Annotated in this window: 45 protein-coding genes and 1 pseudogene (2 of these 46 running past the window's edge); 18 read left to right on the top strand and 28 right to left on the bottom strand. The window is 59.5% G+C overall.

Translation table 11 applies throughout. The features are described 5' to 3' along the window. Window positions 1-1,395 carry the 3' portion of a glycoside hydrolase family 130 protein gene (locus CLV84_RS15070; protein WP_104420603.1) on the top strand. The gene continues 69 nt to the left of window position 1, outside the view, so the window shows 1,395 of its 1,464 coding nt (coding positions 70-1,464); its start codon lies beyond the left edge, outside the window; its stop codon occupies window positions 1,393-1,395. Between the two features lie 3 nt (window positions 1,396-1,398). Here CLV84_RS15070 and CLV84_RS15065 read toward each other — a convergent pair whose 3' ends face one another. Both CLV84_RS15065 and CLV84_RS15060 read right to left on the bottom strand, forming a co-directional pair. Further along, a complete protein-coding gene (locus CLV84_RS15065; protein WP_104420602.1) occupies window positions 1,399-2,409 on the bottom strand; it encodes a glycosyltransferase family 4 protein in 1,011 nt (336 codons plus the stop codon). After that, a complete protein-coding gene (locus tag CLV84_RS15060) occupies window positions 2,406-4,754 on the bottom strand; it encodes a glycosyltransferase family 4 protein (protein WP_104420601.1) in 2,349 nt (782 codons plus the stop codon). Before CLV84_RS15060 ends, CLV84_RS15065 begins: the two co-directional genes overlap by 4 nt. Before the next feature lie 257 nt (window positions 4,755-5,011). Here CLV84_RS15060 and CLV84_RS15055 point away from each other — a divergent pair, with 257 nt between their 5' ends. Together CLV84_RS15055 and CLV84_RS15050 are read left to right on the top strand one after the other, a co-directional pair. Continuing rightward, entirely contained in the window at window positions 5,012-5,923 is a 912-nt protein-coding gene (locus CLV84_RS15055; protein ID WP_104420600.1) for a ParB/RepB/Spo0J family partition protein, read from the top strand. Between the two features lie 55 nt (window positions 5,924-5,978). Beyond that, window positions 5,979-6,644: a DUF5683 domain-containing protein gene (locus tag CLV84_RS15050; RefSeq protein ID WP_146088824.1), complete on the top strand. Its 666-nt coding sequence runs from the start codon at window positions 5,979-5,981 to the stop codon at window positions 6,642-6,644. On the opposite strand, the gene hemC is transcribed toward CLV84_RS15050, so the two are convergent. The 3 genes from hemC to CLV84_RS15035 all read right to left on the bottom strand — a co-directional run bounded on the left by hemC (window position 6,622) and on the right by CLV84_RS15035 (window position 9,779). Further along, the gene (hemC, locus tag CLV84_RS15045; RefSeq protein ID WP_245911522.1) at window positions 6,622-7,524 is read right to left on the bottom strand and encodes a hydroxymethylbilane synthase; all 903 of its coding nucleotides are present in this window, start codon (window positions 7,522-7,524) and stop codon (window positions 6,622-6,624) included. The two genes, CLV84_RS15050 and hemC, sit on opposite strands and share 23 nt — an antisense overlap. Before the next feature lie 98 nt (window positions 7,525-7,622). Next, the gene (gene asnS, locus CLV84_RS15040; protein ID WP_211295262.1) at window positions 7,623-9,056 is read right to left on the bottom strand and encodes an asparagine--tRNA ligase; all 1,434 of its coding nucleotides are present in this window, start codon (window positions 9,054-9,056) and stop codon (window positions 7,623-7,625) included. 42 nt (window positions 9,057-9,098) lie between these two features. Next, window positions 9,099-9,779, bottom strand: coding sequence for an endonuclease III domain-containing protein (locus CLV84_RS15035; protein ID WP_104420597.1), 681 nt, complete (start codon window positions 9,777-9,779; stop codon window positions 9,099-9,101). Between the two features lie 78 nt (window positions 9,780-9,857). On the opposite strand from CLV84_RS15035, the gene CLV84_RS15030 reads away from it, so the two are divergent. Genes CLV84_RS15030 through CLV84_RS15020 form a run of 3 tightly spaced genes read left to right on the top strand, consistent with a single transcriptional unit; the run spans window position 9,858 to window position 11,276 of the window. Continuing rightward, window positions 9,858-10,616, top strand: coding sequence for a sulfite exporter TauE/SafE family protein (locus tag CLV84_RS15030; protein ID WP_211295261.1), 759 nt, complete (start codon window positions 9,858-9,860; stop codon window positions 10,614-10,616). After that, window positions 10,613-10,849, top strand: coding sequence for a MoaD/ThiS family protein (locus CLV84_RS15025; RefSeq protein ID WP_104420596.1), 237 nt, complete (start codon window positions 10,613-10,615; stop codon window positions 10,847-10,849). The genes CLV84_RS15030 and CLV84_RS15025 overlap by 4 nt, the downstream gene beginning before the upstream one ends. Then, a complete protein-coding gene (locus tag CLV84_RS15020) occupies window positions 10,842-11,276 on the top strand; it encodes a molybdenum cofactor biosynthesis protein MoaE (protein ID WP_211295260.1) in 435 nt (144 codons plus the stop codon). Before CLV84_RS15025 ends, CLV84_RS15020 begins: the two co-directional genes overlap by 8 nt. Window positions 11,277-11,682: 406 nt before the next feature. Here CLV84_RS15020 and CLV84_RS15015 read toward each other — a convergent pair whose 3' ends face one another. The 3 genes from CLV84_RS15015 to CLV84_RS15005 all read right to left on the bottom strand — a co-directional run bounded on the left by CLV84_RS15015 (window position 11,683) and on the right by CLV84_RS15005 (window position 14,793). After that, entirely contained in the window at window positions 11,683-12,309 is a 627-nt protein-coding gene (locus CLV84_RS15015; RefSeq protein WP_104420595.1) for a carbonic anhydrase, read from the bottom strand. A gap of 684 nt (window positions 12,310-12,993) precedes the next feature. Beyond that, entirely contained in the window at window positions 12,994-14,505 is a 1,512-nt protein-coding gene (locus tag CLV84_RS15010; RefSeq protein ID WP_104420594.1) for a M20/M25/M40 family metallo-hydrolase, read from the bottom strand. A gap of 81 nt (window positions 14,506-14,586) precedes the next feature. Continuing rightward, on the bottom strand, window positions 14,587-14,793 hold the full coding sequence (locus CLV84_RS15005; protein WP_104420593.1) for a hypothetical protein: 207 nt from the start codon (window positions 14,791-14,793) through the stop codon (window positions 14,587-14,589). Window positions 14,794-15,569: 776 nt separating this feature from the next. Between CLV84_RS15005 and CLV84_RS14995 the strand changes: the two genes are divergently transcribed. Further along, a complete protein-coding gene (locus CLV84_RS14995) occupies window positions 15,570-16,865 on the top strand; it encodes an alpha/beta hydrolase (protein ID WP_104420591.1) in 1,296 nt (431 codons plus the stop codon). 54 nt (window positions 16,866-16,919) lie between these two features. Here CLV84_RS14995 and CLV84_RS14990 read toward each other — a convergent pair whose 3' ends face one another. From CLV84_RS14990 to CLV84_RS14975, 4 genes are all read right to left on the bottom strand, one after another. Then, entirely contained in the window at window positions 16,920-18,317 is a 1,398-nt protein-coding gene (locus CLV84_RS14990) for a TlpA family protein disulfide reductase (RefSeq protein ID WP_170067721.1), read from the bottom strand. A 278-nt stretch (window positions 18,318-18,595) separates the two neighbouring features. Further along, on the bottom strand, window positions 18,596-19,279 hold the full coding sequence (locus CLV84_RS14985) for a DsbA family protein (RefSeq protein ID WP_146088823.1): 684 nt from the start codon (window positions 19,277-19,279) through the stop codon (window positions 18,596-18,598). Between the two features lie 104 nt (window positions 19,280-19,383). Beyond that, the gene (locus tag CLV84_RS14980; RefSeq protein WP_104420588.1) at window positions 19,384-20,034 is read right to left on the bottom strand and encodes an NAD(P)-dependent oxidoreductase; all 651 of its coding nucleotides are present in this window, start codon (window positions 20,032-20,034) and stop codon (window positions 19,384-19,386) included. A 64-nt stretch (window positions 20,035-20,098) separates the two neighbouring features. Next, window positions 20,099-20,506 carry an Rrf2 family transcriptional regulator gene (locus CLV84_RS14975; RefSeq protein ID WP_104420587.1) on the bottom strand — a complete coding sequence of 136 codons (408 nt, stop codon included), beginning with the start codon at window positions 20,504-20,506 and terminating at the stop codon, window positions 20,099-20,101. A 200-nt stretch (window positions 20,507-20,706) separates the two neighbouring features. Between CLV84_RS14975 and CLV84_RS14970 the strand changes: the two genes are divergently transcribed. After that, a complete protein-coding gene (locus CLV84_RS14970; RefSeq protein WP_104420586.1) occupies window positions 20,707-21,129 on the top strand; it encodes a DUF983 domain-containing protein in 423 nt (140 codons plus the stop codon). A gap of 357 nt (window positions 21,130-21,486) precedes the next feature. Here the strand turns inward: CLV84_RS14970 and CLV84_RS22335 are convergent. From CLV84_RS22335 to CLV84_RS14930, 8 genes and pseudogenes are all read right to left on the bottom strand, one after another. Then, window positions 21,487-21,778, bottom strand: a pseudogene (locus tag CLV84_RS22335) (nuclear transport factor 2 family protein); the annotation flags it as partial. Between the two features lie 1,065 nt (window positions 21,779-22,843). Next, on the bottom strand, window positions 22,844-24,607 hold the full coding sequence (locus CLV84_RS14960) for an erythromycin esterase family protein (protein WP_104420584.1): 1,764 nt from the start codon (window positions 24,605-24,607) through the stop codon (window positions 22,844-22,846). A 660-nt stretch (window positions 24,608-25,267) separates the two neighbouring features. Beyond that, a complete protein-coding gene (locus CLV84_RS14955; RefSeq protein WP_262497222.1) occupies window positions 25,268-26,311 on the bottom strand; it encodes a HesA/MoeB/ThiF family protein in 1,044 nt (347 codons plus the stop codon). Next, complete coding sequence (gene moaC, locus CLV84_RS14950; RefSeq protein WP_104420582.1) at window positions 26,304-26,777, bottom strand: cyclic pyranopterin monophosphate synthase MoaC; 474 nt, start codon at window positions 26,775-26,777, stop codon at window positions 26,304-26,306. Before moaC ends, CLV84_RS14955 begins: the two co-directional genes overlap by 8 nt. Before the next feature lie 11 nt (window positions 26,778-26,788). Further along, window positions 26,789-27,763, bottom strand: a complete 975-nt coding sequence (gene moaA / locus CLV84_RS14945; protein WP_104420581.1) for a GTP 3',8-cyclase MoaA — start codon at window positions 27,761-27,763, stop codon at window positions 26,789-26,791. A gap of 106 nt (window positions 27,764-27,869) precedes the next feature. After that, a complete protein-coding gene (locus CLV84_RS14940) occupies window positions 27,870-30,560 on the bottom strand; it encodes a valine--tRNA ligase (RefSeq protein ID WP_104420580.1) in 2,691 nt (896 codons plus the stop codon). Window positions 30,561-30,628: 68 nt separating this feature from the next. Then, on the bottom strand, window positions 30,629-31,363 hold the full coding sequence (locus tag CLV84_RS14935; RefSeq protein WP_146088822.1) for a hypothetical protein: 735 nt from the start codon (window positions 31,361-31,363) through the stop codon (window positions 30,629-30,631). Window positions 31,364-31,440: 77 nt separating this feature from the next. After that, window positions 31,441-32,622, bottom strand: a complete 1,182-nt coding sequence (locus CLV84_RS14930; protein ID WP_104420578.1) for a trans-sulfuration enzyme family protein — start codon at window positions 32,620-32,622, stop codon at window positions 31,441-31,443. A gap of 138 nt (window positions 32,623-32,760) precedes the next feature. Between CLV84_RS14930 and CLV84_RS14925 the strand changes: the two genes are divergently transcribed. Continuing rightward, entirely contained in the window at window positions 32,761-33,813 is a 1,053-nt protein-coding gene (locus CLV84_RS14925; protein ID WP_104420577.1) for an RluA family pseudouridine synthase, read from the top strand. Next, entirely contained in the window at window positions 33,810-34,325 is a 516-nt protein-coding gene (locus tag CLV84_RS14920; protein ID WP_170067720.1) for a DUF1415 family protein, read from the top strand. The genes CLV84_RS14925 and CLV84_RS14920 overlap by 4 nt, the downstream gene beginning before the upstream one ends. Here CLV84_RS14920 and CLV84_RS14915 read toward each other — a convergent pair whose 3' ends face one another. After that, window positions 34,326-35,726, bottom strand: coding sequence for a T9SS type A sorting domain-containing protein (locus tag CLV84_RS14915; RefSeq protein WP_104420575.1), 1,401 nt, complete (start codon window positions 35,724-35,726; stop codon window positions 34,326-34,328). Window positions 35,727-36,203: 477 nt separating this feature from the next. Here CLV84_RS14915 and CLV84_RS14910 point away from each other — a divergent pair, with 477 nt between their 5' ends. Beyond that, window positions 36,204-37,235, top strand: coding sequence for an acyl-CoA reductase (locus tag CLV84_RS14910; protein WP_104420574.1), 1,032 nt, complete (start codon window positions 36,204-36,206; stop codon window positions 37,233-37,235). Here CLV84_RS14910 and CLV84_RS14905 read toward each other — a convergent pair. Beyond that, entirely contained in the window at window positions 37,222-40,350 is a 3,129-nt protein-coding gene (locus CLV84_RS14905) for a Kelch repeat-containing protein (RefSeq protein ID WP_104420573.1), read from the bottom strand. The genes CLV84_RS14910 and CLV84_RS14905 overlap by 14 nt on opposite strands. A gap of 141 nt (window positions 40,351-40,491) precedes the next feature. Between CLV84_RS14905 and acs the strand changes: the two genes are divergently transcribed. Further along, a complete protein-coding gene (acs, locus tag CLV84_RS14900) occupies window positions 40,492-42,405 on the top strand; it encodes an acetate--CoA ligase (RefSeq protein ID WP_245911521.1) in 1,914 nt (637 codons plus the stop codon). 462 nt (window positions 42,406-42,867) lie between these two features. On the opposite strand, the gene pruA is transcribed toward acs, so the two are convergent. Both pruA and CLV84_RS14890 read right to left on the bottom strand, forming a co-directional pair. Beyond that, entirely contained in the window at window positions 42,868-44,508 is a 1,641-nt protein-coding gene (pruA, locus tag CLV84_RS14895) for an L-glutamate gamma-semialdehyde dehydrogenase (RefSeq protein WP_104420572.1), read from the bottom strand. A 61-nt stretch (window positions 44,509-44,569) separates the two neighbouring features. Beyond that, window positions 44,570-45,805, bottom strand: a complete 1,236-nt coding sequence (locus tag CLV84_RS14890; protein ID WP_170067719.1) for a M14 family zinc carboxypeptidase — start codon at window positions 45,803-45,805, stop codon at window positions 44,570-44,572. A 142-nt stretch (window positions 45,806-45,947) separates the two neighbouring features. On the opposite strand from CLV84_RS14890, the gene CLV84_RS14885 reads away from it, so the two are divergent. Continuing rightward, window positions 45,948-47,723, top strand: a complete 1,776-nt coding sequence (locus CLV84_RS14885) for a sodium:solute symporter family protein (RefSeq protein ID WP_104420570.1) — start codon at window positions 45,948-45,950, stop codon at window positions 47,721-47,723. 189 nt (window positions 47,724-47,912) lie between these two features. Then, complete coding sequence (locus CLV84_RS14880) at window positions 47,913-48,689, top strand: DUF3050 domain-containing protein (protein WP_104420569.1); 777 nt, start codon at window positions 47,913-47,915, stop codon at window positions 48,687-48,689. Here the strand turns inward: CLV84_RS14880 and CLV84_RS14875 are convergent. Then, window positions 48,680-50,143 (bottom strand): ATP-binding cassette domain-containing protein, encoded by a 1,464-nt coding sequence (locus CLV84_RS14875; RefSeq protein WP_104420568.1) that lies wholly within the window; start codon window positions 50,141-50,143, stop codon window positions 48,680-48,682. The two genes, CLV84_RS14880 and CLV84_RS14875, sit on opposite strands and share 10 nt — an antisense overlap. A 33-nt stretch (window positions 50,144-50,176) precedes the next feature. Further along, window positions 50,177-51,787, bottom strand: coding sequence for an alpha,alpha-trehalase TreF (treF, locus tag CLV84_RS14870; protein WP_104420567.1), 1,611 nt, complete (start codon window positions 51,785-51,787; stop codon window positions 50,177-50,179). A 264-nt stretch (window positions 51,788-52,051) separates the two neighbouring features. Between treF and CLV84_RS14865 the strand changes: the two genes are divergently transcribed. From CLV84_RS14865 to CLV84_RS14855, 3 genes are all read left to right on the top strand, one after another. Beyond that, window positions 52,052-53,272: an amidohydrolase family protein gene (locus tag CLV84_RS14865; RefSeq protein WP_170067718.1), complete on the top strand. Its 1,221-nt coding sequence runs from the start codon at window positions 52,052-52,054 to the stop codon at window positions 53,270-53,272. Between the two features lie 136 nt (window positions 53,273-53,408). Further along, on the top strand, window positions 53,409-54,017 hold the full coding sequence (locus tag CLV84_RS14860) for a hypothetical protein (protein WP_104420566.1): 609 nt from the start codon (window positions 53,409-53,411) through the stop codon (window positions 54,015-54,017). Window positions 54,018-54,067: 50 nt separating this feature from the next. Next, entirely contained in the window at window positions 54,068-54,868 is an 801-nt protein-coding gene (locus CLV84_RS14855) for an SDR family oxidoreductase (RefSeq protein WP_104420565.1), read from the top strand. On the opposite strand, the gene CLV84_RS14850 is transcribed toward CLV84_RS14855, so the two are convergent. Then, window positions 54,841-56,073: an O-antigen ligase family protein gene (locus CLV84_RS14850; RefSeq protein ID WP_104420564.1), complete on the bottom strand. Its 1,233-nt coding sequence runs from the start codon at window positions 56,071-56,073 to the stop codon at window positions 54,841-54,843. The two genes, CLV84_RS14855 and CLV84_RS14850, sit on opposite strands and share 28 nt — an antisense overlap. A 62-nt stretch (window positions 56,074-56,135) precedes the next feature. Between CLV84_RS14850 and pheS the strand changes: the two genes are divergently transcribed. Beyond that, window positions 56,136-57,188, top strand: a complete 1,053-nt coding sequence (pheS, locus tag CLV84_RS14845; protein ID WP_104420563.1) for a phenylalanine--tRNA ligase subunit alpha — start codon at window positions 56,136-56,138, stop codon at window positions 57,186-57,188. 217 nt (window positions 57,189-57,405) lie between these two features. On the opposite strand, the gene CLV84_RS14840 is transcribed toward pheS, so the two are convergent. Then, window positions 57,406-57,671, bottom strand: partial view of a UbiA-like polyprenyltransferase gene (locus CLV84_RS14840; RefSeq protein ID WP_104420562.1) — the 3' end only. 613 nt of this gene lie beyond the right edge of the window; the window shows 266 of its 879 coding nt (coding positions 614-879); its start codon lies off the right edge, out of view; it ends in the stop codon at window positions 57,406-57,408.

Here is a 57,671-nt window from a genome sequence, read left to right as displayed (position 1 = left end):
TTTTGGGCGGGGAAGGACCGCGCCTACCAACTGATCGATCGCATCATCGATATGGACGAGCAGGAAACTCACGACACGCTCATGCGTACGCTCCGGGATTTTGCCCGCCGCCACCGGAATACCATCGGTATCTTCCGCCGCCACCTTACCGCGGCGCTCGACCGGGTGCCGGAACAGCGGGAAAAGGTCTTACGGCTCAGCGAGGAAAAGCAGGCCCTGATCGGCGCCTACTTTACCCATGAATATAGCATAGAGTCCGCCGCCTTCTTCAATCCATCGGTCGTTGCGGCGCTCGATCAGACCGGACTGGAGGAAGGGCAAATGCGCATCGTCATGAGCATGCGGGCGGTAGGGGAAGGGCATACCTCCTCCATCGTCTTTCGCAATATCGTCCTGGACAAAGACAACAACCCCCGCGCGGAACCTACCAACCCCTTCGTCGGGCTGGCCGAGCGCATCTACTACTCCCAGTACACGAAGAAAGAATTCTACACGCGCTGCCACGCCAACGAGGCGGTGGACGAGGCGATGTACGAAAAACTGATCGGCGAGCTGCCCGATAATTTCAACCACCGGGAGCTGTACGAAAGATACTGGCACCTGTGGAACCAGTTGGACAGTGACAGCGACGAACGCGACCAGTTGAATCACCTGATGACGGTTGCCGACCGCTACTACGAGTCGCACTTCAGCCTCGACACCGACATCAGCGAACGGGTACTCTACCCCATGATCGACTTCGAAATGAATGGAATGGAGGACGCCCGCTTCCTACAATTCGTGAACGAGGACGGCAGTACCGTCTATTACGGCACCTACACCGCCTACAATGGCAAGCAGATCCGGCCGATGATCATCGAAACGACGGATTTTTACAGCTTCACCATACGTCCGGTATACGGGGATGCCGCGGTCAATAAGAACCACGCCATCTTTCCCCGGAAGATCAACGGCAAGTATTACGTGCTCTGCCGCGTCGACGGCATCAATAATTTCATCGTCAGCAGCGACCGCCTCCAGGTGTGGGACGACGCGGTTAAGCTCTCCGAACCGAAATTCTCCTGGCAGCTCTTCCAAGTCGGCAACTGCGGGGCACCCCTTGAGACGGAAAAAGGATGGCTGGTAATCACCCATGGCGTAGGGCCGATGCGGCGGTACTGCCTGGGAGCTATGCTACTGGACCTGGACGACCCGACCAAGATCATTGGGGAACTCGAAGAGCCGCTGATCAGTCCCATGGACGATGAGCGGGAAGGGTACGTACCCAACGTGGTGTATAGCTGCGGCAGCATCATCCACAACGGCGAAGTATTCATCCCCTACGGAATCAGCGACGAGGCGGCACGCTTCGCTACGGTGAAACTGGATAAGCTGCTCGATGCCCTGACGGCTTAAAGACTAGCGGCTCAGGATCTTGTCGTAGACATCGATGTAATTGTCTACCATCCGTTCCACGCTGAACCGGTCGCGGGCCGAATCCGCAATTTCCCGCCGATGAAGATCTCCACAGGCTGATACCAGGTCAACGGCTCCTTCCACCGAATCGGTGAGGTAACCGGTTTTACCGTGGTCGATGAGCTCGGGCATGCTGCCGCGATCGAAGGCAATTACCGGTGTGCCGGTCATCATGCTTTCGGCTACGCTGAGTCCGAAGGGCTCCTCGAAGGAAATAGGATGCAGGAGGGCGTACGCACCACCGAGTATCCGATCACGCTCGTCGGGGCCCACGTTGCCCAGATAGCGCACGTTCTCGTCGTCGATGTGCGGGGCCACCTTATCCCGAAAGTAGTCGTGATCCTGAATCAGGCCGGCAATCCACAGGGGTCGCTTAGCGCGTTTCGCGATGGCGATCGCTTCCGCCGCCCCCTTATCGGGATGGATCCGGCCGAAATAGAGCAGGTAATCACCACCCTCCCGGTTGACGGTGAATTGGTCGGGGTCCACGCCATTGTAGACCGTGGCGATGTAGTCGATCCGATCGTCACGGTCCGAATCGCTGATGGAAACGTAATCCGTCGAATCGTTGTATCGCTCGTATACCGGGACGATTTGCTCACTGCTGAACCCATGGATGGTGGTGACCATCGGCGTGTTTACCAGCGGGGCGTACCCCAAAGGCATAAAATCGAACTGGTTGTGAATAATATCGAATGCGTTCGCGACTCCCATAACCTGACTGATGTGGAGGTATTCCAGGACTTTTGGGTCCTGGCCCTCCCGTTCTGCGTAGCCCGCCGCCGTCGTGGCTACCAATTTTCCGGCGGTACGACTGGTCGCGGTGGCGAACAGCGTCACATCAATTCCTCGCTTCACCAGCCCTTCGGTCAAGTGGCTGGTTACCTGCTCCCACGGACCGTAGGCGGCCGGCGGAGTAGACCAGGCGATGGGGGCCAACATGGCTACCTTCACCCGGCCGTAATTTTCTTCACTTCCTCGGCCAGCGATGCCAACTGTTCGGGCAGGGCGAAACCGTTCAGTAGTTTTTTCAGTGCGCTGTCGGTGTCCTCGTCCCCTTCGTAGCACGGCTCGGCGGGATCCTTCCGGCAGTAGTTGTCCATTTCTACCCGACTGATCAGGTAAGCGAGCAGGCTTTCTGCCCCCTGATTGTAATTAACACCCGCCTCCATCAGCCCATCGTAGCAACCGCCCGACTGCGGATTGTACATCGACGCCATCATTTCATTCTGCCCGGTAAACCAGGCGAAGGCCGTCTTCAGATTCTTGCCATGGTGCCGGGTTTCCGGATGCATGCAGGCCTCACTCAGCAACAATACCATGGCCATCGCGTCCACCGGCTGTTGATCGAAGCGGGGGCGGTCGCAATCCTGGATGTAGGGTTCGTGGCAGCCAACCGGGTAGAGGACGCCATCCGTAATGGATTCGGCAACCAGAAAATCGGTAGCCTCGGCGGCAACCACGCGCAGGCGATCCTTATTGAGATGGCGCAACGCGCGGAAAAGGGCCATCGGAAGGATACCGTTGCTGTAGGTCAGGTAATTCTCGAACCAGTGCCACTGGTCGGTCCGGGAATCCTGGTAGTGATCTACGAGACGGTTGCAGCTGCGGTCCAGCAAATCCAGCATGGCTTCGTCGCCGGGCTTGTGATCCAGGAAATACGTGAGCGAGATGATTCCGTAGGCTAGCGTCCGCGGGCTGCGCATCGATTCCAGATGGCCGATGGCGCGGATGAAGATTTCCTCCAGCAACTGCCGTTGATCGGGGCGCGGGGGATTGGCATAGCAGTAGCTAACCCCCCACAGGGCACGACCGTAGCTGTCTTCGGAGCCGAGCTTGTCGAGGAAGCGCCGGTCGAAACTCATGAAATTCCGGAAGGTACCGTCCTGATTCTGGGCGTGGTAAACGTAGGCGATATAGGTATCGGCCAGTTTCAGCAAGGCTTCGCGGTCGCCGAGCCCCTTCCGGAGCAGCATCCCGGTAAGCAGCAGCGCGCGCCCGTTGTCGTCAAGGCAGTAGCCTTCATGACGATTCGGCGTGGCATACTTAGCGTGCTGCAGGATGCCGCAATCGTCGGTCAAGCGAAGCAGGTGATCCAGTTTCAGCTGAGGGAGGGATACGGTGACCGCTGTTTCCTGGCGGAAGCGGGCGTAGGCGACCTTGGCCTTCCCGAACACCCGCAGGTATTGCTTCCCGATGCGGGGCCACAGCAGATGCTCGCCGTAGGTGGCCGCTCGTTCCCGCATGGCGGACCGTTCCGTCTCGTTATCCAGCAGTTCGAGTATTTGGTCCGCCAACGCCGCGCTGTCGTTGAAGGGGAAAAGCTTTCCCCTGCCCCCCTGTAGTAGTTCGGTGGCGTGCCAAAAGGGCGTGCTGACGATCGCCGCGCCGGCACCTACCGCGTAAGCGAGGGTGCCACTGGTGATCTGGGCCTCATTCGGATAGGGCACGACGTAGACGTCGGCTGCCCGTAGACAGTCGAATAGCTCCTGTTCGTCGGCGAATTTGCTGATCATGCGAAGGTTATCGGCAACGCCTAATTCGCTGGCCAGCTCCTGAAGATAATTTCGGTATTCTTCGCCATTGCTGCGTAGCACGTGGGGGTGGGTTTTGCCCAGTACTACGTACAAGGTATTGGGGTGCCGTGCTACGATGGCTGGCAGCGCCCGAATGGACGTTTCAATACCCTTGCCCCGGCCCAACAAACCGAACGTAAACAATACCCGACGATCCTGCCAGCCGTGACGTTGGCGGATGAGGTCTATCGGGTCGGATTCGATAACCGGAACACCGTGCTCGATCACGTCGATTTTCTCCTCCTCGATCCGGAAAACGTCGCGTAGCAGTTCGCGGGCCAACTGGGACATTACCACGATGGACTGGGCGCGGCGACCGATGCGGCGCAGGACGCTCCGTTGACCGTAGCTCGGTTCTTTAAGTACGGTGTGGAAGGTTACGATCACCGGGATACGAACGCGGTCCAGCAAGTGAAGAATGTAGGCCCCGTCATCCCCACCGAAGATGCCGTACTCGTGCTGGAGGAGGAGGAGATCGAAATCGTTTTCGTTGAGGTAATCTGCGGTATCCCGGTAATCCTGGATAAGCTGCGGAGGAATACACCGGCTTACTTCCTCGGGGTACTGATGGTCGTCTGCCGGGTCCTCCATGGCGATGATTTCGGCAAACTCACTTACTTCACCAGCCTTCAGGTTGCTCAGGATGGCCAGAGCGAGACTGTGAGTAAAGGTGCCGATTCCGCAGGCTTTTGGAGGGTAATTTCCCAGTAAGGCGATCTTCATTGGCGTAGGACGGTGTTGTTCTGTTTGGTAAGGCAATACAATATGTCCAACCCCCTTTTTCAAGGGTTGGTTCGAGCTCGGACTAGGGTACCGCCTTCGAAAATGTGCATTTTATACTCAGAGCGTGGCTGGCACTCACTTCTGAGATATGCGAAATTTTGTTCCCGTTGGTTTTAGCTATTCGTCCGTCGACAACCGCGCATTTTTCTGGCCCAGCCCTGGTTTGCTATCTTTGCCCCCGAAACGCACAGCTTACCATGGCCAAAAAATTACAACGGGGTAAACCCAGCAGCAGCGACCTGAAGAATGGCCTCAGCGCCCTTTTCCCGGGCCAGCGGCTCGATAAGGCCAGCGAGGAGGAAACGATCAAGGCCCTGAGCCGCAACTTCGCCATGCTCCCCATCGATAACGTCAGCCCCAACCCCGACCAACCCCGCCAGGAGTTTGAGAAGGAGTCGCTGAAGGAATTGGCCGACAGCATCCGCGTCCACGGCATCATCCAGCCGATGACCGTCCGCCACATGGGTGACGGCTCCTACCAGATCATCAGCGGTGAGCGGCGATTCCGCGCCAGCCAACTCGCCGGGCTCCGCGAGGTTCCCGCCTTTATTCGCACCGCCAACGACCAGACGCTGCTCGAGATGGCGCTGATCGAGAACATTCAGCGAGAAGACCTGAACCCGATGGAGGTGGCCTACTCCTACCTCCGCCTCCAGGAGGAATTCGACCTGACGCAGGAAGAGCTGGCCCGTCGGGTAGGGAAAAAGCGGTCGACGATTACCAACTACCTGACCATACTAAGCACCTCCAACCGGGTGCGGCAGGCCATCAAGGACCGCAAGATCAGCATCGGCGCGGCGAAGACGTTCTCCGGCATCAAGGACATCGGCCAGCAGGAAACTTTCCTCGACGACATCCTCTCCCACCCCAACTGGTCGGTGCGCGACATCGAACGGGAAAGCCGGGTGTACAAGAATAAGAACAAGGCCAACCGTGCCGCACCCCCCAGCAACGACGACGCCCGCCGGGTCGAGCAGTCCTTCGCGGAGTTCTTCGGCACCAAGAAGGTCAAGGTCAAACTCGATAACGCCGAGGGTCGCTCCGGAACGGTCACCCTCCGCTTCGAGAGCAGGGAACAACTCGATCAATTTTTTAAGGCGGTCGAATGAGCGGGGGGCCAGCCGATGGGCAACCAAAACCCGGAAAGGGGTATCAATGAACTATATGGGAAGCTGGATACGAGGTCCTTGGGTATTGGTCGGCATGCTGTTGCTGGCAGGCGCCGCTCCTGCGTCCGCGCAATACGATCTGGAACGGGATACCCTCCAGATCTCCGACGAACCCCTGACCCTTAAGGAAATAAACGCCAGCCCGAAACGGGCCCTGCTCTGGTCCATCATCCCCGGCGGCGGCCAGGTTTACAACCGCGCCTGGTGGAAGGTGCCCATCGTCTACGGCGGTCTGCTGGGCATCGTGGCCGTAGCCGACTACAATCAGAATCTCTTCGGTCGGTACAACCGGGCCATCGAGCAGCGCTGCCTCGGCGATGGCTTCGTTATCGTGGTCCCCTACGAAAATTGCATCACCACGCCTAACGAGCCCGGCCTCGTGGAAGTCTCCACCCAGGCGCTGATCGCAGAGAAGAATAACGTGAATCGGAACCGCCAGACCGCCTACGTTTTCATTATCGCCGGCTACGTACTCCAGGCGGTGGAGGCCTTCACGGACGCCCACCTGAAAGATTTCGACATTGATGACGACCTCAGCTTGCGCATCGGTCCCGTCATCAGCCCGGAAACCGGCGCCGGCGCGGGGCTGACGCTGCCATTGGGTGCCGACCGGAATAGAATCCGTCAGGAAAATCGGGTTAGCGAGCTGACGGGGCGCTAAGCAGACGCTCGACCACGGCTTCCGCCAGTCCCGCGCGGGTCGACTGACTCAACTGCACCCGCCGCAGGGGCTCATTGGCCGTCTGGGCGAAAGCAGCCCAAACGTGGTAATTGCCGAGCTGATCCTGCTCACAGTAGACGCCTAACGGCATGGAGCAGCCTCCCTCCATGAGATTGAGCACGGTCCGTTCAACGTTGGTGCACTCCCCTACCACGGGATGATGGAACAGGGAGAGTCTTTTCCGGATCTCGATATCTTCCTCCCGGCACTGTACCGCCATTACGCCCTGTCCCGGAGCGGGTACGAATTCCCGCGGTGAAGGCTCGATAACGTGGAGGCCGGAGAGATCCAGGTCCAGCCGTTCCAGCCCGGCGGCGGCCAGCACCACGGCGTCCAGTTCGCCGCTCAGGGCCTTCTTCATGCGCGTCGGCACGTTGCCCCGGATATCGACGGGTAAGAGGCCGGGATGGAGATCCTTCAGGATGGCTTTGCGACGGTTACTGCTGGTACCGATGGTGGCATTATCAGCTAGGCCGAAGGGTTTGCCCTTGACTACCCGATCCGGGTGGACGAGGATGCGGTCACCCACCGAGGCGCGGTAACTCAGCGCGGCAAGCACCAGCCCCTCGGGGTGGTTCGTCGGCAGATCCTTGAGGCTGTGGACCGCACAGTCGATCCTGCCCTCCAGCAGGGCATCCTCGATCTCCTTGGTGAAAAAGCCTTTACCCTCCAGTTTATCGAACCCGAGGTGCTGCACCCGGTCGCCCTGGGTCTTGATGATCTCCAGCTCGCTCTCGATACCGTGCTTCCTGAGCTCGGCCTGTACGAAGTGGGCTTGCCAGAGGGCGAGCCGGGAGCCGCGGGTTCCTATTCGGATCATATCTTTCAATTGGTGAATTAGTGAAGGACTGAATTGGTGAATTACGCGCAGTAGCTGCGGTCCCATTCACTTACTCAGTCATTCACCCATTCTGTCGTTTAAAACTGGGCTAGCCGGGGCGCCCGGGGAAAAGGAATAACGTCACGAATGTTGCCCATGCCCGTGATGAACTGTACGATCCGCTCGAAGCCGAGTCCGAAGCCGGCGTGCGGACAGCCCCCGAAGGTGCGCAGCTGCAGGTACCATTCCAGTTCGTCGGCGTGGACGTTCATTTCCGCCATCCGCTGCCGGAGCCGGTCTTCCCGCTCTTCCCGCTGGCTGCCGCCGATCACCTCTCCGATGTAGGGGAAGAGCACGTCCATGGCGGCTACGGTCTTGCCGTCGTCGTTCTGCCGCATGTAGAACGCTTTGATGTCTTTGGGGTAGTCGCGTACGATCACCGGGCGCTGGAAGTGCTTCTCCACCAGGTACCGCTCGTGCTCGGCCTGGAGGTCGGTTCCCCAGGAAAGGTCGAACTCGAATTTTCCCTTCTTGTAGGTCTTCGACTGCAGCAGGATATCCAGCGCCTCCGTGTAGGTGATGCGCGCGAAGTCGTTTTCCACAACGAAGCGGAGGGTATCGATCAATCCCATCGGCCGCCGATCGGTGGCCTTCATGTTCTTTTCCAGCTCCTGGATGCGCTCGTCTAGAAACTGCAGGTCCGCCGCGTAGTGCTCCAGGCAGTAGTTGATGAGGTACTTGACGAAGTCCTCGGCCAGGTCCATGTCGTTCTCGATGTCGGCGAAGGCGATCTCGGGCTCGATCATCCAGAACTCGGCCAGATGGCGGCTGGTGTTGCTGTTCTCCGCCCGGAAAGTGGGGCCGAAGGTGTACACCTTGCCGAGCGCCATGGCACCGATCTCGGCCTGTAGCTGACCGGAGACCGTCAGGTTGGTCGCCTTGCCGAAGAAATCCTGATTGTAGTCGATCTTGCCGTCTGCCGTGCGGGGCGGGTTGGTCGGGTCGAGCACGGAAACGCGGAACATCTCCCCCGCCCCCTCGGCGTCGTTGCCCGTAATGATGGGCGTATGGAGGTAGTAATAGCCGCGGTCGTGGAAGTACTTATTCACCGCGTAAGCCACCCCGTGGCGTACGCGGAAGACCGAACTGAAGGTGTTGGTCCGCATCCGGAACTGGGCGTTGTCGCGCAGGAATTCCATGCTCTGCTTCTTCGGCTGCAGGGGGTAGCGGCTCAGGTCATTTTCGCCGAAGATGGTAATCTCCTCCGCAATGACCTCCACCGCCTGGCCCGCGCCCTGGCTTTCGGCCAACGTACCGGTCACGCCTACGCAGGCATGAAACCCGATGGCCCGGATGGTTTCCTCGTCGAAGCGCTCTCCGTCCACCACCACCTGGAGGGTTTCCGGGCCGCTGCCGTCGTTGATCACCATGAACCGATTGCCGCGCCACGCACGTACCCATCCCATGATGGTGACCCGGGTGTTGACCGGGGGGTCCTGCAACAAAGTCTTGATTTCCTGACGTTCGATCATGGAGGCTGATTTTGGCCCGCAAAGGTAGCAAACGGGCGGCGGCTATTCCTTCCGCGCAAAGTCACAAAGCCGGTTTACCACACAGTGCGCACAGTCGGGGCCCTTCCAGTGGCATACCCGCTGGCCATGGCGCATGAACCCCTGGTGAGAATCGTACACCCGTTGCCCGTCCCAATCGGCCGGGAGGTAAGCCTGAAGCATTCCGGCGGCCTTGTCCAGGGTTGCTTTCGGGGGCACCAGGCCGATGCGCTGGGCCACCCGGAGGTGGTGGGTATCCACTACCAGCGCCGGCATGCGCAGGCGGCTGAAGCTCAGCACGGCCGCGCTGGTCTTTGCCCCTACCCCGGGAATGGCTTCCAGCCAGTCGCGGGCCTCCTGCACCGAAAGGTCAGCCAGAAAATCCAGTGAGAGGCCCCGCCCGCTGCGCGCTTTCACCTGCCGCAATGCTTCCTGGATCCGCGGGGCTTTGACCTCGGGATAGGTCACCGCGGCGATGGCTTCCTGCAGCCGGTCCGTGGGCGCGTCGATCACTTGTTCCCAGTCGGGAAAAACCTCTAGCAGCCGGCCGTACGCCATCCGGGTCACGGCGTTCTTCGTCCGGTGCGACAGCAGGGCGTTGACCAGTTCGCTCAGCGGGTCACGGGTACTGAATGGTACGAAGGGGGCACCGTAGGTCGTGCACAGTATGTCATCGATTTCCAAAGCACGCAGCCGCTCATCCATACTAGCCGATGTCGCAAGCGGGGCCCCAGGTTCCGGATTGCCCGGCTTTGATTAGGTTTGGAACGAAATTCCTTCTTCGTGGACTACTGGCTGCTGCCCGCTTTCTTCTGTATCGCGTTGCTCTACGCATCGGCCGGCTTCGGTGGCGGGAGCAGCTACCTGGCCGTCCTCGCCTTATCCGGGCTGCCGACCGGTGCCATTCGTCCCATCGCGCTCATCTGCAACCTGGTCGTCACCGGCAGTGGCAGCTGGTCCTTCGCCCGTGCGGGGGTGACCCCGTGGCGCCGGGCCTTGCCCCTCATCCTGGCCAGCATGCCCGCGGCTTTTTTGGGGGGGCGGGTGGTGTTACCCCGTCAACAGTACTTATTGATGCTCGGCCTGCTGCTCTTGCTGGCGGGGCTGCTCATGCTATTCGGTACGGCCAAAACGGCCAAAGCGGCAGAAAAAGGGGGGCGCCGGGGCGCGGGTGCCGTAGCCGTTGCCATCGGCGTGCTGGTTGGTTTCGCTTCGGGAGTGGTCGGCATCGGGGGCGGAATTTTCCTCTCCCCGATGCTGTTTCTTAGCCGCTGGGCGGAAGCGCGGGCCATCGCGGCGACGACAAGCCTGTTCATTGCACTTAACTCCCTGGCGGGCCTGGCCGGTCAGTTCAGCGTTGGATTGGAGTGGCGCCCCGGACTTACCGCGGTCCTGGTCCTGGCGGTGGGGGCCGGTGGCTACCTCGGCACCCGACTGACCCTCGATCGTTTCACCCCCCGGACCATCCGAAATGTAGCCGCCCTGCTCATCCTTTTGGTGGGCACCCGGTTAGTATGGTCGAACTGGCTCATCAACCTATGAAGATTCACTGCTTTGGCGCGGCCCGCGACATCGCCGGCGGCTCCAGCCTGCACCTGGAAGACCTCGAGGGGATTACCATCGGTGACCTCCGGCAAAGGCTCGTGACGGCTTACCCCGGATTTGGCGAATTGGTTTCTTTCGCCATCGCCCGCAATGAGGAATACGCCCGCGACGAGGAACGGATTACCCCCGGCGACGAATTGGTCATCATACCTCCCGTAGCCGGTGGATAAGCCCGACGTACACCACGATATTTTGCTCAGCGACCAGCCGCTTTCCCTGGATCAGTGTCGCGACTTCGTAGCACACCCATCCTGCGGCGGCCTGTGTTTCTTCGTCGGCACCATCCGCGACCTCAACCTGGGTGAAACGGTCACCCACCTCGAATTCGAAGCCTACGCCCCCATGGCCATCAAGGAGATGCGCAAGATTGCCGTTGCCGCCCGGGAAAAATTTGGCCTACACGCCGTAGCCCTATACCACCGTACCGGCGATCTGGCGATCGGTGACGTGGCCGTGATCGTAGCCGTCAGCAGCGTCCATCGCAAACCCGCCTTCGAAGGATGCGAATTCGTGATCGACGAGCTGAAAAAGCACGTTCCGATCTGGAAAAAAGAATTCCGGCCGGACGGCAGTCACTGGCTGAATGCGCGACCGTAAGGTTGGGGTACCTCCTACGGCTTGGAGCGGGGTGCTCGACATAGTAGACGGCAACCTAGCTGGAGGTTCGGCCGGCTAGCAAGTCGCTTTTCTCGTGGGCCGATCGAACGGGCAACGCAGCGGATCAGGGAAAAAATAATTAATGAAGTTCGTTACGAATTTTCCGAAGCTTTTGAGAAGGAAGTCATGCGGCCGAGGCATGTATTTACCATTTCAGCTTTGTGAGCTATGAAAAGCTACAACCTTACTGCATTTTTAATGCCCGTATGTATATATAATGGTTGAAAGCCGAAGTAAATACGGGCTTTGGGTTCCCAACGTAACGTTGGCCTTCCCAACTGTAAGCCTCAGGTAGCTATTGGTATGCGCGGTTTTTATTCGCTCGCCCAGCTTAGCTTCTCGACCATTAGGCAAGGCGATAAATCTCCATGATATCTTGTAAAATCTTCCCGAAGTCGATTTTAAGATCGATAAGTTTGCCGGAATGAATGTCAAACACCCATCCGTGGACAAGTATGCCCCGTTCGTTATTCGCCTTTTGGACCGACGCCGTTTTAATTACGTTCACGCATTGCTCCTGTACATTCAGCTCCACTAAACGCTTGTATTTTGCTTCTTCGTCCGTAATACCGTTTAATTCCGCTCTATGCGTCCGGTATACATCACGGATATTTCTTAACCAGGGGTTCAAAATGCCGAGGTCAGCAGATTCCATGGCTGCCTTTACTCCCCCACAGTAATAATGGCCACATACTACAACGTGTTTGACTTTAAGATGGGAGACTGCATAATCAATCACCGACATCGAACTTAAATCGGTGTTGGGAACCATATTGGCGATGTTTCGATGTACAAATACATCACCGGGGCCGAGTCCCATTAGTTCCTCTGCCGAAACTCTGCTGTCGGAGCAACCGACATAAAGAATTTCAGGACTTTGTCCTTTTGACATGTTGGTGAAGTAGTCTGGATCGACATTTAATTTTTCACTTACCCATGCACTATTCTTCTCAAAGATCTTATCAAGCTTCATGTCTTAAATTTTATGCTTTTTTTATTTGACGCTGATGCGCCGGTAGTAAGGTAACACAATTTCTGAAGTGGCCCCATCGCCCAAACGAGGTGCCTGGGGCGGGCAAAACTATGTACAGTTCACATTACGCATATGTTTGGGACCTCTCAAGAGCGATTCCTTTCTTACCACCCCGCTCGAATCGGCTGGAGAATGATCACCGCAGGAGGAGTGCCGGCGGGAGGTAACTGGTTGTCAGTGAGGTGGTCATCTACCCCGTTGTTGAGCCACCCGCCGGTCTCGTGTCTATTGACAAAACAGTTGCTCGTGATTGATGCGGAAGTTGTCAGCCACCCCCATTTTTCCCATGCGCATGGCTTCTCAGGTCGTTAGCAAGGTGTAGCGGATGGCTCCTTTTCCCGTAGCGGTAAGGCCGAAGAACAAGCAGTGTTTCCACCCTAGCGCTAGTGGCCGTACCAAAGGTTTGATGGCGTTGCTGTCTTATTCGATGTCCCGGTTTCCAAGTGCTCCTCGAATCAGAATAGACGTGTCCTACTCCGCCACTACTAAACAGGGCGATTTATATTTACCTAGTATAATTATAGTGGGCAGGCTTGGTTGAAACTTACGTACTTGAGTCGAGCTTAGAAGTACCCGGGTGTTAAGCAGGGGTGGAAGGGGCTTCCCCACCAATCGAATTATCCCCTACTTTTCCCTGGCGACGTGAATCACTGACAGCCCTCCGTGACCCTTCCCGTCCCGCTCGAGCTCGTCCGCTGGAACCGTCGGCTCGCTCGTCCAGTTTTCATCTACAATGAATTTGTAGTAATGTTTGCCGGCGTCTAGATCAAGGTACGTTTCCCACCCGCCATTCACTCGGTACATTGGCGTCGAAAACATGGCCCAATTATTAAAGCTACCGGTAAGGTACACGCGCTCACTGCCTGCATAACCCGGGAGAAAAAACCGGGAGTTACCCGTACGACTGGCTACGGGATGGTTGTACCGCTTACGCGGCATCGCTTCTTGCTCATTTGCCAGTTGTATCAATAGGTAGGCGACTAATTGAGCATTGTACACCTGATCCTTTTCGGGAACGTACTCGTAGAGATCCAAATCGGTGTGATGCACCAGGGGAATGTAGTCTAGCGGGTCCTGAATGAACTGGAAGGCCGGGACGTTGTGATAGTCAAAGAGTTCGTGATCCGTCTGGTTCGCGTACTGTATGGTCAGCGTATTACTCTCCGGAAAGGGCGCCAGATAGGCCTTCAAGTAGGGCTCGATCTCCCGGTTGCCCATGAGGTAGAGTCCCCTGACCTTGCCAGCGCCATTGTCCAGGTTTAAGTACACGGAATGGTCGTGATTGCCCGGCTGAGCAAGGCCGGTAGTGAAGCTGCCGATGTTATCCTCAACGTAGCGCCGGGAGCCCGCAAAGACCTGTTCCTCGCCGCCCCACAGCATCAGCCTGATGGTTCGCTTAGGTTGGACGTTGAGGACTTGAAGTACTCTGAAGGCCTCCACTAGTACTGCACAGTTAGAAGCGTTATCTACCGCACCGGTGCCTGCGTGCCAACTATCTAGATGTGCTCCTACGGTGATGACTTCGGTACCTAATGAATGGTCCCTCCCCCGGATTTCCGCGATGAGATTGACATTAAATTTCGGCTCTTCAAAGTATGTGACTTTGGATTGCAGAGACAGCCGTACCGGTAGCCCCATATCGACCAGACGGGTAATCCGCCCGAAGCTTTCATTGCTGATCACGAAGGATGGCAGCGGCTTGAAGTCTCCCACTTTATCAAATGATGGAAGCAGCGTGTTGCCATCAGCATGGAGCACACCATAGGGCGCTGAACTGGCTTCCACCAACGCGATCACCCCCTGGTTGGCCGCGAACTGTAGGATCTCCTGCCGCTCTTTTTTCCTCTTTTCCCGGTAGTCGAAGACATCGGTAGTGGAACGTCGACCGTGGTAGCCCACCTGAACATCATTCGGGTCGGGGTTGGCCGTAATTGCCAGGCGGTCAGTCACCGAGAGTCTGCGCGTCACCTCCCCTTCCAGGCTGCGGTTTGGTCGGTAGCTACCGTTGACCAGTACTACCTTTCCATCCAGCGTTCCCGGAAAATTATGCAGGTCTTGAAGTTGGTCGACGATCAGAACTTCCCCCTCCTGCTGCCCGTTCGTGCCGGAACTGTAAGCAAGAGGATAGCCGCGCACCGAGAATCGAGCGGGAGCTGTGACGGCGAGGTGGTGATCGAGTACATTCCACCCCCGGTGACCATCATCAAAGGTTTCAGTTTATACGGTATCGACACCGTAGGTTTTCAGTTCCCCGCGCAGCCACTCCACGGCATTGTAATAGTTGGGCGTACCAAGTAGTCGGGGACCATGTACATCAGCCAGGTAGCTGATGGTGCGCATCAATCTGTCACCGTCGACCTTTTGCTGAATCGATTCTAAGGAAGTGGAAGACACGCTCGGTCCTGCCTCGGCTACTACTTCCATGTCACAGTGGGGACACCGACCAGGGTTGCGAAAATACAGCGTATCACAAGTTAAGTCACAGGGGACGCAACGGTACTGGGCGTATCCACTTACCACCAAGCCAAGAACTACCAGAGTGCAGATCAAATGGGTGAGGCTCATGCTTCCAAAGATAGCTGGATGAGCGATATGCGACAAGGGCGTAGAACCCGTACGTTCATCATGTAAACTAGGGGATTTTCAGGCTTCCCCCGCCGGACCATTTCATTGCACTCCCGACCCAGGGTTCGCGACTGGCGATCTCCACTTTTTGGCGCCCCGACCGCCCCCGTGTCAGTGGCAGTGTCCGTGTCTAAAGGCATTCCCACGCTGGCCATCCATTTTCGGCGAGCCTTTTGCCAGGTCGAGGCGCTCCGCAGTGATGGATGGCTGCTGGTTTCGGCCACAGACTGCTATGCACCATGATTTTCAAGGTGGCGCAGCGGGGGTTTTCGGAGGATCTAGGGTATTATTATACCCTAATCGGGTCCACCATGTTACAATATCGTCGCCACCGGTTCGCCATGCTTCGAGTTTTGGCATTCTTTGCATTGGTTAACTTCACCCCCCTTAGCGGCCAGGCAGACTATGTCAATAGCCCGCTGACTTACGGTGATTATGCCGTTGGTTTTGACCATCAAGTTCGGATCGACAGTAGCCGCGTGTAACGCCGGGAACAGGACTATACCGAACGCCTGCAGTTTCGGGAGATCCCGGTGAGTCGGTGGTATCCTGCCAGCGGAACGGGGCAGGAACGCATGCACGTCGGCGACTACCTATCGGTGCTGAAGGACGAGGAGGAATGGGAGGAATTGCCTACTGAATACACGCTCGATTGGTTCTATTACCCGCGCAATGGCGTTACCGAACGGAACGCTACCTACCCCACCCGCGCGTTTAGCCGGGCCACCCCGGCGTTGGGGCGATTCCCGGTCGTGCTATATGCGCCCAGCTACCAAGCTTCCTCCACCGAAAACTTTATGCTCGGCGAGTACCTGGCCAGTCACGGCTACCTGGTGCTTGCGGCCCCCTCCCGCGGTGCGCGAAACCTCCGGCTGACCGGGGGAACCTCGGAGGATGCTGGCGCCCAGCAACGCGACTTAGCGTATCTGTTCGGTATGGCTGCGGGCCTGCCCCAGGCCGACCCGGAGCACGTCTACACGATCGGGTTTAGCTTCGGTGGGCTGAGCAACGTACCCTTCACCATGGTAAACCGCTTCGTGGACGGCGTCATCAGCCTGGACGGTACGATCAAGTATAATCCGTCGGTCGCGGCGGCGGTACCCGGTTTCGACCTAGCCCGTTTCCGGGTGCCCTTCGTTCACTTTCGGCAAAAGCCCATACCGGACACGATACTGGTGGCGGACGGAATCGACCCCGGCCTCGCACAGCGATTCACCTTTTTGGATTCCCTGCGCGACGTACCCGCTTACGAATTCGAAGCACCGGACCTTACCCACGGACAATTTGCCAGCTACGGACTGCTGTTTGCGCCCCGCGACGAACGGCAGGACCGGCCTGTCGAACGCATCCACCTGGGTTACGCGGGGCTCTGCGAAGCCGTGCTTACTACCTTGCAGTACATGGCAACCTACGCTCGCCAGCAACGGTGGGACGACACCGTCTACGTAGCGAAAATCCTCGAGACTGGCCACCGGCTAATGAACCGGTCCACGGTAACCTCCCCGGCGGCCAAACAGGGAATGGCAGATTTTTTCGATCACGTGCGGCAACGGGGCTACGACCAGATTGATAGCGTGTACTCCGATTTTCGACGGGCCCATCGAGCTTTTGCCGTACCGGAGGGCGTGCTCAATACCGTTGGTCTACAGCTTGGCCTGAGTGATGACGAAGCCAAGCAGCAGGCGGGTACGGCGGTACTCGACTTTGCCGTCGAGCGGTATCCGGAGTCGGCTAATCTCCACGACAGCCTGGCTACGGTTTACCTCCATCGCGGGCTTCGGGACCGGGCCATCTACCACTTCGAGCGGTCGCTGATGTTGTTTCCGGGGAACGAGAATGCTCAGCGGCAGTTGCGTAAATTAGAACAGTAGGCCAACCTAACCGGTCATCCTTGCGATTCGAGAATACGCGGTGGCGAACTTGACTCAGCGAGAATACCCCAAGAGGTCTGCGAAATGCAGCGGATTCAGGCTCTCCACTTGGGATACCTGGATGCGTCCCCGTGCATCGACCAGAACCTTACGGGGGATGCCGGTAATATGATAAGCATTGCGTACCGCCGCTACGTCGGTGGCGCGGTACTCTTGCGGCACCAGGGCGTTGGGATTCCTGTCGAGGTAGGCCTTCCACGGAGTACCGCGTTCGTCGACCGAGATACTGACGACCGTCAGGAGCTCTTCAGTCAGAGCGTACGTGGCGAGTGCCTGAACTTGCGGCTTCTCCGCGATGCACGGTGCGCACCAGGTGGCCCAGAAATCCAGGAGCAACGGTCCATCGGCTATCCCGAGCAGCGAAAGCGTATCTCCGGCGGCATTAACCAATCGGATATCCGCGGCTGCTTCGCCTTCCGCGGCGGAGAGGGTACTTGTGTAGGCGGAGCGGTACAGATCGCGGTAGGGATTCGCGGTATCGCCCTCCATAAACTCGGTCACCGCCCGGATGGCCGCGGCCGGACCACTGCGAGTGAGCAAGTACGCCCCGCCGGACAGCAGCTCGTTCAAATAGACACTCTGGTAGAGCCAGCGTAGGTCTTCATTCGGCACCCGCTCCGCCACAAAGTCGAAGAAGCGATCGACTCCGAGGCTGTCGTGCCGGCGCAAATAATCCATCTCTAACCGTTTTACGGCATTATGCGGCAGCAGGTAGTTCAGCGTGTCCGTTACGTCGATGGCGTCCGAAAAATCCAGCGCGGGATGATCGGCGGCTAAGCTGCTTGCCGTAATGGCATAGAAATACTGAAAGGACTGAATATTCTGTCTGGATTTCTCTACCAAAAGCGCACGATCGTCGGCATCGAGATCGGGGTAGTTCTGTTCCACCAGTGCGGAAACGGCTGCGATCATACTGTCGCCGTAGCTCACGGCCCGTACCGGGTCGTCGGCGCTAAACACCGCCCCGGAGTAGTTTTGGATGATGGCCAACCGCTCGTATTGCAGTCGATTGAAGGCGGCATCGAAAGGCAGGGTGCTGGTCCAGCTGCTGTCCTCGGCAATGCGGATCTCGCGCGATCGCCCCCCTAGGTTGGTAACCACGAACGAAGAATCGGAAGTACCGAGGGTGACGGTGTACATTTTAGGAAGGGCGGGAGTGGTATCCCGGATCTCAAATTCAGTCGTGTCTTCCGCCACCGCTGATTCGGTAATTAACCGCCGGATGGAAACGGGTAGCTCGGAAACGATGTGAATCTCGCACGTAGGTGCCTCCCGATCGGGCGAACAGCCGAGGGTAAAAAGGAAGAGGAGGAGAAGGGCGCAGGGGTAGCCGGCGGAGTGGGGTAAAAATCCAGTGGTTTCCGCGGATTTCCTGCTTAGGCGATTGGGCATAATTCCCAAGATAAAGGTAAGCATCCCAATACGTTAGGCGTTTCTTATCCAGCGTGCACCTGTGGGCAAAGGCTGTAATTCCCAATCACGCTTACATAGGCTACCGTTTTTCCCTTACATGCGGCGTTGCCCATCGTGCACAGCCCTGGTCGAGCTCCCAACGTTCAGCCCCCTTCAGAACAGCTATCTACAACCAACACCCGCATGTTGAACGGAAGGATCGAAGTGCCCGCGCAACACGACTTGCCCCCAATACCCTCATTGTCAATACAGTCACGCTAGCCTTGGCCTAAGGAAGGCGTACCGACGCTGCCACCAGGCCAGCTGCGGTACGGAATTTCATTAGCCATTACCCGAAGCGCACTGCAACACGGCATCGACCGCCCGGGTGATCTCCTCCGGGGGTGCGTAACCGCTTTCAAAACCTGGGTTACGTCTCCGGTTTGAAGGAGCAGCGTGGGAAAGCCGCTCGCGTACCCCCGGGCCATACGGAAGGTCTCCTGGGTGCGGGACCGGGCCGCAGCACCGCGGAAGGCAGCGAGGAAGTCGTCAGGAGGAATACCAAGTTGCTCACAGAGGGGCAGGTAGGCGGCTTCCCGGTTCACGTCCAGCCCCTCCCGAAACCGGAGGGCCACCACGCCCAGCGCGAACCGGACGTTGTGTTCGGGCCAGTGGTGCTGCACGGTGACAATAGCACGCGAAGGCACTTCGCTGTCGAGTACGATCTCGTGTTGGCGGATCAGGTCCAGGTACGGTGAGCCGAAGACCATACCGCTGCGGTCGTGGATCGCTTGGTCGTGCCGGAGGAAGTAGGAGGTCATACCCGGCGACTGGACGCGGGTATGGTCTCCCGTCCACAGACCGCCGGGGAGCACCTGAAAGTCCACCTGGCCCCGGTACGTATCGTACACTGTCTGCATGGTCCGGTTGTTGCCGTAGCACCACCCGCAGAGTGGGTCCATGACGTAAATAATTTTTGGTTTTTCCGAAGGGGTCGTCATACGTGGGTAAATGAGCGGGACGAGAAAAGTACCCCGCCGGCGGTGGGCCGGCGGGGCGAAACGGTTTAGTAGGCTACGGTGAAGCGTTGGCGCGAATGCTTGGGGTTTTCCAGCTCGTCGACGATGGCCACCGCCAGGTCTTCGACCGAAATGACGCTACGCCCGGCTTCGTCGTAGACCGGTGTATCCAGCCCCTCGCGGTAGGCACCGAGGCGCTCGCCGGAGGTACCCTGGTGCATTTCCAGGGCCGGGCTCAGGAAGGTCCAGTCTAGCTCCTGCTCCCGTTGGAGTTCGGTGAGGTAATCGCGGGCGGCGAGGGCACCGGCCTTCCACTCGTCGGGAAAGCCCTCGGTATCTACCGCCTGCAGGTCGTCGGCCACGTAAAGGCTGCCGGCACCGCCCACGACAAGCAGTCGTCGGACACCGGCCTGCTTTACGCCCTGCTGAATGGATGCGGAGCCGTGGAGGAATTCTTCGTACAGGTTAGGGTTGGTCCAGCCGGGGTTAAAGGCACTGACGACGGCATCATGCCCTGCCACCACGGAGGCCAGCGCACCGGTGTTCAATACATCTAGCGGTTCGGCGACCACTCCCGTTTGCGATTCTAGGTCCCCGGAATGGCGGGAAATGGCCGTTACCCGGTGGCCCCGGCGCGTTAGTTCGTTTAGCGTGGCGCGGCCGACCAAGCCGGTGGCACCGATCAGTACAATATTCATGGGAGAAATTGAGTGAAGGATAGATTTAACTGTAAGTATTTTTGTTTCAGTTTTAGGCAAAAGTTCAATCGAGCTTCCGGCCGAAATCCTCGAGGGTAAGCTGCCCGAGCTGGTTCAGCAGGGCTTCGTCCGCCCGGCAATAGAGTTCCTGCAGGTGTCCATTGATCTGCCTGCCCACGGGACATTCCGGATTGGGCTCGTTGGAGCGGCCCAGCACGTGGGTATCGTTTACGAGTTGGTATACCTCGGACAAATGAATCTGCGTGGCGGGCTTACCCAGGGAGTAGCCGCCGCCCCTACCCTCTTTGCTGGTCACCAGGCCGTGATCGCGCAGGTTGCTAAGCTCCTTACGCACCACCGCCGGGTTGACGTTCACGCTTCCGGCCATATAATCGGACGACAGCAGCTCACCGCGGTTTAGCCGGAGCAGGGTCAGCAGGTGAAGGGCCGTGGCAAAGCGTCCGTTATTCATTTGGGGTCGAAGTTCAAGGGGGTTTGCGGAGCGAGCCAATCCGGACCGCGCCGCGCAAAAAATTGAGTAGAATTAATACTGTAACAAAACTAATTACAGAATGGTTTGTCTTCAAATTACCGTTCTTTCGGATCGTTGCATCGACGTAAACGGATCGATCAATATCCGGCGGAACCGATTTCTCCGAAAATCATAGCACTATGGCTTCCATTCTTGCCAACATCTTCGCCCTGCAGTGCCCTACCTGCCACCAGGGAGATCTCTTCCCGACGGGTTCGTTCTCCTTCAATCGTCCGTTCGACCAGTACAAGCACTGCCCGGCCTGTGGCCAGAATTACTTTCCCGAGCCGGGATTCTATTACGGATCGATGTTCATCTCGTACATCGGATCGGGATTTGCCTGTCTAGCGATCGTGATGTTCCTACGGTGGGTACTCGGTTGGTCGATGATTGCTTCGTTTGCCACGCTTATCGCCATTGTGGCCGTCGTCTTTGTCTGGTGGTTCCGCTTCGCCCGGTCCGTATGGATTCATATGGTCTGCAAATACAAGCCCGAAGTGGCGGCCGCCGTCGCCTCGGGGGCCCTGGAAGTACCGCCTCCGGAGACCTCTGATCGAAGCTAGAGTTCCCGCTGCACGGTTCGCGATTGTCATGGCTCGTCGCCTGTTACAACGGTTTAATATCGGGTTGAAATAACTGAGTACCCGGCCAAAGGGCCCGAACGAGCGGAAACGGTGCACGTCGCCGGCGCGGCGTCCGCATCAACCAAGAGTGGAAGCCCCATCCCGCTGGAATGCGCCAAAGGTCGAAAGCGAACACCTTCCCTGAGCTACCCGGATTCCGGCAATCGCTACGCGAATTACCGGTTGTGCGGTCCGCTCTCCGAAGGGCAGTGGTCGACCCGCTGGCCAATTGCGCTGCCGCGCCAGTTCCTGCACCATGACTCGGCAGACTCCGGCACCCTAGTGCTGCCGTTCGTGCTAGTCCCGGACGCTACTGGAGGTCATCCCGAGCATGCTCCAGTGGCCAGTCCGCTGCTGGTAAATTTCCGTGACCGTAAACTCCGTGGTGACCGTGTTTCCCCGCACCTTCGCCGTCAGCGTGATCCGGTTCCAGAGCACCGCCGTGTTATCCCATGCTTCCACCACGAAGTCGCGCACTACAGCTTTGGCGTAGTGGATATTTCCGGTCGTTAATAATGTCGAGTTCCCGTGCCTTGCCCCAGGTGCCGCTCATGTGCACGAAGCGCGCACCGTCGGCAAACAGCACGGCCGAGTAGGGAGTCGAGCACACGGCCCTGCCGCGCGCGTATTTGGGCCCGCCCTGGTCGAAGGGGGGCGACTTCCGCTCCCGCGGCGTCCGCAATGCCGCTGGCCTGCCGCTCCTCCAGGGTGATCATCAGCGTTTGGATGCTACGGGGGTAGCCGCATAGGCGTACAAATGGAGCATCACCTCGCGGCACTCATTGACGGTGATTCCCGCGTCCAACGCATTTGCGAAGGTGGTATACAGGCCGGTCGAGTTCAAAGATAGCCGCCAGCGAAGCGAGCGTAGTCAGGTGGCGGTTACGCTCGCTTACCGCCCGATGACGTCGGTGGCGGTCCGCTGTACGGGAATCCCCCCGCGGCGTTCCGCCTCGGTCACCGGCGTACCCCAGCTGACCGCCCGTCCGGGCGGTCCGTGGTGAGGGCCAACTGCACGAACCGGTAGTCGTAAGCCGCACCGTGCCCGCGCTCGACGCCCGGCGGACACTGTACCGGTTCCCCCTTACGAAGGAGGCGGACGGGTTCTGCGCTGCTGGTAGTCGTCCCGCCCCGTCGAGGACCAGGAGGGACTGACCGCCGGGGTGCTGGCGCGTTTCGAGGCCCTGCTGCACGACTAATTCGGTGACGCCGCCGCAGCCGAGCGCGACGGCCGACCTTCGGTTACCTACTTCACCGAGCGGCTGCATCGCTCGCCCAACTACTTTTGCGACCTGGTGAAGATGGAAACCGGCAAGTCGCCCCGGGAACCACATTCAGTTCCGGGTCATCAAACTGGCCAAGGAGCGGCGCTCCGGCGCGCGGCGTAGCCGAAAGCGCCTGTGAACTCGACTTTCCGTGCCTCCAGCACTTCAGCCGTATGTTCAAGAAACCGACGGGCATGATCCCGGTAGAGGTCCGGAATAATTGAGGCACCCATCGATTAGTGTGATGCATAATCCAGCATTGCTGCCTCCGGTGCCCCGACACATGGTTTAGGTTTAGCTGCCAAAAAGGAAGAACGGGAGATGCCCTTGTCCTACATTTTGCTAGGTTACACTGCTAACCTGGGTGTATACAGAGGATACAGTACCTCCTACTCATACCCGTAAAGCACCTGGATGGGCAGCACCCGCGAAGGCGAAGAGGTACCCACGAAGAAGATCATATCGTACGCCTCAGTCAGGTTTTCTTTGCCGAACTCCGACCAGGGCTTGACCGTGCCAACCTTTCGGAATTGCAGCTCATGCCGGAACCAGTCAGCGTAGGGGGTAGTATCCTGCGCCATTTCCCTTAAGTCCAGGTAAAACATCGGCTCATCCAGGCGGTCAAACCAGTATTCGTAGGTGGCCGGGTAAGGATTTTCTGCCTCCACGGTCTCCTTAACGCCGTGGCGCGAGTGAGTGTACTGCCCGCCGGCGAAGGCGAAGCCCACCGCCACGTAATCGGAACCGAGCGACTTCGCCAGGTGCTCCCCCATCCGCCCGTCAACTTTCAGCACATGCTGGTTATGTGCCCACACAACTGCTTTACCGTAATCCTCTACACTGCGAATCCACTCGACGTTTTCGGCCAGGTAGCCGTCGCGTAGAATACCCTTTTGGTCCACGAACTGCTCGATCAGTCGGACCATGTGACTTAGCCAGCGCGTATCGCGCGCCGAGAGGTTTGCTTCAGCAATCGCTGCGTTGAGTTTGGGAATCACGCGGTTTACCACCTCCAGGTAACGGTCCGGTATAAGGTAGCCGGAGCCCTCGTGACGGTTGAAGCGGACGAGGTCAAGTTTACTCCGTAGTTCCACCAGGTCCGCCAGCAACTCGGCGTCGTCGCCGAACCGGCCCTCCAGGATTCGCCAGGCTTGCGTATAGTTCTGCATGTCCATACCCGTAAAGCGGGGACGTACCTCTCCGGGGGCGTGACGCATTCCCTCGATTAACTCCACCACTTCCTCGGTCTGCCAGGGCCAGTAACCAATGTCCTTCAGCAACTCCGGGACGGATTCCTCCCCGGTTTCGAGGTAATCGTTGACGGCATAGGACGGAATCAGGGGCCCCTCCAGCACGAATGTCCGGAAGTCATGGTGCTGGTGCAGGTAACGCCACAGCCGATCCTTAAGCGTGAATATCTCGTGCGAGCCGTGAGTGGACTCCCCCAGTCCGACCACGGCGCGCTCCCCCACCGCCGCCCCGAATGCCGCCAGGTCCGTAGTAGTGGGATAGTCCGCCGCCGTCGACCGGAGGGGGTGCACGTACTGCCGCAGCCACTCCAACCGGGGATCGTCGGGCCGGGTCGGTGAAACCGCAAGGTTCTTCTTGATGTCGTAGGGCTCCCCATCGATGAAGAGTTGCAGGGCGTCGAAGCTCAGCTCGCCCCGCCCCCCAAATACGCCACCAAACATAACGAACGCTGCCTCTTCGGGTACCGTCAGCTCCAGCGACACGGTAGTCCAGTCACCGGGCTGTCCCAGCGGCTGATCGTAAGTGTGGGAAAAGGCGATGGTGCCTCTACTTTCGTGGTCTACCCGGGCGAGGTACCCAGCGGTATCGTATTCAGAATTCATCGCCGCACGAATCATACCCTCCAATCGGATAACCTGGCCCGCCACCAAACTAGCCGGCAGCCGGGTTGAGATGGCAGCATAGGTAGAATCTTTATCCCGGACGGACCTGATGGTAAGGCACCGTGCCCCGGAAGCCGGATCCTTGGTAGAGAGTTCAGTGGAGTAGTTCGGGCCGCCGAAGAACCAACCGCCGGGGAGGTTACCCTCGGGGCCCTGGCGTTCGAAGTCCAGGTTCAGATCGCCCTGTGCCCATCCGGTAGAACCAATCAAAAAAGTTAGGAGGATAATTAGAAAGGGCATGGGTGGCTTGGCTTAGGTAACGGTGTGTGGGACACGCACGGGGCGGGTTTCGGAAGCTGAGGCTACCCATAAGATAGGAACTATTGGATGCCTACATTATCTACGATGTAACTGAGCCGCGGCTTGGTGGTTGCTGCAATAACTCGGATTTTCCAACCCCGATACTACGTTACCTAGTTGAAGGGGGGTAGTCAGTTAAGTACGGCTCGACAAGTTTCTTTACTCGTAAATCACACGCTGCAACACTATCCCCATAGCATTTCAAGATTCGCCACTCCCTCACCCGGATAGCTAGTAAACCCGGTCCAACCTATTCCCGAATCCGCAAGATTTGAAACACTATTGATGTAGTATTCGCCTGGTGCATGCAAGCCTGCGGTCGAAGCCTATTGACCATAGTTAGGGCTCCACTTCCGCTTCTATACTACAACCCCCCTTCTATCCTACCCAAAAAGGCCCTTTTCAGTCCGGAATCGGCTTTTTAGGCAGCGGTTCGTTTCCTACTCCGCATCCGGATTAACAAGCGCACATAATTTGCCCAGTGCAGGAACCCGGCCATTGGTGAGCCGGAGACGAAGTAGTTGAAGACCACAGGATCGGTAACAGCCCAGCAACTTCCGGAAGTGAACGGCCGATAACCTAGGATACTTACCTCTCCGCCTACTCCGTCCCCATTCCCGCCACCCCACCCCGCAAACTGACTACCTCCAGCTCCGGCCGTTCCTTGACCAGCTGCGCCGCCAGCACCAGACTCAGTTTCCCGGAATTGCAGTAGAGTAAATACTTCCCGCCGTCTTCCATCTGTTCCAGGCACTGCCCGAAGGGGTTGCGCTGATCGAGGCGGCGAACGCCGGCGGGCAAGTCGGGCTCCCGCGCTTCGGAGAGCATGCTGAACACCGCGTCGTAACCGGGGGGAGTGAGGGTGTCGTGCTCTACCTCTAGCCGATCCCGACTACGGGAAGGTTTCACTCCGGCCCAGGGATCCACGTTCGGCGCGGTATAGGTCTTCTGGAGTTTCACCCGGTGCTGGCTGTTGTCAAGGGCGTTGTAGGTCACCAACCGATCTACGGGGGGATCGCCGATATCGAGCAGGTAGCAGAGCGCCGCGTTGGCTTGCAACATGGCCACGATTCCCACGGCGGTGGGCAGCACGCCGGCCGTGGCGCAGTCGGGCATCGCGGGGTCGGGGTCGGGGTAGACGTCCCGCAGGTGAATGCCACCCGGTCGATTCTCAAACAAAGCCACGTAGCCGCTGTACCCCTGGGCCGCGGCGTAAACCAGTGGAATACCCAGACTTACACAGGCATCATTCAGCAGGTGTTTTGTCACCGCGTCGTCGGTACCGTCCAGTACGAGGTGGGCTCCCTGCAGTAGGATACGGGCATTCCCCGCCGCCAGGTGACGGGCCACGGCGTTTACCTTCACTTCGGGGTTGAGCCGCTCCAGGTGGGCCTTCAGCTGGTCCACCTTGTACGCAGCCGCATCCGCCGTGTAAAAGACCTGACGGTGCAGATTCGTACGCTCGGGCCGGTCGCCGTCGATGAGGCGGATGGATCCGATACCCGCTCCGGCCAGATAAGCCGCCGCCGGACTACCCAGTCCGCCACATCCCACGATCACCACCCGAGCGGCGGCAAGCTTTTTCTGCCCCTCCGCGCCTATTTCGGACAGCATAGTCTGACGTGCATACCGGTTCTCAGCCACGATCGTAGTCACTTTTTCCACCCCGCTTTTCTTCCAGGCGTAAGTCCTTGATCTCAATGTCGTGCGACATTGCCTTGCACATATCGTAAACCGTGAGCGCCGCCACCGACGCCCCGTGCAGGGCCTCCATTTCTACCCCGGTTTTTCCTTCCGTTCGAACGGTGCAGCTGACCAACAGGCTCTCCGCTCCGTCGTCGTCGACCGTGACCCGGCAACCGTGGATGGGGAGGGGGTGGCAGAGGGGAATGATCTGGGACGTTTGTTTCACGGCCATGGTCGCCGCGATGACGGCCGTCTGAATGACGGACCCTTTACCCGTAGAGAAGTCGCCCCGCCGCAATTCGTGCATGATCGCGGTGCCTAGAAGGACCCTGCAGGTAGCCGTAGCACTTCGTTTGGTAACCGCTTTATCGCCTACGTCGACCATGGCGGGCCGACCGGTTTCGTCAAGGTGGGAAAGAGGCATATTGGTTGATTTTATCCGCCGATGCTCGTCATACTGGCGAAGATGTTTCCCTGCTGCTCGCGGCGCTCCGTTTCGTGGCCGCTAGCGTATTTCCCGTACACGAATTCCCGGATCAGGGTTGCGAGATCGTCCCGGTCGATGCCGCTGCGCAACAGGGGAAGGAGTTCGAGACCGCGGGTGGAATACAAGCAGTTGAGTAAGGTTCCGCGTGGGGTAATCCGCAGGCGATCGCAGGTGCCGCACAACGACCGGCTATAAGCCGGAATGATGGCCACGTTGCCTCGGTAGCCGGGCACGCTGAAGGTGACCGCGCTGCCCCCCTGCCGTTCATTTTGGGAGAGATCCGGATAACGCTCCAGCAAGCGGAGTCGCATGCTGTCGTACGACAGAAAGACGTCATGGTTACCGTCGTCGTCGTTGAAGGGCATGGCTTCGATGAAGCGGACGTCCAGGTCATTGTCACGGGTCAGCTCGACGAAATCGTAAAGCTCGTCGTCGTTGATACCGCGCATGACGACCACGTTGATCTTGGTCCGGCAGCCGCGCTCGAGCAGCATTTCGAGGGCGTTATACGTACCGGCGAAGTTGTCGCGGCGGGTAATGCGCTCGAAACGCTCGGGGCGGAGGGTGTCTAAACTCAGGTTGTACGTCCGGAGCCCGTGTTCCATCAGCTCGTCCAGATAGCGGGGAAGCAGCAGGCCGTTGGTCGTCATGGCGAGCTTAGGGAACTGTTTATTGAGACCGGCTACGAGAGTGGTCAACTCCCGACGCACCAGGGGCTCCCCGCCGGTGAGGCGTACTTTCTCTACTCCCATTTCGGCGAGAACGCCACAGAACAGGAGGATCTCGTCGTAGGTGAGTAAAGCCTCCCGATCGGCGAAGGCGATCCCCTCTTCGGGCATGCAGTAGCGGCAGCGTAGGTTACACCGATCCGTTACCGCCAGCCGGAGGTATTTGATTTGCCGGCCGTGTTGGTCGAGGAGCATGTACTAAGGTACACTTCAGGGGCGGTTGTGTTGCGTGCCCGGGTGACTTCGGTACCGGAGGCAGCACTGTACTGGCGCCCCGATAGGTATCGGGGGAGGCAGCATTTTACAGCATTTTCTCGAGGCTGGCGATTTTGGCCTGTGCGTCGGCCTGCTTCTTGCGCTCCAACTCCACTACGGCATCGGGGGCATTGGCGACGAAGCGCTCGTTGCCCAGCTTTTTCTCAATCCCCCGGAGGAAGCCCCGCAGTCGGGTCAGCTCTTCTTCCGTCTTCGCCCGTTCGGCGGCCAGGTCCACCTCCTCGTTGAGGAGGAGGTAAGCCGTATCGTTGCCGAAGAGGAAGGGCAGGCCGTTGGCGGGTGCTTGGTTGACCAGGTCAATCGTTGTCAATACGCCCGCCCGTTTTAGGAAGGCCGTTGCTCCTGCGTCCGCGCCCAAAATGGACCGGCTGCTTTCGCTTTCCTTGACCGCCAGCTTCAGGGGCTCGCCGTGGGAGATCCCCCGCTGGTTGCGCACGTCCCGGACGTGGCTCACCGCGTCCTGGAGCACGGTGAAGCGCTTGAGCAGTTCCCGGTTATCTTCCGCCGCCCGGGGCCAGGTGGCCACGATGCAATCTTCCCCCTCGTCGCGGCGGCGAAGCTGGTGCCAGACCTCCTCCGTGATAAAGGGCATAAAGGGGTGCAGCAGGATCATCAATCGCTCGAACACCGAGATGGCGGCGTCGTAGGTAGTGCGGGAGATCTGGCCGTCCTCGGGCTTGATCGCCTCCAGGTACCAGCTGCAGAAATCCGACCAGATCAGGCGGTAGAGGGTCACCATGGCTTCGCTGAGGCGGTATTCTGCGATGAGCCGGTCTACCTCGGCAATGGTGGCGTTGAGCTTTGCCTCGATCCACTCCGTAGCGAGACGGGCCGCGGGGTCGGTATCCCGGTCGACGACCTCCCAGCCCTGGATCAGCCGGTTGGCATTAAAGATCTTGTTGCAGAATTTCCGCCCCTGCTCGCAGAGTTGGCTTTCGTTGAGGGCGTTTCCGTCCTGCAGGGGCGCATCGAAGATGATGTCGTTTCCCGCCGCCGCGCTGGAGAGCATGCCGTAGCGGACGCCGTCGGCACCGTAGATCCGGAGCAGCTCGAGGGCATCCGGGCTGTTGCCCAGCGACTTGGACATTTTGCGGCGCTTTTCGTCCCGCACCATACCGGTGAAGTACACGTCCCGGAAGGGCTGGCGACCGTGCTTCTCCACGAACTCCTTCCCGAGCAGGTCCTCGCTGAATTCGTAACCGGCCATGATCATGCGCGCGACCCAGAAGAACATGATGTCCCAGCCGGTCACGAGGTCGTTCGTAGGGTAGTAATACGCCAGTTCGGTTTTATCCTCCCCGAAGCCGTCGAACACCGACATCGGCCACAACCAACTGGAGAACCAGGTATCGAGCACGTCCTCGTCCTGGTGCAGGTCGGACATCTTCAGCCCAGGGTGGTGATGGCGGGCGTCCTCGAGGGCTTCCTCCGCCGTTTCGGCCACGTACACTTCGTCGCCATGGTACCAGGCCGGAATGCGTTGCCCCCACCACAGTTGGCGGCTGACACACCAGTCGCGGACGTTCTCCGGGTTCAGCCAGGACCGGTACATGTTGACCATGCTATCCGGATGAAACCTGACGTCGCCGGACGTCACGGCCGCCAGGGCGGTGGCGGCCGTTTCGTCCATCTTCATGAACCACTGCAGGGTGAGTCGCGGCTCGACCACGGCGTTGGTCCGTTCGCTACGGCCTACGCTGGTACGGTACTGCTTGATATCCACGAGGTCGCCGCTTTCCTTGAGCAGCTTGATCACCTCGATGCGGGCCTCGAACCGGTCCAGTCCGACGGCGTATTCCGCCAGCTCGTTCATGGTGCCGTCGGCATCGATCGTGTCGATGACCTCCAAGCCATATTTCTCGCCGAGCTCGTAGTCATTGGGGTCGTGGGCGGGGGTGATTTTGAGGGCGCCGGTACCGAATTCGGGATCGACGTAATCGTCGGCAATGATCGGCACCACCCGGTTGACGAGGGGCACGATTACCTTCCGGCCCTGAAATTTGGCGTAGCGTTCATCGTCGGGGTGGACGGCTAGCCCGCTATCCGCCATAATGGTTTCCGGCCTACTGGTGGCCACGGTGATGTAGGTATCGTCGGTGCCTTCAATGCGGTAGCGCACGTGGTAGAGGTTCCCGTTTTCCTCGGTGTGGATTACTTCCTCGTTGCTGAGCACGGTTTGGGCCTCCGGATCCCAGTTGGTCATACGTTGGGCCCGGTACAGCTTGCCATCCCGGTAGAGCTTGACGAAGACTTTGATCACGGCCTCGTACAGTTTGGGCTCCATGGTGAAGCGGGTGCGCGACCAGTCGCAGCTGGCGCCGAGGAGCTTGAGCTGCTGGAGGATGATGCCGCCGAATTCTTCCTTCCAGGCGAAAGCGTGCTTCATAAACTCGTCCCGGCCGATGTCCGACTTTTTAATCCCCTGCTCCCGCAGCCGGCGCACCACCTTGGCTTCGGTCGCGATGCTGGCGTGGTCGGTACCCGGCACCCAGCAGGCGTTTTTTCCGTCCAGACGAGCTTTGCGAATGAGAATGTCCTGCACGGTGTTGTTGAGCATGTGGCCCATGTGCAGCACCCCCGTTACGTTCGGCGGCGGAATGACGATGGTGTAGGGCTCCCGCTCGTCGGGCTCGCTACGGAAGTAGTCGTGCGCCATCCAGTGGGCGTACCATTTCTTTTCTACTTGGCTGCTATCGTAAGTGGCTTTAACGGACATCTCGTTCGGCTTTGGGCCGGCAAAGATAGCGGTTGTGCGCGGGGCTTTCTCCCCGTAGCCGCTGCGGCCTACTGGCTCGTCAGCCGGTAGCGCAGGGAAAGCGTCGCCGTTCCCGTCACGGCGGGGATCAGGCGGCGAAACTGGAAGATCCGCAGGCATTCCTGCACCACCGAACATTCGAATGCATTCGTGTGGACCAGTACCGTTTCCCCCAGGTTCCGGCGGTAGGTCACACCCAGGGCCAGTCGAGGCGACAGACGGGTATTCACCGCGGCGGTGCCCCACCAGTTGGCATTGTCGAGGTAATAGTAATCGCCGTCGAAGCGCGGGGGCGGCATCGTTCGGAAATTTACGTCCCGGGTCAGCGGTGGATTGACGGGAACTCCGTTAGCGTGGTAGCTGGCCGTGGTGAGGCGGGCATCGGACCACAGCATCGGCACGTAGGCCGTGCCCAGCTCCAGCGACCACTCGCCGACTTGGAATCCGAGCACGAGGGTCGCCAAACCATTGAGCTGAACCAGGTCGAAGTGCCGACGGAATACCTGGGGTCCGGGGGCCGGGCCGATGTTTTCGTTGTCGGTTACTACGAAATGGCGGTAGTGCATCCCCAATCCGAGCCGGGTATACAGCACCTTGCCGATCCGGTAGCCGTGGTTGATGGTTGCCGCGGCGGTGGGTCCGGAACCCGGGTTACGTTGAAAGGGAGCGACTACGCCGACGGAAAGCTCCACATCCGGCCCGCGGAGCTGAGCCGGGAGCGCAGCGGCTAGCCAGATCCCTACCATCGTCGCCCAAATTTTCATTTTCCTGTTTACCGGTTGGCGCCCACGAGTGGCCCCGTACGCTTGTTGGTAATGGAAACGTTGCGCCGCGCGGAGTATTACCCGATCGCGTGGTCGATGTCCGCCACGATATCCTCGACGTCCTCGATACCTACGCTCAGCCGGACCAGGCCGTCCGTGATGCCGTTCCTCAAACGGATCTCCTTCGGAATGCTGCGGTGACTCATCGAAGCGGGATGAAGCACCAGGCTATCGACGTCGCCGAGGGTCGGCGTCAGGGTACAAAACTTCAGGGCATTCATGAAGGTACGCGCCGCTTCCAGTCCGCCTTCCAGTTCGAAACTGAGCATACCGCCGTGTAGGTTCATCTGCTTGTCGATCGTACCGCAGTCGGGATGGGTCGGGATACCCGGGTAGTTCACCGACTTGACTTTGGGATGATCGAGCAGGAAATCCGTTACCCGCTGGGCGTTTGCGGAGTGGCGCTCCATGCGCAGCGGCAGGGTTTTCAGCCCGTTCAGAACGAGCCACGCGTCCCATGGGTTGCCCGATCCGCCGTAAAGCCGATAAATCGGGCGAAAGGTGTCGTCCATCATTTGTTTGTCCCGGCACACGATCGCTCCGGCCACGCCGGTACCGTGTCCGTTCAGGTACTTCGTAGTGCTGTGAACGACTACGTCCGCCCCGAGTAGGAGCGGCTGCTGCGCCACTGGGGTGGCGAAGGTATTGTCGACCACCAGCAACGCGCCGTAGTGGTGGGCCAGATCGGCCAGATAGGAAAGATCCGTACAGCGGAGGGTCGGGTTACTCGGCGTTTCGACGTACACCACGCAGGTGCCGCTCACCTCGGCCAGTTTATCTTCGAGCGATTCGCTGTCGCGTAAATCGGCGGTTAGGCGCTGGACACCCCGCATCCCGAGGGTATCGATCAGGGCGCTGGTCCCTCCGTAAAGGTCTTCCTGGGTAAGCAGTACGTGGCCCGGCTTGCAGAGGCCCAGCAGTACGGTGGAGATCGCTGCCATGCCACTGGCGCAAAAGAGTCCGTACGTCGCCATGTCCGAACCGTAGCCCTCCAGCGCGGCGATTTTATCGGCCGCGGCGTCCACGGTGGGGTTTCCGAAGCGGCCGTAAATGTGGCCCGGTTCCACCCCGTCGAAGATGTCCATCCCCTGCTCCAGCGAATCGAAAATAAAGCTGGAAGCCGCGACGAGCGGAACCTGGTGGGGGGGATTTCGTTGCTCGATGCGGGGATCCTTAACGGAGAAGCTAGCTAATTTCATACTGGTCCAGGGGTGGGTTCTTGGCAATACCTACCAAAAATGGCAAATGGAGATAGGTCGGGAAACGCTCAAATATAATATCGGCTACCCATACCTTGCGATTGGGCCCGGTCGCTCCCGCCAAGCTACCTTTGCGGTATGGAAGAGGAAGAGGAACACGAGGAAATGTACGAGGTCCAGGAGATTCGCGTCGACCCCAAGCAACAGGCGGTGCGTATCGACAGGTTTATCACCGACAAGCTACCGCGCGTCAGTCGCAATCGGGTGCAAAACGGCATCCGCTCCGGTAGCATCCTGGTCGATGGAACCGCCGTCAAGCCCAACCACCGGCTTTCCCCCGGCGAGCTGATCACCATCGTCACCCCACGCTACGCGGATCGGCCCGAGGGTATCGTTCCCCAGGATATCCCGCTGGATATCCGCTACGAGGACGAAGCGATCCTGATCGTCCACAAACCGCCCGGCATGGTCGTCCACCCCGGGGTAGGCAACCCGGACGGCACCCTGGTCAACGCCCTGGCGCATTACCTCGCCGGTAGCGATATCCCGATCCTCCCGGGTAACGACGACGACCGCGTCGGCTTGGTCCACCGCATCGACAAAGACACTTCCGGCCTGCTCGTGATCGCCAAGACGGAATCCGCCATGTCCTTCCTCGCCCGCCAGTTCTTCGACCACAGCATCGACCGAACTTACCAGGCCATCGTCTGGGGAGCCCCGGACCCCGCCTCCGGGACCGTAGACCGGAACATCGGCCGTCATCCGCGCCTCCGGCAGAACTACACCGTTTTCGACGAAGAGGAAGACGGAAAGAACGCCGTGACCCACTACCAGACCTTGGCCGACCTGTACTACGTGAGCCTCTGCGAGTTAAAGCTGGAAACGGGCCGCACCCATCAAATCCGCGTACACATGAAAAGCATCGGCAACCCGGTCTTTTCCGACCAGAAGTACGGAGGCGACCGCATCGTGAAGGGAACCGTCTACAGCAAATTCAAAACCTTCGTCGAACGTTGTTTCGAGCTTTGTCCCCGGCAGGCACTCCACGCGAAGAGCCTCGGTTTTATCCATCCGGTCAGCAAGGAGTACGTCCATTTCGACAGCGACCTGCCGGACGATATGCAAGCTTGCCTGGACCGCTGGAAAAAATACGTCGACCATCGCCGGGTCAACAACCAGCTCGAGCCTTGAGCCCGGAGCAGGAAGTCGCCACTTGGGTAGACACCTTCGTCGTGCGCCTTGGGTTATGTCCCTTTGCCGCTCGGCCCCTGCGGCACGGACTGGTGCGCTACCACAGTACCCCGGTCGCCTCCGCCGAGGAGGCTTTCTACTGGGCGGGGGCGCAGGTGCAAAGCTTTCTCGGCGAACCGCGAACTACCGTGGAAACTACCCTGCTGCTGTTCCCGAACGCGTTCGATTCCTTCGATTCGTTTCTGGACTTCGTGGAGGAAATGGAGGAACTGCTGGAGACCGCGGGAGCGGATGCGTACGTACAATTCGCGCATTTCCACCCGGGGTACCGGTTTGCCGGACTGGACGCGGACGACCCCGCCAATAAAACGAACCGCTCCCCCCACCCCGTCCTGCAATTGTTGCGGGTCGAAGGGGTGGCGGAAGCGGTTGCGAATTATCCGGAGGTGGCATCCATCCCGGAGCGAAACATCAAGCTGCTGCGGCGCCTGGCCGCAGCAGATGAAGGGTAATTATTGCTTAACGAAACTGCGGCTGATCACGCCGGTATCGGAAGTGAGGATCAACTGGTAGACACCACGGGGCAGGGCGGCTACGTCGAGATTATCCGTGAAAGTGCGAGTCGATTTGTTGAAGCTGTTGACCTGCATGCGACGACCGGAAAAATCGAAAATCGCTGCTTCCAGTCGACCGGTTATCTCGGAAGTAACGCTGAAGGTGAGCCGGTTAGCCGTGGGGTTCGGGTAGATGGTGACGTCGGAGGTCATATCCAGCGAAGGCCGTACCGGAGTAGCTTCGTTTTCCATGCAACCCAGAGCGTAGCTGCCATAGGCGAGGGGTAGCGTATCCAGCTTACTCAAAAAGATTTTATCGAGGTAGGCTCCGGACTCGCGCCGCGCTACGCGGATCGTGTGGGTACCTGCCGCCAGTAGAAAGGCGGTGGAATCGGACCCGGCTGCAGCACTGGAATCCGCGGTCACCCGCCGCCACTCGAAACCATCGGTCAGCAGGATATCTCCGCTCAGTTCCGTACTATAATTGAACCACTCCTCGTCGTCGACCTTGACCCAGAAGGAGTTGCTGTCGTCGGCACGGGCGTTCAAGCGGAAGTTAAGGTAGTACGTACCGGCACCGATTGAATCGGTAGTGAAGGCGATTTGTCCGGGAAGTCCGGTTTCGGTAGGGGCTTCGAGCTGGGTAGCTTCCCGGCTGACCACGTATCCGCCGTTGGAAACCGAAGCGTCCTTCTGATAGCTCCATTCGGCACCCAGGTCACCGCATTCTCCTTCGATCCAGACCTGGTCCGTGCACAGTTCCGGATTCTTTTCGCAGTCGATTACTTCGCCGCAGTTGATGGAGGGCTGGTCTACGCCACTCGGAGTTTGGGCGAGGGTGGTGACGAAAATCTTGTCGAGCTGGGTATTGACTTCGCGGTAGGCGATATCGATGGTCATCTCGCCGGCTTCGGCCGTGTAGGGGCTACCGACGAACTCCCGCCAGGCCCATCCGTCCGCATCGTTGACCCGGCGGATCCACTGACGCCAGGGACCGTCGTTGACACGAACCCAGAACGAATCGTTATTGGGAGCCCGGCCCTTCACTCTGCCCCAGATGTAGAATTCGTCCATTTCCTGGACGATAAGGGAAAAGCGCACGCGATTGGCGGGCACGTCCTCGGGAAAGGTATCCGTGCTTCTGCGGTTGACGGAAACGTAGGATCCACCGGAGGCTTCGGTATCCTCTGCGGTGAACCAGTTGTCGCCCACCTCGGCGCATTCCGCCTCGAGGTAAGCGGCGAATGGCACCTGAGCTGCGCCCGTCGGTGCGGCGAATACTCCGTAGGAAGTGGTTAACAGGGCAAAGAGAAAGAGGCCGGGGAGTACCCGGGTAATAAAGGAGTTGAAGTGCATCATGTCGGCAAGGTTAGGAATATAGCTACGTAGCTTTTGTGAGTTGATTAAAGCGTACAACGAGCCTATTGAGGCGAATTGCTAGGGGGTGAGAAATGTCGATGCGCCTAGACCTGCTTTACTCCCCATACGTAATCGGGTATAAGCAATTCGGGGACATCGGGGTTGATCGTTATTCGTCATGCAAAGCCATTCGACAAAACGCTATGACGGTTGTTCTGCCGGAAGCAAATCGCTGCGATTGAATGAGGCAAATGCGTCAATTCGATGCGAGGCATGGTAGCAGAGCGTGTTGTTGGTGTTGTTACAAATAGTGTTCCTGCAAAAATAGCAGAAAAACTCTATAATCGTAATTCCCCGACGGATGTTCACCTCCATACCGCCGTAAGCAACTTATTCCAACCCCGTGGCGTACCCAACTTGGGATAACCCGAGCCGGTGTGTGCCGGACGCCTCTACCCTACCGATATCAATCCCCCGATGACGCTACCCGAAAGAATTGCCGCCCTCCACCGCCTTGGGCAGGAAATCCGGCCCGACACGAATGAATTCCTGGCCGCCTTAATGAAGCGTACCGCCTTCCACAATGGTTGGTTTACCCCGGAGGCCCAACGCCGGTCGCTCGACGCCGTGATCACCGAGTTCCTTGACGGCGACAAGCTCCGGGATTGGGCCGCCGGTTACCCGGAACTCGCCGCACCCGCGCCCCGGCGCCCGAAAACCGTCGGCCTGGTGCTTGCCGGAAACATTCCCCTCGTCGGGATGCACGACCTGGTTACGGTCTTCCTATCCGGCCACCGGGCCCAGATCAAGCTGAGCAGCAAAGACCCGTACGTCCTGCCCTATCTGCTGCGCTTACTCGGCGAAGTGGCCCCCGCTACCCTGCCCTATTTCGAGATCGTGGACAAGCTTACGGCCTTCGACGCCATCATCGCTACGGGCAGCAACAACAGCTCGCGCTACTTCGAGGCCTATTTCGGCAAGTACCCGCACATTATCCGCCGCAATCGGAATGCGGTGGCGGTCCTCACGGGCGAGGAGGACCGGGACGCCCTACGCCGGCTAGGCGACGACGTGTTCAGCTACTTTGGGTTGGGCTGTCGCAACGTTTCCAAACTGTACGTACCGGAAGGCTACGATTTCGAACCGCTGCTCGAAGTGTTTCACGAATGGAAGGTGCTGCAGAACCACACGAAGTGGAAAAACAACTTCGACTACAACTTCGCCCTGCTCACGCTGAATAAGGAAGCCTTCCACCACAACGGGGCCATTATCCTCCGGCGAGACGAGGCACTCGCTAGTCACATCGCCGGGCTTTACTATACGACGTATACGGATTTGGGCGCCGCAGCGCAGGAAATAAACGAACGCTCCGGGGAAATTCAGCTCGTGGTAACGCGACCCGGTACTTTGCCGTTCCCCACCGTCGATTTCGGCCATGCCCAACAACCGGGCCTGACCGACTACGCGGACGGCGTGGACACGCTTGCCTTCCTGACTACCTTGCCTTGATAAACGGCCGGCTGATCCGCTCCTCGCCACTGGTAAGGTGCAGCAGATACATGCCCGCGGGCAGGCGGTTGGTATCCAGCTCATCCGCCAGCACCTCCCCGGCCTTTTCGTAGGTTTTTTCGACCACTACCCGTCCGTTTACATCCGTCACGCGCAGATCTACACGACCCTGGGCGGTTCCCTCGAAACGCAGCTTCACGGCACCGTGGGTAGGATTGGGATAGACCTGGAGGCTATTGCCTACGACGGGTTCCGAGCTGGAAGCAGGGCGGAACCGTTTAGCGGCCACGGAGCTCGCTTCGGAGCAGGACGCGGCAGGGCCACCAAAGCCGTCCGGCAACTGCGTAGCTGTCGATAGTAACAGCTTATCCAGGCGAGTTCCGGATTCCCGATTGGCTAGGGTGATGGTATGCCGCCCCGCCGATAGGGGGAAGGAAACGGCACGGGTATCGTCGTTCACGCGGCGCCATTCGAATCCATTCGTGAGCAGATTGCTGCCGTTGGCTTCTTTCCAAAACTCCACCCAGTTGCCGTTATCTACCCGGACCCAGACCGAGTTGCGGCCGTTGTCGATCGCATTCAGGCGCAGGAAGAGGTGATACGTACCGGCTTTGGCCAGATTGGCGGTATAGGTGATCCGGTCGTCGGTGCCGTTGGCTGCCGGTTCGGTGATCTGACGGTCGCCGGTGCAGTAAACGTAGCGTTGGTTGGATGCGCCACTGGATCTATTGGTCGCCCAACGGTTGCCTACCCCGCCGCATTCTACTTCCGACCAGAACTCGGTGACCGCATCATCCGGGGCAGGACAATCGGCTACCCGGGCACCGGTGCCGGAGGGCAGTCGGTTTTCGGTAGCGAGGTACACTTTGTCGAGGCGGGTACCGGGCTCCCGACTGACCACCCCGATCGTGTGCTGACCGGCGCCCAACTGGAAGGAGACCGGCTCGGTGTCGTCGTTTACCCGTCGCCATTCGAAGCCGTTGGTGAGCATATTGCGGCCATCGGTCTCTTTCCAGAACTCCAGCCACGGTCCGTTGTCTACCTGGACCCAAAAGGAGTTCCTCCCGTTGTCGACGGCATCGAGGCGCATAAAGAGGTAATACGTTCCCGCCTCCGCCAGCTGGGCCGTAAAGGTGAGCCGGTCGGCCGCATCCGTACCTCCGGGCGCGTCTATTTTTTCGTAGCCCATGGCATAAACGTAGCGTCCGGCCGATGCTCCACCGTCGGTCGCGGTCACCCACTGACTACCTAGCTGACTGCATTCGGCTTCGGCCCAGTAGGCGGTTGCGGTTGGTTCCGAGGGCGCGTTGCTACCACAACTTTCGTCAGGATATCCCGTTCCGACGGGCAGCTTACTGCCGGCGGAGAGGAGCAGCTTGTCGATCATCATTCCGCTTTCGCGGTACGCCAGGTCAACCGTGACTTCGCCGGCGGCCAGTTGGAGGCTCGCGCCTGGCCCACGTCGCCATTCGAACGCGCCGTTTTCGGTCACCAGGTTGTCGGACCACTCCGTCCACTCCCCACCGTTTACGCGGAACCAGAAAGAATCGTCGGTAGTAGCCCTGGCGGCGATGCGCGCGAAGAGATTGTACGTACCGGTTTTGGGCACGTCGTACCGGAAACTAACGTGGTTCTCGGGGCGGTCGGCCGGCGCGGATCCGGTACTGGTCATCCCCTTCGGAACGGTGACATATTTACCGTTGGCTGCGCGGTTGTCGGAAACGATCTCCCAGATACTGCCTACGGTGGCGCATTCGGCCTCCCGGAAATCGGCGTACGAGCGCCACTCCCCCGCTTCGCCCACCGTGAAACTGATGGGCAGGCTTGCAGCCGTATAGCCGTCGGCGGTGGCGCGGAGGGTATAGGAATAACTACCCGCGGGCAGGCCGCGGGGGTCTACGGTAATTTCCACCTCCGCGAAGGATTCCCGGGCTTTACCGGTGGCCCGGTCGATGGTTAACCAGGCGGGAAACTTGCTTACATCGATGCGGTAGGTCGCCTCGTCGTCGCCGCTATAGTTCGCCAGAATGGCTTCGGTCGTGGTCCGGCTTTCCCCGCTGGCGCGTAAGGTGGCGGGGTGGAAGGCCAGTTTACGCGTCACGTTTGGCGTGAACGTCCGCGCCCAAACTTCGGATTGGGCACGACCTACCGTCCTTCTACCCCCCACCATGACCACCAGGTTCCCGTTGTGGACGCGGGCGCCCGGGGCGATTAGGCGGTGGGGGAACTGCATTTCGCTGAGGATACGCCAGGTATTCGTCGCCGGGTCGTATTCGGCTAGCTCCTGGCCCAGGGCTACCTGTCCACCTATGCTGTACAACTTACCGTTGTAGGCAAAGGTACTGGGTTCGGTATGTGAATTATTGAAGGGCAAATCCGCCAAACGCTCCCAGGTATCGGTGTAAGGATCGTAGCGATGCACATAGGGCAGGTTCTTGCCGCGCAGACAGCCTTCGTGGTCGTGCTGGCCGGCTATGGTGTACAGCATACCGCCGAGGGTAACCGTGCCAAAGTGATTCCGCGCCAGGGGCATCGGGGAGTTACCGCTAAAATCCTGCCAGCCCGCCTCCGGGTTATCCAGGTCGTAGACCCAGTGATCATCGACGTCACACTGGGTATTGTGATCGAAACCGCCAACGTAGTGTAGCGTGCGGCCCAGACGCGCCAGGCCACCGCCACCGCGGCGCTGTGGAAAGGTCGGACCGCGGCGCCATGCATTGTCGGTGATGTCGTAGATCCAGACTGCATCCGTGACCCGGTAAAAGGGGTTGCCGCTCCGGCCACCCAACAGCCATATCTCGTCATCCACGACGGAGATACCGACGTGGGTATTCCCCTGGTACGTACCGTCCGGGTTCAGGGGTATGGAGGCGAGGTTCGTCCAGGTGTTCGTAGCGGGGTCGTACCGCTCGTTTTCGTTCAGAAAAGCGAGATCGGTTGTGAATCCGTTGAACCAGTAATATTTCCCTTCGTAAGTAACCATTTGCCCTTCCGCGCGAGGGTAACCGGCATTACCGATCTTGGTCCAATCGCTGTAGGTCTGGGCGTATAACAGCGAGCCGGCAAAGAAATTCAGGAATAGGAAAAGAAGTTGGTGGGTAATGGGTGTTTGCATAAATGGGTTTTGGGGTCAATTCGCAGCTAAAAGCCTAAATCGGGAACGATGTTCTCAAGTATGAGAAAGGTTTTCCAATATTCGCTTCTAGCGGCTGCATTCACCGCTTTGGCTATATTGCCGACCTAATGCATCCCGATCATGTCTACCCAGTTGCCCCTTCAGATAAGCAGTTTCGAAACCTATCAATCTACATACGAACGCAGTGTCCGGGACCCGGAGGCGTTCTGGGCCGAGCAGGCCGCTACTTTCTCCTGGCACGAAAAGTGGAACCGCGTATTGGACTGGAACTTTACCGATCCGGACGTCAAGTGGTTCCAGGGGGGCAAGCTGAATATCACGGAAAATTGCCTGGACCGCCATCTCGATACCCGCGGTGACCAGACGGCCATCCTCTACGAACCGAACGACCCTGAAGCGCCGGTCGTGCGGCTGTCGTACCGGCAGCTTCACGCGGAAGTCTGCAAGGTCGGCAATGCCCTCCGGGAACTCGGCGTCGGGAAAGGAGACCGGATCTGCTTCTACATGCCCATGGTGCCGGAACTGGCCATATCCGTACTGGCCTGCGCACGGATCGGGGCCATCCACTCAGTCGTTTTTGCCGGCTTTAGCGCCCAGGCCCTGGCCGACCGGGTTAACGACTCCGACTGCAAGATGATCATCTGCTCGGATTACAACAACCGGGGCAACAAAACCATCCCGGTAAAAGAGGTGGTGGACGAAGCGCTCGCCCTGGGGTGCCCCAGCGTAGAGACCGTCCTGGTGCACCGCAACACCGGTGAACCCATCACCTGGGACGCGAGCTACGACCAGTGGTACCACGAATGCGTGGACGAACAATCCACGGAATGCCCCGCCGAGGTGATGGACGCCGAAGACGTACTGTTCATTCTTTACACCTCCGGCAGCACCGGAAAACCGAAGGGAGTGGTGCATACCTGCGGCGGCTATATGGTCTATACGGCCTTCAGCTTCCTGAACGTCTTTCAGTATAATCCCGGTGACGTCTACTGGTGCACGGCCGATATCGGCTGGATCACCGGTCACAGTTACATCCTTTACGGCCCCCTGCTCTGTGGGGCTACCACCATGATGTTCGAGGGTGTCCCGACCTATCCCGACGCGGCGCGCTTCTGGCAGGTTTGCGCCAAGCACCGCGTCAATCAATTTTACACCGCGCCGACCGCCATCCGGGCGCTCATGGCCCGGGGCAACGAATACGTCGAAGGGCACGATCTGAGCGACCTGAAGGTGATCGGATCGGTCGGCGAACCCATCAACGAGGAGGCCTGGGAGTGGTACCACGAGAAGGTAGGAAAGGGAAAGGTGCCCATCGTGGATACCTGGTGGCAGACGGAGACCGGCGGCATCATGATCTCCGGGCTGGGTGGGCACAGCCCCCAGAAGGCCACCTTTGCCGGCTACCCCCTACCGGGTATTCAAATGGCGCTGGTGAGTAAGAATACGGGCGAAGAACTTACCGAGAACCCGGAAAGCGGACTCCTCTGTGTCAAATTTCCGTGGCCGAGCATGCTCCGTACGACCTGGGGGGACCACGAGCGCTGCCGCAACACCTACTTCTCGACCGTTCCGGGCATGTACTTCACCGGCGACGGTGCCCGCCGGGACGCCAACGGCATGTACCGCATTGTCGGACGGGTGGATGACGTGATCAACGTGAGCGGACACCGGATGGGTACGGCGGAGGTAGAGAACGCCATCGACGAGCACCCACTGGTGGTGGAAACCGCGGTGGTCGGTTATCCCCATGAGATAAAGGGACAGGGAATCTACGCCTACGTAATTTTGGCACCGGGCAACCACGATCCGGAAAAATTACGGAACGAGATCGTGGAGACCGTCCGGACGGAGATCGGCCCGATCGCCAAGCCGGATAAGATCCAGTTCGTCGAAGAACTCCCCAAAACGCGGTCGGGAAAAATCATGCGCCGAATTCTTCGCAAGGTGGCCGCCGGCGAGACGGATAACCTCGGGGACACCTCCACCCTGCTCAATCCGGAAGCCGTAGACGCTGTTATCGAGGGAAAGGTGTAGCGTCACCGGCATTCGGTCGCCATGGCGATCGTGAAAGTCCAGGTTGGCCCCGTTTAATATCCCGGTTCGCTTCGTATTGCTCGTGCACCCCAACCGGCGGTGTGATCGTTCCCTCTAGCGGTCGCCTTTCCCGGTGTGCACCTCCACCCAATTAGGAAATGGATGGAGGGTGGCACGTAAAACGGGACAAATCCAGCCGGAAAGAGCCCCAGGCTGCTTACTGCCGTAATACCGTGCCGTCGGGTGTTCGGCATCCTCCGCCGAGATGACCAAACCTGCTGCTACCGGCCCGGCTTACCCAGACGGAAAACCACAAACGGAAGTGCCCGCCAGTGCCTACCAAAAGAATGCTTCCCCCTCAGCGGGTATCACCCGCCAAAGGCATTGCTTCCGGCCACCATAAGGTTCATCTTAGGCCCACACGGTAAATCCCAACTGCTACGCGAAGCGGCGGCTGATCATTTACTTGGCCGCGTCACCCAAAAACGGGTAGCGGTAATCGACCGGTGGCACGAAGTTTTCCTTGATCAGCCGGGGGCTTATCCAACGCTGCAGGTTGATGGCGCTTCCGGCTTTATCGTTGGTACCGGATGCACGGGCTCCACCGAAGGGTTGTTGGCCTACGACCGCGCCGGTAGGTTTATCGTTGACGTAGAAGTTACCGGCGGCATTGCGGAGTGCCCGGGATGCCTGCTCGATCACCGCGCGGTCTGTGGCGAATACCGCTCCGGTAAGCGCGTAGGGGGAAGTCGTATCGACCAGTTCCAGGGTTTCCTCCCACTGCGCATCCTCGTAGACGTAAATGGTCAGGACCGGGCCGAAAATTTCCTCGACCATGGTTTTGGAGCGCGGATCGGTAGTCAGCAGTACGGTGGGCTCGATGAAAAAGCCTTCGCTTTTATCGTAGCCGCCACCGGCGACGATCTCCACGGCATCGTCGGCCTTCGCTCCGTCGATGTAGCCGGCGATCCGGTCGAAGGCGCGTTCGTCGATTACGGCGTTGATGAAGTTGCCGAAGTCTTCGACCGTGCCGCTACGCAGGGTCTTCATGTCGGCGACAAGGCGTTCCCGGACAGCGGCCCAGAGGCTAGCGGGCACGTATGCACGCGAAGCGGCGGAGCACTTCTGCCCCTGGTACTCAAAGGCGCCCCGCAGCAGCGCGACGGCCACCTCGACGGCATCGGCGGAGGGGTGGGCTACGAGGAAGTCCTTTCCGCCCGTCTCCCCGACGATACGGGGGTAGCTACGATAGTGACCGACATTGTTGCCGATCTCCTTCCACAGTTGCTGGAACACTTTGGTACTGCCGGTGAAGTGGAGCCCGGCAAAATCGCGGTGCTTGAACACAATATCGCCCACTTCGGGGCCGTCGGTATAGATCAGGTTGATTACGCCCTTGGGGAGGCCGGCGGCTTCGAACAGTTCCATGATCACGACCGCCGAGTAGATTTGGGTTTCGGCCGGTTTCCACACCACGGTATTGCCGCACAGGGCCGGGGCCGCCGGGAGGTTCGCGGCGATACTGGTAAAATTGAAGGGGGTGATGGCCAGCACGAAGCCTTCGAGGGCGCGGTATTCCAGACGGTTCCAGATGCCATCGGGGGAATGCAACGGCTGCTCCCGGTAAATCTCCTGGAGGAAGTAGGCGTTAAAGCGGAAAAAATCGCACATTTCCGCTACGCTGTCGATCTCCGCCTGGTAGGCGTTCTTGCTCTGGCCCAGCATGGTGGCCGCGTTCATGCGTGCCCGGAAGGGACCGGCGAGCAAATCCGCAGCCCGCAGGAATACCGCGGCGCGTTGTTGCCACGGCAGCGACTCCCAGGCCGGTTTGGCCGCCAGCGCGGCATCGATGGCACGGTGGACGTGATCCTGAGTGCCGCGGTAAAAATGACCCAGCGTAAACGATCGTTCGTGGGGTGGGTGGACGCTCACCTTCTCCCCGTCCAGGACGCGTTCGCCGTTGATAAAGGCGGGGAGCTCCCGTTGCTTCGCTTTCGCTTCCTGTAGGGCCTGCTTTAGGGCTTTGCGCTCCGGGCTACCGGGGGCGTAAGCCAGTACGGGCTCGTTGGCGGGAATAGCGAGGTTGAAAATGGCGTCGGACATAATACTTGTAATGTGGTAGTTGGGCTAATTGGGCGGCTGTAGTCAGCGGTCAGAGCGGCCGCTACTTTTTCCGTGCGGGGGGGTCTAGCGGGGCCCTCTCGAGCGCGATCTGTAGCTCCCTGCGTTGTTTGTCGCGCAAACTTACGATAACCGTACGGGAGCGATATCCGGTAGCGGAAACGACCAGGCGGTAGGTGCCCGGCGCTAGGTAGCGGTAGAAATCGCCGGTGATGCGCTCACTGTACACCGAAGACTGCATTTCGTCGTGCCCCGGGATCGTAATGTGGGCGCGCAACGGAAGCCCCGTCACCTGATCCGTGACGATACCGTGGATGCCGTAGCGAGCCTCATCCAGGTAGTTAAGCAGGGCTCCGCGTAACGATTCCCAGAGGTTGGGTAGGTCCCGGGCGGGAAAACGCTTGGCATTCGTGATCTCCACGGTGGCTTCCCGGGTCCGGTGGTAATAGTTCATGTAATCCTGCCGCGAGCCGGAAATGGGGTACCAGTCGTGTCCGTTGGTCGTACCGTTGGCGCGGTCCTTGAAGTAGTCGCCCAGTCGGCTATCCTGCTGGGCGGTCTGTGCGAACTCCCGGCTCACGGTGCGCCACCACTCGGTGTCGGGGTGGCGGGTACGAAACGTATCCCAGGGGTAGTTGAACAGTTCGGCCCCCCCGTGAAAATTAATCGCGAGATCGAAGCCGTGGGTTTCGGCGGCCCGCATGAAAATGCGGGTTTCGGGCTGGTGGTCGTTTCCGTCGGGGTAGCGGCCGTCGTCCGGATCGGGGTAATTCCGATTGAGGTCGACGCCGTCGGCGTTGCCCCGCTGGGCACCGGCCAGCGAGCGATTGCCGGCGCGGAAAGCACCGTCGGGGTTGGCGAGGGGGTTGATGAACAGGGCTACCTCGGAGAGCAACCCACGGGGATCTTCCTGGAGCAAAGATTCCGCCAGCCGCAGGAGCATCCAGTAGCCCGCCAGTTCGTCGCCGTGCATCGTGGCGGTACACAATACTTGCGGCCGGTTGCGGCTGCGGCTCAGGTTATCGGCTAATTTGAGAACCAGGATGCGGCGGCCGGATGCCAGGGTTCCCCAGATTTCGATCCTGCAGCGATCCGGGTAGCGACGCGCCAACTCGAACATGATGTCTTCGTACAGGTCGTAGCTGGGATAGGCGGCTTCGGGCACCAACGTGGCGGCCTTGCGGTCCAGGTAGGTGGAAACGCGCAGCTCATCCTGGGCTTGAACGGGAGAAAAGCTGCCGAGGAAAAGTAACAACAGGACCGGGGTAAGCCACTTCACTGTGTAAAAGTACCCGCCTAAGGGGCAAATTGTTGCACGGCCACCCGGAATCGCCGCCCGGCGCGTTCGCCTAGTATTCATATATCCCATTCGGTCATCTAAACGGTAATACCTACCTTGATCGCGCACTTTCACCTTCTGTATGCAGCTTACCATAATCGATTGGGTCATCGTCTTTGCTTTCTTCGCCGTAAGCCTCGCGATCGGGCTCTGGGCCAGCCGCGACTCCGGCAAATCGACGAAAGAATTCTTTTTGTCCGGCCGCAACATGCCCTGGTGGCTGCTAGGCGTATCCATGGTGGCGACTACGTTTTCCGCCGACACCCCGAACTTGGTCACCGACATCGTGCGTAAACAGGGCGTGGCCGGCAACTGGGCCTGGTGGGCCTTTTTGCTGACGGGCATGCTCACCGTTTTCGTGTACGCGCGACTGTGGCGGCGATCCGGGGTGATGACGGACCTCGAATTTTACGAACTGCGCTACACCGGCGCTCCGGCGCGCTTCCTACGCCAGTTCCGGGCCATTTACCTCGGAGTGTTTTTCAACGTGATGATCATGGCCACCGTCTGCCTCGCGGGCATCAAAATTGCCGGGGTGCTGCTGGACATCGATCCCATCACGACGGTGGCCCTCGTGTCGGTCGTCACGGTAATTTATTCCGCAATGGGCGGCCTGAAAGGGGTTATCCTGACCGACTTCGTCCAGTTCACCTTCGCCATGATCGGCGCGGTATGGGCGGCCTACGTGGTGGTCAACCTGCCGCAGGTGGGCGGATTGGAAGGGCTGTTCTCCCACGCCGAAGTGACCGAAAAACTCGATCTTATTCCTTCGTTCGACAATCCGGAGGTGTACGTACCCCTCTTCGTCGTACCGATTGCCGTACAGTGGTGGAGCGTGTGGTACCCCGGGGCCGAACCCGGCGGCGGCGGCTACGTTGCCCAGCGCATGCTGGCGGCCAAGAATGAGAACCACGCCGTGGGAGCTACGCTGCTCTTCAACGTTTTTCATTACGCCCTGCGCCCCTGGCCGTGGATCCTTATCGCCCTGGCGTCCATTATCGTTTTTCCCGACCTGGAAAGCATTGCCACCGCCTTTCCGAACGTGGCCCGCAGCGTGATCGATGACGACCTGGCCTACCCGGCTATGCTGAGCTTCCTGCCCACGGGGCTGCTCGGATTGGTCATCGCTTCCCTCATCGCGGCGCTGATGTCTACCCTATCCACCCACCTCAACTGGGGGTCCAGCTACGTCGTCCACGACTGGTACCACCGCTTCGTCGAGCCGGAGGCCAGCGAAGACCGTCTCGTCCTCATCGGCCGCATCAGTACCGTGGTCCTGATGGTCCTGGCCGCGGTACTGGCGCTGGCGCTTTCCAATGCGCTGCAGGCCTTCTCGATTCTGCTGCAGATCGGTGCGGGAACGGGGCTGATCTTCATTCTCCGCTGGTTCTGGTGGCGGATCAACGCCTATACGGAAATCGCGGGCATGTTCATCTCGTTCGCCGTTGCGCTGTTCCTGGAGCTGGCCTGGGCGCCACTGGGCCTGCCGGAACTTGCCGGTCATCAGCGCCTGTTGCTGGGCATTGCCATCACCACCGTCGGTTGGCTGACGGTGACCTTCGCCACGCGACCTACCGACATGGCCACGCTTACTAATTTCTACACGACTACCCGGCCGGGTGGCCCTGGCTGGAATCCGGTAGTGGCCAACCTGCCCGCTCGGGCGGACACCCGGGCCGACGGGCAGCTGCCCCTGCGCATCCTGGCGATGCTCGTCGGCGCCATCACGATCTACGCCATTCTCTTCGCCACCGGCTTTTACCTGTACGGTCGAATGACGGCCACCCTGGTTGCGGGAGTCGTGGCAGGCCTCGGTATTGCCGCGCTGATGATGATTTGGCAAAAACTACGCCGGTAAGTGAAGGGCTTCGCTGCCAGGAATCGCTAACGATAGCCGCACCCCCACCAACAACGACAGCGGCATACACGGCCGGTTCATAAACTTTTATCTAATCAGGCCAGATTTCCCATTTTGTGAGTCCGGGGAGCTTCCGACAACAATCCATTCGGGCGTACATCGTTAGCTGGCTAAAAAAACCCAGAACTAATGCACCGAATTGAAACTATTTTACAGGACACCCAATCGTTACAGCACGACCTGACCGGTCACCGGCTGTATGATTTGCTGAATCACGTCGACGACATCCGCGTTTTTATGGAGCGGCATGTCTACGCCGTCTGGGACTTTATGTCGCTACTTAAAGCCCTGCAAAACGAGTTGACCTGCACTGCCCTGCCCTGGAAGCCCGCAGCTAATCCGCGAACCGCCCGCTTCATTAACGAGATCGTACTCGGGGAGGAAACCGACGTAGACCGCGCCGGCCAGCCCGCCAGCCATTTCGATCTTTACCTGGAGGCCATGGAGGAGGTCGGCGCCCCTACCGGACCGATCCGCCACTTTCTGCAGCAGGTCAGTGGCCTGGACGACATTCGCCAGCGGATCGCCGAAACCGATCTACAACCCGGCGTGAAGGCGTTTCTGGATTATACCTTCGAACTGATCATCGAAGGACAGCCGCACAAAATCGCCGCCGCCTTCACTTTCGGTCGCGAATCCCTCATCCCCGAGCTGTTCATCGAGATCCTCAACCGCCCGAATCACGACAAGGACCAGTACCCCCGACTCGTCTATTACCTGGAGCGCCACATCGAGGTGGACGGTGACGAGCACGGACCGCTATCCGAAGCGATGGTCACCGAGCTCTGTGGCGACGACGAACGGAAGTGGCGGGAGGCTACTGAAGTAGCCCAGGAGGCCCTGCGCCGGCGGATCGGCCTTTGGGACGAGATCGCTAAAGCCGTGGAACCCGTCGGTCAGGTCTGATCGCCGGATGGGTTTCGGCCGAGATCCAGGTAGTTCCAGTCCATACCCTCCGGCACTTCCGGCCGGAAATGCGAAATAAATACGACCGTATCATCGGGGCGAAGTACCTGTTGCAGTAAGTGGCGGGCCCGGTAGATGGATGCCGCATCCAGTCCCTGAAACGGTTCGTCGAGCAACAACAACACCGGTGCCTTTACCAGTGCCCGGCACAACAGGAGCAACCGCTGCGTGCCGCTCGAGAGTTGCAGATACGGACGGTCGGCTTCGTCCTGCAAATCGAAGTAGCGGAGCAGGGTATTAACGTGGGCAAGTTGGTCGCCGGTAGGCTGGCGCGGAACGATAAAGGTATCGGCGTAGCCGGTAAGCACAACCTCCCGGGCACTGATCGGCTCCCGGAAATAGGTACTCAGTTCCGGAGAGGTGAATCCGATGCGCCGCTTGATCTCCCAGATGCTATCGCCCCGGCCCCGGCGCACGCCGAAGAGGTAGATACCATTCGCGTATGCCTGGGGATGATCGGCGTAGAGGAGACTGAGCAAGGTGGATTTGCCGGAGCCGTTGGGCCCGCTCACGACCCATTTCTCTCCGCTCTTTACCCGCCAGTCCAGCCCGTCCAGGACAACCCGGTTACCGTACGCAATCCGGACACCGTCTAGGCGGATGATCTCTTGACCAACGGCCCGCATCGGTCGGTCGTTCCACACCGCGGCAAGCGCGTCGATCGTTTCTTCATCGGTGCGTACGGGCGGGGCGGAATACGCAAATGCGCCTACCCTGCCCTGCCACCAGGATCCGTCCTCGCTCAGGTGCAGTTCCCGCGATACACAACGCGGCAGATCGCCCGCCTGCCCACAGAGTACCAGGGTGAGCGGAAGCCGATCCGTCAGCCGATCGAGTAGATCGTTCAGGATTTGGCGGCTCTGGGCGTCGAGCCCGACGTACGGATTGTCGATCACGAGCACCCGCGGCCGCCGAAGCATTTCCCGCGCGAGGAGCACCTTGCGGGTCTGTCCGCTCGACAGTTTGATTTTCTCCAGGTCGAGCAGGTCACCGATGCCAAAGGCGTCAATAACCTCCGCGTGCAGGTCCACCTCGTAGCCGCCCGCCTCCAGGTACTGGCGTACGGTCGGATGGCCGGAGGCATCGAAGGCGTTGTACCGTTGCTGGTAGTAGTGGACGTGGTTCGGACTTCGGGCCAGCCGGGAATCGTCGAGAAAGGTCACGAGCTGTAGTGCCTGCCGCCGCTCCGAATAATTTCCGCTGCCACCCAGGAAGGGATAGTCGATCCGGCCCGCGGTCAGGCGCCGGCGCCCCACGAGTGCTTCCGCGAGGAGGGATTTACCGCTTCCCCTCGGACCAGTGATCACCCAATGGTCCCCCTCCCGGATGCAAAGGTCCAGCGGTTGCAGTTTGCTGCGAAACACCTCGCCCGCCCGCAGATCGATCAGGTCCATATATTCTACTTTACTACTCCTACCGGGTATGGGTCAATCCTGGTTTTCCGTCGCCATCCGCAGGTACACGCCGTTGCTCCAGCCGAAGCCGTCCTGGACCGGGTACTCACCCCCGCCGGCTTCGAGGGTAATATCTTCCACGTTGTACTTCTCGACCATTTTATTGACGTTGGCGTAGACCCGTTCGTTGTTCTCCATCCAGCGGTTGCGGACGTCGGTCGCCAGATCTTCGTAGCCATACCGCTCGAGGCCGGCGTAGGCCATCCACTGGAGGGGGGGCCATCCGTTCGGCGCGTCCCACTGCTGGCCGGTCCGTTGGAGGCTGGTGCGCAGGCCACCGGGGGCGAGGAAACGGTCTTCCAGGGTACGGGCCACGGCGGCGGCGTGTTCGTCGGCGGCGACTCCGGTAAAGAGGGGGTAAACGCCAGCTAGGGTGAGGTAGCCGGTGAAATCCCCGGTGGTCCAGTTACGGTCTTCGTACCACTGGCTTTCCGGGTTCCAGAGGAATTCCTCGATGGCGGCGCGTCTTCGCTCGGCCCGCCGCTCCCACGCTTCCCGTTCGGGAACGAATTCGGTGTGCTCGGCGATGGTGTGCTCCAGGTGGTAGAGCAGGGCGTTGAGGTCCGGCGGCAATAAGTCGGTAGTAACGATGGTGGAGAGCGTTTCGCCGTCCGCGAACCACCGGGCGCTGAAATCCCAGCCGCTTTCGGCGGCGGAGCGCAGGTGTCGGGCAACGACCTGGCTGTCTCGCTGACTCTCGCGAATAGTCAGCACGTCCTCCCGGTAACTTTCGGCGCGGGGGCGGTCGCCGGTGTCATAATAGCGGTTCAGGTAAGTGCTGTCGGCCATCCAGACGACGTGGTTTACCGCCCGGTTTGTTGCACTAACCGCCGCCGCGCCATCCATCCAGAATGCGTGTTCGGCCTTCAGCTGGTCGAGGAACTCCACGTACACTCGGTCGCCCTCGAGGGAAGCCAGCAAGTTCACCATGTGAGCAAAGAAGGGCGGCTGGGAGCGGGTCAGGTAATAGGTGCGGTTCCCGTTGGGAATGAAGCCGATCTCGTCGATCAGGTAGGCGAAGTTTTCGACCATCTCCCGCACGAGGCTATCCCGGCCGGCGGCCGCCAGCCCGAGCATGGTGAAGTAGCTGTCCCAGTAGTACACTTCCCGGAATCGCCCCCCCGGTACGACGTAGGGTTCGGGCAGTACGATCAGGCTGCCGGCGCTTCCCTCGTCACGGTGTGCCCCCCGGGTCAGCACCGGCCATAATGCACCGATGTGCTCGGTAATGCTGCGCCGGCCCTGGCTGGAGAAATCGTTGGTCGGTGTGACCGGCGGAGAGAAGTGTTGCTGTACGAAGGCACGCAGGTCGAAATCATCACCCTGCCGCTCCTCTTCGTACGCCTGCATGATGTCGGCGGCGCTGCTTTTGGGCACCATATCCACGAAGGTCTTGCCATCTTCGAAGACCTGCTGCATTTGCACCTCGCGGAAGAGCTCGCCAAACAGCTCATCCGGGGCCTGTAAGCGCTCGGCGGACAGGGTATCCTGGACCACGCTCACCGTCTCGGGCCCGGTACTGGCGGGATCGGTATTGCAGGAGAGCAGGATAGCGAGGAGATAGAGACTGACGATCAGGCGCATACGTAGGGCGGATAGTTCCCGCCAAGCTAACCCCATTCCGGGTAACTGGTCCGACGAGTGGTCGTCGGGCGACTACTCGTCGGACGACTTATCGTCGGGCGAGGGTTCGTCGGACGACTACTCGTCGGGCGAAGGTTCGTCGGACGACTTATCGTCGGGCGAGGGTTCGTCGGACGACTACTCGTCGGGCGAGGGTTCGTCGGACGACTTATCGTCGGGCGAGGGTTCGTCGGACCGGTAGGGGTTATGCGCTACCTTTGCTGCATGCCCAGTTATACCGCCGACTACGTTTTTCCCATTTCTTCCGCGCCGATCAGGAACGGCATCATTGTCACCGATGAAAGCGGCCACATCAGGGACGTGATTGATCCGGCCAAAGGCTCCGGTGGTAAGGCTTCCCTGGGTCCGGAAAACACCGCACCTGCGTCCGCGCCCAAAAAGATCGAGGGGGTGTTGGTTCCCGGTTTCGTCAACGCCCACTGCCACCTGGAGCTGAGCCACCTGCAGGGCAAAAGCCAGACGGGAAAGACGCTGCTCCCCTTCCTGGTGGACGTGGTCACGCTGCGGGAGACGGACCCGGAAGTCATCGAGGCCGCGATCCGCGAGCAAGACCGGCTGATGTGGGAAGGCGGCATCCAGGCCGTTGGAGACATCTGCAACAAGCCCGACACGGCGGCGACCAAGCGCAAAAGCCCCATCCGTTACTACAGCTTCGTGGAGATGTTCGACTTCCTCCAGGAGGAGCGGGCCCAGGCCAGCTTCGAGTTGTACCTTCCGGCTTACGAGCAGCAACCGGAGCCGAAAAGCGCCGTGCCCCACGCTCCCTACACGGTCAGTGAGGCTCTTTATCAAAAGATCAACGCGCTGAACACGGACAACGAAACCGTCAGCATCCACAACCAGGAAACGGCGGCGGAAGACGAGCTTTTTCAGACCGGAGCAGGAGAGTTTAGGTCATTTTTCGAAGGCTTCGGCACCAGCCTGGATGGATTTAACGCGCCGGGTACTCCCTCGCTATATCACGCGATCCAGCACATGGACCCGGGTAAGCGGACGCTCTTCGTCCACAATACGCTTACCAGCCCGGAGGCGATCCTGGCTGCCGAGGCCTGGGGCGACCGGGGCGTCTACTGGGTCACCTGCCCCAATGCGAACCTCTACATCGAGAACCGGCTGCCCCGCTACGACCGCTTCCTCGATGCCGGAGTAAAGGTATGCGTCGGCACCGATAGCCTTACCTCCAACTGGCAGCTGAGTATCGTGGAGGAACTGAAGACCATCGCCCGCTTCCAGAGTTACGTTCCCTTCGCTTCCCTGCTGCGCTGGGCCACGCTCAACGGCGCCGAGGCCCTGCAGTTCGACGACGAATTAGGCAGCCTGGAGGTGGGGAAGCGACCAGGACTGGTGGCGCTGACGGGGCTGAGTGGTGCGGATCCCGACTCGTTTACGTTCACCCCTCATTCGGAGGCCAGGCGCGTAGTGTGATGCCGAAAAATCGGACCGGTTTGGGCGCCGAGCGCGGGAGAAAAGCCGGTAAAGGCAACATAGCGAGTAACCGGACGAAGGGCAAACCCGAACGTTTCCGATACAACTCCCCGCTCCGGCCGGGTGTCTTTAGATCATGGTAAAGCTATGGTTACTGCCGATCCTCTTACTGGCCAGCCGGCTGCCGGCCCAGACGCCCATGGCCGCCCAGGAAGCCGAGCCGGTACAGAGCTACGAAAACGAACGCCGCTGGGAGCAAATCGACGATCTGGAAGGGCGCTTCCGCATCCTCACCCCCGGCCCCCTGGAACACAAGGAAGACACCCTGGTCACCGCCGTAGGAGAACAGGTGTTCCATACCTACTTTTTCAAGGTGCCGGACCTGGAGCGGGCGGAAAATCTGATCTACGTACTCAGCTACGTCGACTACCCCGAAGGGGCCCTGAACCAGGATAGCACGGAGCTGGTGGCCGAGCTGCTCTCCTCGACCGAGGAATCCGCCGCCGAAGCCCTGCGGGGGGAAGTCATCTACGCCACGGACCGGGAAGTACGCGGTCACCCGGGAAGGCTGTGGCGCATTGATTATAAGGACGGAGAAGCCAATGCCCGTACCCTCGCCTTCGTCATCGGTCGGCGCTACTACGAACTGAAAACCTTTTCCCTCGCAGGTCGCGGACTGGGGGACGCATCGGACAAATTTTTCCGGAGCTTCGAGTACCTGCCCGGATCCCGATCGCAGCCCTGACCCCACCGAACCGGACCGGTAGCCACACGTTCCACCGCAAAGCGAACAGTATGGATATCAACCTGAAGGGACAGACCGCCATCATCACCGGATCGAGCACCGGCCTCGGAAAAGCTTGCGCCATCGGCCTCGGCCGAGAAGGCATGAACGTGGTAGTGAATTACCACAACAGCGACCAGGAAGCCCACCAAACGGCCGCGGAGATCGAAAAAGTCGGCGGTAAGGCGATCGTGGTGCAGGCTGACGTCAGTAAGGAAGACGACGTAGCCAAACTCTTCGCGGAATGCGATAAGGCGTTCGGCCACCTGGACTTACTGGTCGCCAATGCCGGCTTACAGGCCGATGCGGCCTTTACCGAGATGACCCTAAAGCAGTGGAATACGGTCATCAACGTCGATCTCACCGGCCAGTTCCTTTGTTGCCGGGAAGCGGCGCGCATCTTCCGCAAGCAGGGCGTCCACGAACACGGCAAATCCGCCGGCAAGATCATCTGCATGAGCAGCGTCCACGACGAGATCGCCTGGTCGGGCCACGTGAACTACGCCGCGGCGAAGGGGGGGGTGAAGATGATGATGGAGAGCATGGCCCAGGAACTCGCGGCCGATAAGATCCGCGTCAACAGTATCTCTCCGGGAGCTATCCGCACCGACATCAACAAGAACGCCTGGGAAACTCCCGAGGCAATGGAAGACCTGCTCAAGCTGATCCCCTACGGCCGGATCGGTGAGGGAGACGACGTGGCCAACCTCTGCGCCTTCCTGGCCAGCGACCTCAGCGACTACATCACCGGTGCGACGATCTACATCGACGGTGGCATGATGCTCTACCCCGGTTTCCGGTACGGCGGATAGCCGAAGAGCAGGAGAAAGAAGGTGAACATAGTCACCCCCACCGAGCTCTCCAGGGTATTTTCGACCAGGCAGCTCAGCAGGAAGATCGTCCACACCGCGAGAAATAGCGGGTCGCGCCACCGACCGCCTCCGAACCCGATCGCCAGGAAGCAAGCCAGGGTAATTGCGAAACCGACGATGCCGCCCCCCGCAAGGGCCGTCACGAATTGATTGTGCGGCCGTTTTCCCGGCGTGTCCGGCAACCGCCTGGCGTATTCCCGGTCCATAACTGAGCGCAGATTCCCCGGCCCGACGCCCAGCAGGGGATTTTCTTTCCACACCTCCCACCCGATGCGGATACTGGTCCAACGGCCCTCGTCGGAGTACTCCAGGTCGTCCTGGGCGGGGTCGCGGTGGAGCAATTCGTACCGCATGTAATCCATCTTCGTGGAAAACGACGGCACCAGCAAATAGGCCATGACCGGCAGCACAACCAGCCCCACGACCCCACCAGCCAGCAGCCGGTAGTTGCCTTGCCGCAGCGACCAACCTATGGCCACTATCGTCCAGCCGGCGTAGCCCACGGCCAGACCGGAGCGAACCGCCAATACGTGCAGCCCGAGGAACAACGCGATCCCCAGGCACAGCAACCAGCCCTTGCGGTAGCGGAACCAAGCGTCCAGTCCGGCGGTGGCGGCGATCGCCACGAGGAGACTGAAGCGAATATGATTGCCCCGGGGCACGGGCATGGCCTTGCCCCGGTAAATCATTTCGTTGATCTCCTCGAAGTGGAGGGCGTAATTCAGCAGCACGCCAACGAGTACCACGGTGACGAAGCCGATCAGTAGGCTGCGGGCTTCCCACTGTCGGGTGTAGTGATCACCGTACCAGAAAGGAATCCCGGCCCAGGCGATCGGCAAGATCAGGAGGGGCAGTTTGACCCGCAATCGCTCGAGATAATAGGTCCAGTCGAAGGTCTGGGGCGCCAGGAAGATGAGGTATAGGTAGAGTCCGGTCAATCCCCAGAACAGCGAGCCCCGCAGGAAAGCCGGAAAATATTCCCGCCAGGTGGAGTTGCGGCCCCGGTCCAGGCCGAGCACGGCCACCACGGCCGTCACGATGATGCTAATGGAGAGCAGCACAGGAGATAGCACCATGCCCACTACCATCCCAGGTACGCTCAGGGCAAGTAACCACCAGCGGATATTGGCTTCTAACGGACGCATAGCGGGCAAGATACCCAGGGTCGGCGCTTCGTGGCTATCTTCGCGCCAAAGCAAGCGAGATCATGGACGTATTCGAACGCGTAGCCCAACTGATCGAGGAGATCGACGCCGTAACGGCTAGTACGCCGGAACAAGTGGAGGCGTTTCGCATCCGCTACCTCGGCAGCAAGAACATCCTCAGGCCCCTCATGGGCGAAATGCGGACCATCCCGAACGAGCGGAAGCCCGACTTCGGCCAGTTGGTGAACCGGGCCAAGCAACACGCCCAGGATAAGTTTGACGGGTTACAGGCAGCGCTCGCTAGCCAGGAATCCGCCACGGCCGGCAGCGAGCTGGATCTCACCGCTCCCGCCGAACCGATGCCCCTCGGCAGCCGTCACCCCATCGCGCTGACCATGCGGCGCATCGTGTCGATCTTCGAGCGCATCGGCTTTGCCGTAGCCGAAGGCCCCGAAATCGAGGACGATTGGCACAACTTCTCGGCCATGAACACGCCCGAAGACCATCCGGCCCGCGATATGCAGGATACCTTTTACACGGGAGCGGATATGCCCGCCGGTCCGAACAACTCAGCCATGCTACTCCGTACCCACACCAGCTCCGTACAGGCCCGGACCATGGAAGCGCAACAACCGCCCATCCGTATCATCGCCCCGGGTCGGGTGTACCGGAACGAGACGATCAGCGCGCGCAGCCACGCTCAGTTTCACCAGGTGGAAGGATTGTACATCGCCGAGCGGGTCAGCTTTGCCGATATGAAGGCTACCCTGCTGCACTTCGCGCGGGAGATGTACGGTGAAAAAACCAAGATCCGCCTGCGGCCCAGCTACTTTCCCTTCACCGAACCCAGTGCGGAGATGGACATCTGGTGGGGCCTGGAAACCGAGCACGATCACCGCATCACCAAGGGTACCGGCTGGCTGGAGATCCTGGGTTGCGGCATGGTCGATCCCGCCGTGCTCGAAAACTGCGGTATCGACCCCGAAAGATATACCGGTTACGCCTTCGGCATGGGGATCGAACGCCAGGCGATGCTACTCTATAACATTACCGATATCCGGCTGATGTTTGAGAATGACGTGCGCTTCTTGCGGCAGTTTGCTAGCGTCGTGTAGCGGCGACTTTAGTCGCCTGGCTGCTGGCGTGGTGTAGCGGCGACTTTAGTCGCCTAGCTGCTGGTTCGTTTAGCATTTCCTGCAGCACTGGCAGCATGACGGCTAAAGCCGTCGCTACGAATACGTGGCAGCGTTCGTAGCGGCGACTTCAGTCGCCTGGCTGCTGGTTCGTATTGCGTATCTGGAAGTACTGGCAGCATGACGGCTGAAGCCGTCGCTACACAAACATATCCAAAATCACCAGCGTCCCGAAGATCAGGCTCGCCAGTCCGTTGGTTGTGAAGAAGGCCAGGTTAATACGGCTCAGATCGGTCGGCGTAACGATCGTATGCTGGTAGAGCAGCATGGACAAAAATATTCCCCCCGCTACGACGGTCAGGGTTCCGAAATCGGGGTAGACGGTGGATTGTAAACCGAGGGCAAGGGCCAGAACCAACCCACAAGTGAGGTGCAGCAACCGCCCCAGCAGTAAAGCCCGGCGAG

The organism is Neolewinella xylanilytica (assembly GCF_002934605.1).
Lineage (GTDB): Bacteria > Bacteroidota > Bacteroidia > Chitinophagales > Saprospiraceae > Neolewinella > Neolewinella xylanilytica.
The sequence above is the reverse complement of the archived record's forward strand: the minus strand, read 5'-3'. Positions and strand labels throughout refer to the sequence as shown.

Excerpts from the sequence above, each read along its gene's own strand:
- CLV84_RS15060 (WP_104420601.1), bottom strand. The coding sequence starts at position 4,754 with ATGAAGATCGCCTTACTGGGAAATTACCCTCCAAAAGCCTGCGGAATC.
- CLV84_RS15055 (WP_104420600.1), top strand. The coding sequence starts at position 5,012 with ATGGCCAAAAAATTACAACGGGGTAAACCCAGCAGCAGCGACCTGAAG.
- CLV84_RS15050 (WP_146088824.1), top strand. The coding sequence starts at position 5,979 with ATGGGAAGCTGGATACGAGGTCCTTGGGTATTGGTCGGCATGCTGTTG.
- hemC (WP_245911522.1), bottom strand. The coding sequence starts at position 7,524 with ATGATCCGAATAGGAACCCGCGGCTCCCGGCTCGCCCTCTGGCAAGCC.
- asnS (WP_211295262.1), bottom strand. The coding sequence starts at position 9,056 with ATGATCGAACGTCAGGAAATCAAGACTTTGTTGCAGGACCCCCCGGTC.
- CLV84_RS15035 (WP_104420597.1), bottom strand. The coding sequence starts at position 9,779 with ATGGATGAGCGGCTGCGTGCTTTGGAAATCGATGACATACTGTGCACG.
- CLV84_RS15025 (WP_104420596.1), top strand. The coding sequence starts at position 10,613 with ATGAAGATTCACTGCTTTGGCGCGGCCCGCGACATCGCCGGCGGCTCC.
- CLV84_RS15015 (WP_104420595.1), bottom strand. The coding sequence starts at position 12,309 with ATGAAGCTTGATAAGATCTTTGAGAAGAATAGTGCATGGGTAAGTGAA.
- CLV84_RS15005 (WP_104420593.1), bottom strand. The coding sequence starts at position 14,793 with ATGGAAGTAGTAGCCGAGGCAGGACCGAGCGTGTCTTCCACTTCCTTA.
- CLV84_RS14995 (WP_104420591.1), top strand. The coding sequence starts at position 15,570 with ATGCACGTCGGCGACTACCTATCGGTGCTGAAGGACGAGGAGGAATGG.
- CLV84_RS14990 (WP_170067721.1), bottom strand. The coding sequence starts at position 18,317 with ATGCCCAATCGCCTAAGCAGGAAATCCGCGGAAACCACTGGATTTTTA.
- CLV84_RS14985 (WP_146088823.1), bottom strand. The coding sequence starts at position 19,279 with ATGGACCCACTCTGCGGGTGGTGCTACGGCAACAACCGGACCATGCAG.
- CLV84_RS14980 (WP_104420588.1), bottom strand. The coding sequence starts at position 20,034 with ATGAATATTGTACTGATCGGTGCCACCGGCTTGGTCGGCCGCGCCACG.
- CLV84_RS14975 (WP_104420587.1), bottom strand. The coding sequence starts at position 20,506 with ATGAATAACGGACGCTTTGCCACGGCCCTTCACCTGCTGACCCTGCTC.
- CLV84_RS14970 (WP_104420586.1), top strand. The coding sequence starts at position 20,707 with ATGGCTTCCATTCTTGCCAACATCTTCGCCCTGCAGTGCCCTACCTGC.
- CLV84_RS14960 (WP_104420584.1), bottom strand. The coding sequence starts at position 24,607 with ATGCCCTTTCTAATTATCCTCCTAACTTTTTTGATTGGTTCTACCGGA.
- moaC (WP_104420582.1), bottom strand. The coding sequence starts at position 26,777 with ATGCCTCTTTCCCACCTTGACGAAACCGGTCGGCCCGCCATGGTCGAC.
- moaA (WP_104420581.1), bottom strand. The coding sequence starts at position 27,763 with ATGCTCCTCGACCAACACGGCCGGCAAATCAAATACCTCCGGCTGGCG.
- CLV84_RS14940 (WP_104420580.1), bottom strand. The coding sequence starts at position 30,560 with ATGTCCGTTAAAGCCACTTACGATAGCAGCCAAGTAGAAAAGAAATGG.
- CLV84_RS14935 (WP_146088822.1), bottom strand. The coding sequence starts at position 31,363 with ATGAAAATTTGGGCGACGATGGTAGGGATCTGGCTAGCCGCTGCGCTC.
- CLV84_RS14930 (WP_104420578.1), bottom strand. The coding sequence starts at position 32,622 with ATGAAATTAGCTAGCTTCTCCGTTAAGGATCCCCGCATCGAGCAACGA.
- CLV84_RS14925 (WP_104420577.1), top strand. The coding sequence starts at position 32,761 with ATGGAAGAGGAAGAGGAACACGAGGAAATGTACGAGGTCCAGGAGATT.
- CLV84_RS14915 (WP_104420575.1), bottom strand. The coding sequence starts at position 35,726 with ATGATGCACTTCAACTCCTTTATTACCCGGGTACTCCCCGGCCTCTTT.
- CLV84_RS14910 (WP_104420574.1), top strand. The coding sequence starts at position 36,204 with ATGACGCTACCCGAAAGAATTGCCGCCCTCCACCGCCTTGGGCAGGAA.
- CLV84_RS14905 (WP_104420573.1), bottom strand. The coding sequence starts at position 40,350 with ATGCAAACACCCATTACCCACCAACTTCTTTTCCTATTCCTGAATTTC.
- acs (WP_245911521.1), top strand. The coding sequence starts at position 40,492 with ATGTCTACCCAGTTGCCCCTTCAGATAAGCAGTTTCGAAACCTATCAA.
- pruA (WP_104420572.1), bottom strand. The coding sequence starts at position 44,508 with ATGTCCGACGCCATTTTCAACCTCGCTATTCCCGCCAACGAGCCCGTA.
- CLV84_RS14885 (WP_104420570.1), top strand. The coding sequence starts at position 45,948 with ATGCAGCTTACCATAATCGATTGGGTCATCGTCTTTGCTTTCTTCGCC.
- CLV84_RS14880 (WP_104420569.1), top strand. The coding sequence starts at position 47,913 with ATGCACCGAATTGAAACTATTTTACAGGACACCCAATCGTTACAGCAC.
- CLV84_RS14875 (WP_104420568.1), bottom strand. The coding sequence starts at position 50,143 with ATGGACCTGATCGATCTGCGGGCGGGCGAGGTGTTTCGCAGCAAACTG.
- treF (WP_104420567.1), bottom strand. The coding sequence starts at position 51,787 with ATGCGCCTGATCGTCAGTCTCTATCTCCTCGCTATCCTGCTCTCCTGC.
- CLV84_RS14865 (WP_170067718.1), top strand. The coding sequence starts at position 52,052 with ATGCCCAGTTATACCGCCGACTACGTTTTTCCCATTTCTTCCGCGCCG.
- CLV84_RS14860 (WP_104420566.1), top strand. The coding sequence starts at position 53,409 with ATGGTAAAGCTATGGTTACTGCCGATCCTCTTACTGGCCAGCCGGCTG.
- CLV84_RS14855 (WP_104420565.1), top strand. The coding sequence starts at position 54,068 with ATGGATATCAACCTGAAGGGACAGACCGCCATCATCACCGGATCGAGC.
- CLV84_RS14850 (WP_104420564.1), bottom strand. The coding sequence starts at position 56,073 with ATGCGTCCGTTAGAAGCCAATATCCGCTGGTGGTTACTTGCCCTGAGC.
- pheS (WP_104420563.1), top strand. The coding sequence starts at position 56,136 with ATGGACGTATTCGAACGCGTAGCCCAACTGATCGAGGAGATCGACGCC.